This window comes from Pseudomonas sp. P20, from assembly GCF_016463925.1.
Lineage (GTDB): Bacteria > Pseudomonadota > Gammaproteobacteria > Pseudomonadales > Pseudomonadaceae > Pseudomonas > Pseudomonas aeruginosa.
Window position 1 is genome coordinate 1 of record NZ_JAEMVM010000023.1, and the last position, 57,671, is coordinate 57,671.

44 protein-coding genes and 5 pseudogenes (1 of these 49 running past the window's edge) are annotated in these 57,671 nt (G+C 64.9%); 38 read left to right on the forward strand and 11 right to left on the reverse strand.

What is annotated here, in order from left to right; translation table 11 throughout:
- The 5 genes and pseudogenes from JHD77_RS23940 to JHD77_RS23960 all read left to right on the forward strand — a co-directional run.
- On the forward strand, window positions 1-510 hold a 510-nt coding region (locus JHD77_RS23940), incomplete at its 5' end, for a hypothetical protein (RefSeq protein WP_199506534.1).
- A complete protein-coding gene (locus tag JHD77_RS23945) occupies window positions 507-905 on the forward strand; it encodes a hypothetical protein (protein WP_123789288.1) in 399 nt (132 codons plus the stop codon). The genes JHD77_RS23940 and JHD77_RS23945, both read left to right, overlap by 4 nt.
- Before the next feature lie 359 nt (window positions 906-1,264).
- Window positions 1,265-2,407: pseudogene (locus JHD77_RS23950) on the forward strand (deaminase domain-containing protein); the annotation flags it as partial.
- The gene (imm2, locus tag JHD77_RS23955; RefSeq protein ID WP_004349959.1) at window positions 2,407-2,760 is read left to right on the forward strand and encodes an Imm2 family immunity protein; all 354 of its coding nucleotides are present in this window, start codon (window positions 2,407-2,409) and stop codon (window positions 2,758-2,760) included. The pseudogene JHD77_RS23950 and the gene imm2, both read left to right, overlap by 1 nt.
- 400 nt (window positions 2,761-3,160) lie before the next feature.
- Window positions 3,161-3,766 (forward strand): hypothetical protein, encoded by a 606-nt coding sequence (locus JHD77_RS23960; RefSeq protein ID WP_012614106.1) that lies wholly within the window; start codon window positions 3,161-3,163, stop codon window positions 3,764-3,766.
- Window positions 3,767-4,470: 704 nt separating this feature from the next.
- Here JHD77_RS23960 and JHD77_RS33125 read toward each other — a convergent pair.
- Window positions 4,471-4,563 (reverse strand): SymE family type I addiction module toxin, encoded by a 93-nt coding sequence (locus JHD77_RS33125; protein WP_071534560.1) that lies wholly within the window; start codon window positions 4,561-4,563, stop codon window positions 4,471-4,473.
- A 193-nt stretch (window positions 4,564-4,756) separates the two neighbouring features.
- On the opposite strand from JHD77_RS33125, the pseudogene JHD77_RS33130 reads away from it, so the two are divergent.
- The 11 genes and pseudogenes from JHD77_RS33130 to JHD77_RS24015 form a co-directional block, all read left to right on the forward strand.
- Window positions 4,757-4,898, forward strand: a pseudogene (locus JHD77_RS33130) (VENN motif pre-toxin domain-containing protein); the annotation flags it as partial.
- Window positions 4,899-5,673: 775 nt separating this feature from the next.
- A complete protein-coding gene (locus JHD77_RS23975) occupies window positions 5,674-6,153 on the forward strand; it encodes a pentapeptide repeat-containing protein (protein WP_031754280.1) in 480 nt (159 codons plus the stop codon).
- Window positions 6,154-6,294: 141 nt separating this feature from the next.
- Window positions 6,295-6,672: pseudogene (locus JHD77_RS33135) on the forward strand (hypothetical protein); the annotation flags it as partial.
- A gap of 422 nt (window positions 6,673-7,094) precedes the next feature.
- On the forward strand, window positions 7,095-7,451 hold the full coding sequence (locus JHD77_RS23985) for a hypothetical protein (RefSeq protein WP_169057971.1): 357 nt from the start codon (window positions 7,095-7,097) through the stop codon (window positions 7,449-7,451).
- Between the two features lie 188 nt (window positions 7,452-7,639).
- Window positions 7,640-8,047: pseudogene (locus JHD77_RS33140) on the forward strand (hypothetical protein); the annotation flags it as partial.
- A pseudogene (locus tag JHD77_RS32465) lies at window positions 8,030-8,422 on the forward strand (cytidine deaminase-like fold-containing protein); the annotation flags it as partial. The pseudogenes JHD77_RS33140 and JHD77_RS32465, both read left to right, overlap by 18 nt.
- Window positions 8,419-8,820, forward strand: coding sequence for a DUF6911 family protein (locus tag JHD77_RS23995; protein WP_123789290.1), 402 nt, complete (start codon window positions 8,419-8,421; stop codon window positions 8,818-8,820). The pseudogene JHD77_RS32465 and the gene JHD77_RS23995, both read left to right, overlap by 4 nt.
- A 217-nt stretch (window positions 8,821-9,037) precedes the next feature.
- Complete coding sequence (locus tag JHD77_RS24000; RefSeq protein ID WP_123789292.1) at window positions 9,038-9,460, forward strand: CdiA family toxin C-terminal domain-containing protein; 423 nt, start codon at window positions 9,038-9,040, stop codon at window positions 9,458-9,460.
- Window positions 9,460-9,855, forward strand: a complete 396-nt coding sequence (locus tag JHD77_RS24005; protein WP_019396134.1) for a hypothetical protein — start codon at window positions 9,460-9,462, stop codon at window positions 9,853-9,855. The genes JHD77_RS24000 and JHD77_RS24005 overlap by 1 nt, the downstream gene beginning before the upstream one ends.
- Before the next feature lie 300 nt (window positions 9,856-10,155).
- Window positions 10,156-10,425, forward strand: coding sequence for a hypothetical protein (locus JHD77_RS24010; RefSeq protein WP_158222002.1), 270 nt, complete (start codon window positions 10,156-10,158; stop codon window positions 10,423-10,425).
- A gap of 8 nt (window positions 10,426-10,433) precedes the next feature.
- Window positions 10,434-10,814, forward strand: a complete 381-nt coding sequence (locus JHD77_RS24015) for a hypothetical protein (RefSeq protein ID WP_123789294.1) — start codon at window positions 10,434-10,436, stop codon at window positions 10,812-10,814.
- A gap of 871 nt (window positions 10,815-11,685) precedes the next feature.
- Here the strand turns inward: JHD77_RS24015 and JHD77_RS24020 are convergent.
- Genes JHD77_RS24020 through JHD77_RS24030 form a run of 3 tightly spaced genes read right to left on the reverse strand, consistent with a single transcriptional unit; the run spans window position 11,686 to window position 13,345 of the window.
- Window positions 11,686-12,222 (reverse strand): GNAT family N-acetyltransferase, encoded by a 537-nt coding sequence (locus tag JHD77_RS24020; RefSeq protein WP_031756190.1) that lies wholly within the window; start codon window positions 12,220-12,222, stop codon window positions 11,686-11,688.
- The gene (locus JHD77_RS24025; protein WP_031756192.1) at window positions 12,219-13,070 is read right to left on the reverse strand and encodes a class I SAM-dependent methyltransferase; all 852 of its coding nucleotides are present in this window, start codon (window positions 13,068-13,070) and stop codon (window positions 12,219-12,221) included. Before JHD77_RS24025 ends, JHD77_RS24020 begins: the two co-directional genes overlap by 4 nt.
- A 53-nt stretch (window positions 13,071-13,123) precedes the next feature.
- Window positions 13,124-13,345, reverse strand: coding sequence for a YgdI/YgdR family lipoprotein (locus JHD77_RS24030; RefSeq protein WP_003089729.1), 222 nt, complete (start codon window positions 13,343-13,345; stop codon window positions 13,124-13,126).
- Window positions 13,346-13,501: 156 nt separating this feature from the next.
- Here JHD77_RS24030 and JHD77_RS24035 point away from each other — a divergent pair, with 156 nt between their 5' ends.
- The 3 genes from JHD77_RS24035 to JHD77_RS24045 all read left to right on the forward strand — a co-directional run bounded on the left by JHD77_RS24035 (window position 13,502) and on the right by JHD77_RS24045 (window position 17,819).
- Entirely contained in the window at window positions 13,502-15,082 is a 1,581-nt protein-coding gene (locus tag JHD77_RS24035) for an alpha/beta hydrolase (RefSeq protein WP_023103125.1), read from the forward strand.
- A gap of 202 nt (window positions 15,083-15,284) precedes the next feature.
- On the forward strand, window positions 15,285-16,202 hold the full coding sequence (locus tag JHD77_RS24040; RefSeq protein WP_003122400.1) for a hypothetical protein: 918 nt from the start codon (window positions 15,285-15,287) through the stop codon (window positions 16,200-16,202).
- An 81-nt stretch (window positions 16,203-16,283) separates the two neighbouring features.
- The gene (locus JHD77_RS24045) at window positions 16,284-17,819 is read left to right on the forward strand and encodes a sigma-54-dependent transcriptional regulator (protein WP_003105794.1); all 1,536 of its coding nucleotides are present in this window, start codon (window positions 16,284-16,286) and stop codon (window positions 17,817-17,819) included.
- Between the two features lie 7 nt (window positions 17,820-17,826).
- Here JHD77_RS24045 and JHD77_RS24050 read toward each other — a convergent pair whose 3' ends face one another.
- Entirely contained in the window at window positions 17,827-19,569 is a 1,743-nt protein-coding gene (locus JHD77_RS24050) for an amidohydrolase (protein ID WP_003111567.1), read from the reverse strand.
- Window positions 19,570-19,691: 122 nt separating this feature from the next.
- On the opposite strand from JHD77_RS24050, the gene JHD77_RS24055 reads away from it, so the two are divergent.
- The 6 genes from JHD77_RS24055 to gcvT all read left to right on the forward strand — a co-directional run bounded on the left by JHD77_RS24055 (window position 19,692) and on the right by gcvT (window position 28,185).
- Window positions 19,692-20,615, forward strand: coding sequence for a LysR family transcriptional regulator (locus JHD77_RS24055; protein ID WP_003089722.1), 924 nt, complete (start codon window positions 19,692-19,694; stop codon window positions 20,613-20,615).
- Window positions 20,616-20,873: 258 nt separating this feature from the next.
- Window positions 20,874-21,257: a glycine cleavage system protein GcvH gene (gene gcvH / locus JHD77_RS24060; protein ID WP_031756194.1), complete on the forward strand. Its 384-nt coding sequence runs from the start codon at window positions 20,874-20,876 to the stop codon at window positions 21,255-21,257.
- A 10-nt stretch (window positions 21,258-21,267) separates the two neighbouring features.
- Window positions 21,268-24,147 carry an aminomethyl-transferring glycine dehydrogenase gene (gcvP, locus tag JHD77_RS24065; protein WP_003160368.1) on the forward strand — a complete coding sequence of 960 codons (2,880 nt, stop codon included), beginning with the start codon at window positions 21,268-21,270 and terminating at the stop codon, window positions 24,145-24,147.
- A 142-nt stretch (window positions 24,148-24,289) separates the two neighbouring features.
- Window positions 24,290-25,546, forward strand: coding sequence for a serine hydroxymethyltransferase (gene glyA / locus JHD77_RS24070; protein WP_034022559.1), 1,257 nt, complete (start codon window positions 24,290-24,292; stop codon window positions 25,544-25,546).
- A gap of 47 nt (window positions 25,547-25,593) precedes the next feature.
- Window positions 25,594-26,970 carry an L-serine ammonia-lyase gene (locus JHD77_RS24075; RefSeq protein ID WP_003113084.1) on the forward strand — a complete coding sequence of 459 codons (1,377 nt, stop codon included), beginning with the start codon at window positions 25,594-25,596 and terminating at the stop codon, window positions 26,968-26,970.
- 93 nt (window positions 26,971-27,063) lie between these two features.
- Entirely contained in the window at window positions 27,064-28,185 is a 1,122-nt protein-coding gene (gene gcvT / locus JHD77_RS24080; RefSeq protein ID WP_003122380.1) for a glycine cleavage system aminomethyltransferase GcvT, read from the forward strand.
- Window positions 28,186-28,230: 45 nt separating this feature from the next.
- Here the strand turns inward: gcvT and JHD77_RS24085 are convergent, their stop codons facing one another.
- Together JHD77_RS24085 and JHD77_RS24090 are read right to left on the reverse strand one after the other, a co-directional pair.
- Window positions 28,231-29,106: a hypothetical protein gene (locus tag JHD77_RS24085; protein WP_003136336.1), complete on the reverse strand. Its 876-nt coding sequence runs from the start codon at window positions 29,104-29,106 to the stop codon at window positions 28,231-28,233.
- Window positions 29,103-30,065: a polysaccharide deacetylase family protein gene (locus JHD77_RS24090; RefSeq protein ID WP_191519439.1), complete on the reverse strand. Its 963-nt coding sequence runs from the start codon at window positions 30,063-30,065 to the stop codon at window positions 29,103-29,105. The genes JHD77_RS24085 and JHD77_RS24090 overlap by 4 nt, the downstream gene beginning before the upstream one ends.
- Window positions 30,066-30,753: 688 nt before the next feature.
- Between JHD77_RS24090 and hflK the strand changes: the two genes are divergently transcribed.
- The 6 genes from hflK (at window position 30,754) to JHD77_RS24120 (ending at window position 37,954) form a co-directional block, all read left to right on the forward strand.
- Window positions 30,754-32,754, forward strand: a complete 2,001-nt coding sequence (hflK, locus tag JHD77_RS24095; RefSeq protein ID WP_023088349.1) for a protease modulator HflK — start codon at window positions 30,754-30,756, stop codon at window positions 32,752-32,754.
- 11 nt (window positions 32,755-32,765) lie between these two features.
- Window positions 32,766-33,773, forward strand: a complete 1,008-nt coding sequence (gene hflC, locus JHD77_RS24100; RefSeq protein WP_031690510.1) for a protease modulator HflC — start codon at window positions 32,766-32,768, stop codon at window positions 33,771-33,773.
- Window positions 33,770-34,810 carry an SPFH domain-containing protein gene (locus JHD77_RS24105; protein WP_010793040.1) on the forward strand — a complete coding sequence of 347 codons (1,041 nt, stop codon included), beginning with the start codon at window positions 33,770-33,772 and terminating at the stop codon, window positions 34,808-34,810. The genes hflC and JHD77_RS24105 overlap by 4 nt, the downstream gene beginning before the upstream one ends.
- 153 nt (window positions 34,811-34,963) lie before the next feature.
- Window positions 34,964-35,398 (forward strand): hypothetical protein, encoded by a 435-nt coding sequence (locus tag JHD77_RS24110; protein ID WP_023130649.1) that lies wholly within the window; start codon window positions 34,964-34,966, stop codon window positions 35,396-35,398.
- Window positions 35,399-35,426: 28 nt separating this feature from the next.
- Entirely contained in the window at window positions 35,427-37,412 is a 1,986-nt protein-coding gene (locus JHD77_RS24115; RefSeq protein ID WP_003113075.1) for a cation-translocating P-type ATPase, read from the forward strand.
- A complete protein-coding gene (locus tag JHD77_RS24120) occupies window positions 37,409-37,954 on the forward strand; it encodes a DUF4946 domain-containing protein (protein WP_033876800.1) in 546 nt (181 codons plus the stop codon). Before JHD77_RS24115 ends, JHD77_RS24120 begins: the two co-directional genes overlap by 4 nt.
- Before the next feature lie 135 nt (window positions 37,955-38,089).
- Here JHD77_RS24120 and JHD77_RS24125 read toward each other — a convergent pair whose 3' ends face one another.
- Together JHD77_RS24125 and JHD77_RS24130 are read right to left on the reverse strand one after the other, a co-directional pair.
- The gene (locus JHD77_RS24125) at window positions 38,090-38,359 is read right to left on the reverse strand and encodes a hypothetical protein (RefSeq protein ID WP_003102968.1); all 270 of its coding nucleotides are present in this window, start codon (window positions 38,357-38,359) and stop codon (window positions 38,090-38,092) included.
- Window positions 38,360-38,473: 114 nt separating this feature from the next.
- Window positions 38,474-39,388, reverse strand: coding sequence for a LysR family transcriptional regulator (locus JHD77_RS24130; RefSeq protein WP_003089677.1), 915 nt, complete (start codon window positions 39,386-39,388; stop codon window positions 38,474-38,476).
- Between the two features lie 400 nt (window positions 39,389-39,788).
- On the opposite strand from JHD77_RS24130, the gene JHD77_RS24135 reads away from it, so the two are divergent.
- Genes JHD77_RS24135 through JHD77_RS24145 form a run of 3 tightly spaced genes read left to right on the forward strand, consistent with a single transcriptional unit; the run spans window position 39,789 to window position 43,163 of the window.
- A complete protein-coding gene (locus JHD77_RS24135; protein ID WP_031756286.1) occupies window positions 39,789-41,963 on the forward strand; it encodes an FUSC family protein in 2,175 nt (724 codons plus the stop codon).
- Window positions 41,953-42,162 (forward strand): DUF1656 domain-containing protein, encoded by a 210-nt coding sequence (locus tag JHD77_RS24140; RefSeq protein WP_003116901.1) that lies wholly within the window; start codon window positions 41,953-41,955, stop codon window positions 42,160-42,162. The genes JHD77_RS24135 and JHD77_RS24140 overlap by 11 nt, the downstream gene beginning before the upstream one ends.
- Entirely contained in the window at window positions 42,159-43,163 is a 1,005-nt protein-coding gene (locus JHD77_RS24145) for an HlyD family efflux transporter periplasmic adaptor subunit (protein WP_003116902.1), read from the forward strand. Before JHD77_RS24140 ends, JHD77_RS24145 begins: the two co-directional genes overlap by 4 nt.
- Before the next feature lie 36 nt (window positions 43,164-43,199).
- Here the strand turns inward: JHD77_RS24145 and JHD77_RS24150 are convergent, their stop codons facing one another.
- The gene (locus JHD77_RS24150) at window positions 43,200-43,445 is read right to left on the reverse strand and encodes a hypothetical protein (protein ID WP_003113070.1); all 246 of its coding nucleotides are present in this window, start codon (window positions 43,443-43,445) and stop codon (window positions 43,200-43,202) included.
- Window positions 43,446-43,706: 261 nt separating this feature from the next.
- Between JHD77_RS24150 and ppk2 the strand changes: the two genes are divergently transcribed.
- Window positions 43,707-44,621: a polyphosphate kinase 2 gene (gene ppk2 / locus JHD77_RS24155; protein ID WP_003089666.1), complete on the forward strand. Its 915-nt coding sequence runs from the start codon at window positions 43,707-43,709 to the stop codon at window positions 44,619-44,621.
- An 86-nt stretch (window positions 44,622-44,707) separates the two neighbouring features.
- Window positions 44,708-45,175, forward strand: coding sequence for a hypothetical protein (locus JHD77_RS24160; RefSeq protein ID WP_031756288.1), 468 nt, complete (start codon window positions 44,708-44,710; stop codon window positions 45,173-45,175).
- A gap of 16 nt (window positions 45,176-45,191) precedes the next feature.
- On the opposite strand, the gene pvdS is transcribed toward JHD77_RS24160, so the two are convergent.
- Entirely contained in the window at window positions 45,192-45,755 is a 564-nt protein-coding gene (gene pvdS / locus JHD77_RS24165; RefSeq protein ID WP_003113068.1) for a pyoverdine signaling pathway sigma factor PvdS, read from the reverse strand.
- 643 nt (window positions 45,756-46,398) lie between these two features.
- Between pvdS and pvdG the strand changes: the two genes are divergently transcribed.
- Complete coding sequence (gene pvdG, locus JHD77_RS24170) at window positions 46,399-47,163, forward strand: pyoverdine biosynthesis thioesterase PvdG (RefSeq protein ID WP_003102981.1); 765 nt, start codon at window positions 46,399-46,401, stop codon at window positions 47,161-47,163.
- Window positions 47,164-47,235: 72 nt separating this feature from the next.
- Window positions 47,236-57,671, forward strand: partial view of a pyoverdine non-ribosomal peptide synthetase/polyketide synthase PvdL gene (gene pvdL / locus JHD77_RS24175; protein WP_031756289.1) — the 5' portion only. 2,593 nt of this gene lie beyond the right edge of the window; the window shows 10,436 of its 13,029 coding nt (coding positions 1-10,436); the start codon lies at window positions 47,236-47,238; the stop codon falls past the right edge of the window.

Sequence of the window (57,671 nt, forward strand, 5' to 3'; positions counted from 1 at the left end):
GCCTTGCACACCATGCAAGGCCAGGGTGCCAGCGTGGTGCGGGACAACGCCGCGAGTTCGACTGCATTGGGAGTTGAGGTTGGGCTGGCCATTGATGGAGGGTTGGCAGGGGCAGGCAAGGGCGTCGTTACGGATGGTCCGAAAGAAATACCTAAAGACTTAGGCAAGGTTTCTTTTGATGCGTCTAATGGTGTGGGAACTATTTATTCCCCCAGAGTCACCTTGAATTCCGGTGAGATAATATTTGATGGGTTCTCTGTAGGTACTTCGAAGGGACTCATTGGCGTCGGGGCTGATGGGGCGGCAGAATTGGTCGGGCCATTGAGAAAAATGCTCTCTTACTCTCAGTCCCAAGGCGCGCAGACAATTACCTTGAAGGGGCACTATGCATCCGAGCAAGGATCGATGTTAGGAACCGGCAGCGTTAATAATGTGAATCAAAAATTTTCCTTTAGTTTTCCCGCAACTACTGATGGGTTGAAAGCGTTCTTGAAGGAGCTCGGGAAGTGAAAATTCGTCGGTCTATTGAAAAAAGAATGAAGGATTTGGAGGGTTCAGGGCGAGGATGTTTTTATGAGAGGGAAGAAGAGGGGCAGATTTTGTTCTCCACCCACCTTGAAGAGGGGAGGCTGGATATATATATAAATGGGTTCGCTTTTGGGGTGGAAGGGAGGATGCGAAAGCTTCTATTTTCAGAGGTTGTTCGCATTGTTAGTCATTTGAGTATTGAGATGTTTTCAAGCGCTGGAGATCAGGGTGACTTGGATTTTTACGTTCCTTTAGATGTTGAGTGTGAGTCTCTTAATGTTACCTTGTCAGTGCCGTTTCTGGCTTACTCGAATATTATGAATATCCTGCTTGGACTTAGAGAAGACTGGATTAAACGAGACTATTCTGATGGCTAGTTGGTGCAAGAGCGACTTTAAATGCCGACTTGATTGTTAACTTGGTAAGCAGCCAAGGGCACAGCATATTTTGCTGGAGGATGCTGCTGGCGGAGGAAATCTGTGGCCGGGAGCCTCAGGAAGAACAGCTTTCCCTGCCTCTCTTTTTGAGCATAAAGGAGCAGATTTACTTTCGCTACTCTAGAAATAAAAGGTAGATAGGCTTTCCTCGTTCAGTAATTCCCTGTTCTTTAATAATTTACTTTTTCGATTTTAAAAGAAAAGCACTGACCTCCCTTTCGCTACTTCCGCAGAGTCCTGAACCTCCGGCCCCGCCATCCCTGGCGGGTCGCTCGCCGGGGCAACGTATGCGTTGCCTGGAGAAGAAGGGCCTGCTGACCATGAGTTCGCAGTTGATCGGCGTGCTGGCAGCTTCGACGCAGGGCGATGCGGACGCCAAGAGCTTGCAGACGGGAGCCTGGGTGGCGGGGAATGCCACCCAACACAACTACCTCAGTCATTGGCAGGAGGAGAAGAAGCGGCAGGAGGTCGATGGCTGCAAAGACAAACAGCTCTGCAAAACCGGAATAGAAGCCAAATGGGCAATTATTTCGGCCCAGCAGGATGTCGGTATCGTCGTAGGTGTTGGAGGAGGCATCGGTCTTTCGACAGCTGAAACCGCAGTGGGTGTTTATGAGCTGGTCAAGAACTGGAGGGAAACCTATGCAGCTCTGGAGCAGTTGGCCACTTCGCCAGAGTTTCGGCAGCAGTTTGGCGATAACTACCTGAAGGGGCTGGAAGAGCGCGCCGCATTCTTGACCCAGGCATACGAGGATGCCGGCTGGCAAGGTTCGGTCACAGCTGGTGTCGAGGGCGGTAGGTTCGCTGCGGAACTTGTTGGCGTTCTGACGGCAGTGAAAGGTGGCGCGCAGATAACCGCCAAGCTGCCAACAGCAGCCAAGAACCTGGTCAACGCGATTGCGGAGTCACCGGTTTCCGGTAGTATGAGTTCGCAGCTCGGGGCAGTGGGGGACTTGGGTAGGCTGGGTGGGGGTGCAAAAGCGACTGCGACGGTGATCGATACCGCTCCGATGGCCCAGCGGGTCATGGATGTTCGAGCTGGATTGCCGTCTAATTTAAGGCGCAGTGGTAATGTAGCTATCGCAGAAATAGATATTCCCGGAATACCTAGGCAGATGGCTGCGCACAGCCAAGTCTCTGATGCCGGTAAAGGGCTTATTGGCTCTGGAAGTGGAAATTTTGTGGCTCAATCTGTACCCAACAAGGCCGGAGATATGGTTTATCGGGGAATAGATACGGAATACAAAATACTAGACAATATTGCTGATCAATTAGGAAGCAACACCTCCGCAAGAGGGACTGTAAATATTCTAACGGAGAAAGCAGCTTGCGCAAGTTGTCTGAACGTGGCTGAGCAGTTTAAGGCGAAGTATCCCAATATCACAGTTAATATTCTTGATAATCAGGGCGTTATGCTCCGTCCGCCGAGGAAGACGCCGTAATGGAAGAACGTGTGACTTATGGAGAAATCCGGGCTTGGTTTCTGGGCAGCTATTACAACTATTGCAGGGTCAAACTCAACCACCAAAGCCCATGGGTTGAGGGAGAAAGTGAAGTAGGCTATGCCTACAGTGAGCTTGAAAACTCCTTTGATTTGCCTATTGAGAAATTAATGTTGGAAGTTTTAGCGCTTATTCTCTCGGCGGGCAGGTCTTCGGATAAAGTTAAGAGATATCATCTTGATATTATTCATGGATTGCTAAAGGAGATCAAGCTGTCTTCTGTTCTGGATGATTTGCCTTCTGATGAGGCAGCAGAGCTAAGAGACGATCTCAGAGTGTTAGGTCTTTATTAATTAGCCCAGGGCGGGTTATTTACTTGGTGCAAAAGGAACTGCTAATTTCCCGGAAGGGATGAGCTTCAATCCCAACATCAAGAATCACCTCAGCAATTTTGATGGCCTGACGCAGAAGAGTGGGATTATAGCATAAAGGGGACAGATTTATTTTCCCTACTCTAATTCTCTGAGCAGGGAGGCTCCAGTGCAGACGCCGTAAGGAGGCTCCGCGAAGCCTAGGCAGAGGCGAGTGGTTCTACTGAACTATCCGTTTCACGTGGTTCAGTGTGGGTAAGATCGGCAGTGGTATACAGTGGGAATGAGAAATATAAATACTAGCCAAAACTAGAGTAGGAGGAATAAATCCGTCCCCTTTTTGCTTATACTCTCATGACGAGTTTTTGAAGGAGTTTGGGAGATGACTCAGTGGCAATTGTTAGCTGATGATTTGTGGGGGGGTGAAAAAAATATATGCTTTTTTGTTCATTCTGGTGCGTGCTTCTGGGTTGTGGATGATAAGTTCAACTTCATCTTGGATGCGGAGAAGGACTATCGTGCATACCTTGATAAGGGTCATATAACTCAGGAGCAATATGCGTCGGCATGCATGACGTTTAGAGGTGGGGTGCTTAAACTTACTGCTGAGAATTTTTTGAAATATTTGAGGGCGGAGGAACGGTGGGTGTTGTCGCGGCAAGACCTAAAAGATATGTTTGTGTGCGGGCTTGATATGAGCGAGTCTTTGCATGGAAGAATTGAAGGTTACTATCTTTCTGGTGTTGAGTTGAGTGCAAGCTACTTTCATGACGCTAATACTGTTGCCTCTAGGCTTCCAATGTTCTATGTGAATTTCGATCGCAAAATTTACATGCATATGGACTGTAATCGGGCGCATGAAGAATTGGCTTACTCAGACTGGCTTGCTAAGTGTTCGGATTTTTGCCATTTAGTACCCGACAGGGAGAGGTATTGGGTTTTAGAGGGTATGGATTATTGGAAGTATAGATTTTTGCAATCGGCATAAGATGCAAAAGGAACTGCGAATACTGCTGAAGCCTCTATTCAAGTTCCTGGACGTGTTCAGTCACGTGTTAACTTGATGGCCGGTGGCAAGATGCGGGTTGAGCGAATAAAAGCATAAAGGGGACAGATTTATTTTCCCTACTCTAATTCTCTGAGCAGAGAGGCTCCAGTGCAGACACCGTAAGGAGGCTCCGCGATGCCCTAGGTAAGGGCGATTGGTTTAGCGAGTTATTCGCTTTGAGTGGTTTGACGTGGGCGGTTGCTGAAATTATAGTAGTAAAAATAAATCTGTCCCCTTTTTCCTTTAATAACGACTACTCCGGGGGTTGTTAAGTGAAATTAATTGGAAGCCTTGCGGAGCAATCTTGTCGTGAAGAGCTATCTAAGTCATGGGGCGGGCTTAGAGAATCGGGAAATCAGTTGTTCTCTATCTTGGCGGACAGGCTCGGCTTGATTGGTAGCGCATTTGTGTTGAGTTGGACGCCTGAGCAAGCTGAGGATTTATATACGATCCTAGTTAATGAGAGTGAAGTGGTTTGGCTTGAGGTTTCAAGGTCTAATGGGGAGGTAGTGGACTTTCAAACTACTAGTGTGAAGGAGTACGAGAGGTCGCTTCGTTCACGACAGAGTAGGATCAAATTGGCGGTTGCTCTTGATTTAGCACGTCAGCATTGAAAAGCCCCGGCCTTGCCGGGGCTATTTATTTCACTCTGCGGTAATCACCAAGCAGCCCTGCATGACTCTGATTCTGACTTTCTCGTTGACCTCGAATCCAGCCAGCGAATAAAGGGGACGGATTTATTTTCACTGCTCTAGAACTAAAAGGTAGGTAGATTTTCCCCGTTCAGTAATTCCCTGTTCTTTAAAAATTTACTTTTTCGATTTTAAAAGAAGAGCACTGACCTCCCTTTCGCTACTTCCGCAGAGTCCTGAACCTCCGGCCCCGCCATCCCTGGCGGGGCGCTCGCCGGGGCAACGTATGCGTTGCCTGGAGAAGAAGGGCCTGCTGACCATGAGTTCGCAGTTGATCGGTGTGCTGGCGGCTTCGACGCAGGGCGATGCGGACGCCAAGAGCTTGCAGACGGGAGCCTGGGTGGCGGGGAATGCTACTCAGAACAACTATATTGAACACTCGGATGTTCTGGCTTTTGCCGAAGACATGAGGTCTTGCGGCAAAGACGAAGGTTGCCAAAAGGACAAGTGGGAGAAAGAAAGGTACAGCGACGAAAGTAAACTCAATGTACAGGAGGCCCAAAATACCTATGGTCCGCTGAGAGCAAAGGAGAAAAGGCTCCAAATCGTCGAGAGCATGGACACATTGGTGTCCATCCAGTGCGTGACGTCGCGATGCGAGTCGTACAAGACGGAATTGTTGGAGCAATCAGTCGATAGCTATATACACCTGAGCAAGGTCCTCGATGAATGGGCGCCGACGCTGGACCGATTGGCGCTTATCGGAGGTGCTGCTGCAGGTAAGCAGATAGACTCGAAAGTCAAACGTCCGGGTATGCCGGAGCCTGTAGAGCTTGCGCAGGTTCAGAAGGCTGTGGATTATCTTGCAGCCCTAAAAGCGACTGGGGCATCAGGAAAACCGCTGGTTTCAAAGGGCTCAGAGGTGACCCCTGAAGTTATTCAAAAAGCATTGCAGGGTGATCGTGTTATTACTGCGCAAGGCGCTGTGTCATTACCTGCGGTGCAAAGATATGTTGATCGGCTTCTTAAGGGCGATGTTGCCCCGGCAATAAAAATGGATGGCAATGTGATTGTTGATGGGAATCATCGTTATATCGCAGAAAAAATATTAGGGTGAAATCTAGATGTGACACCGGGGTCTTTATCTCCTAATAAAGTCCATCAAACCAAACCTGTGTCTGAGCTGAAGATAGATCAAGTGGATTGGGGGAACAAATGATAACTATTTTTTTTGAAACTGGTGAAGAGCTGGATTTGCCTTTGGCTAGTTTTGCTAAGTCAAACTTAAGTGGGCTAGAGCTGCATCGGGCAATTTTTGATGGTTTAGATCTTTCAGAGGCTGATTTTACTGCCTCAAATTTGAGGAACGCTTCTTTTAATCATGCTCTGTTGGGTGGTGCTGTAATGAATAGTGCAGCGCTTATGAATGCAAGTTTTGTTGATGCTATAATGAAAGGTGTAAAGCTTGTGGATGCTATGGCGGCTTATGCTGATTTTTCAGGGGCAGATCTTTCCATGGCTAGTCTAAAAAATGCTGATATAGGCGGTTCTAATTTCATAAATTCCAATTTGCGAGATGTTAATATTGATGTAGCGAGGATAGATGGCGCTGTTTTTCGGGGTGCCATATATAATGATAGAACGATTTGGCCTAAAGGATTTATTCCGGAAAATTTTGGTGCGATTAAAGGCTAATTTGACAGGGCCGTAAAGGGGCCGTAAAGGGGCCGCAAAGGGGCCGCAAAGGGGCCGTAAAGGGGGGGGTTCCCTGCTCTAATGCTCTGAAAAGGAGGCTCTAGACGCCGTAAGTGAATAAAGGGGACAGATTTATTTTTCGGTGTTTATGAGCTGGTCAAGAGCTGGAGGGAAACCTATGCAGCTCTGGAGCAGTTGGCCACTTCGCCAGAGTTCCGGCAGCAATTTGGCGATAACTACCTGAAGGGGCTGGAGGAGCGCGCCGCATTCTTGACCCAGGCATACGAGGATGCCGGCTGGCAAGGTTCGGTCACAGCTGGTGTCGAGGGCGGTAGGTTCGCTGCGGAACTTGTTGGCGTTCTGACGGCAGTGAAAGGTGGCGCGCAGATAACCGCCAAGCTGCCAACAGCAGCCAAGAACCTGGTCAACGCGATTGCGGAGTCACCTGTTTCCGGTAGTATGAGTTCGCAGCTCGGGGCAGTGGGGGACTTGGGTCGGCTGGGTGGGGGGGCAAAAGGAGTTCAAAAACTTCCTGAACTCGGTGGGGTTGATACGTTTCTTAGCTCTCAAGCAGCAAATTTAAACAAGAAGTTGGGTGCGAAAATAGGTGAGGGCAGACTGCCTTACGAGGCCAGTCGCGCTGGTGTTGAGCAGGCCAAGCTAGCAGTTAAAGAAACATTGGAGAACGCTACCGCTGTTAGTGACATAATTCCTAAGTCGGCTGTCCGAGGGGATTATGACCTTGTTCATGTTTACAGCTCTAAAACTAATAGCACTGTTAGCCTACGAGTGTTGCCCGGCGGCAAATATGAATTCGACACTTTGATTTCAGAGAAATCCTCAAAATTTTAGTCGCGGGGTTTGGCCTTATGATCATTGGTGAGAAGATTTTTGAGTTTAGATTTCGGTCGTTCTTTATGTCGGGGTCTTTGGTTTGTAAAATGTTGGTTCTGTTTCTTAGGTTTTCAAGATCGGGGTGGGTTTCATTAGATATTGGGGAAGGTGTGTTAAGGATTTTGTCTTTTGGCTCTGAACCAAAGCTGTTGGGGCTGGATGAGATTTCCGATGACTTTGCGTACCCGATCCAGAGTTCGAATGAATTGGATAGATATTTTGGCAAGGACCTGCTTGCTGTTTACAAGTATCTTATTTCGGATGTGGAAGATAGTTGTGTCGGCGTGTATTTCGATTTTGGAGATTGTGGTTTTAGCGTTTTGGAGTCAGAGGATAACTTGTCCATAGTTGATGGCGTGGTTAGAGTTTCAGATGACGTGGCTTTATCTAAGTTAGAGATTTAGATGGGGCAAAAGCAACAGGCGGGAAGCCCACCGTTGAGCTGTTCGGCGGGAAGAATGCGCAGACTCTCGGCGCAATAAACGTAGATATCCGCGCCGATATTCAGACCATAAAGGAGACCATAAAGGGGACAGATTTATTTTCCCTACTCTAATTCTCTGTAAGAATAAAGGGGACAGATTTATTTTTCGGTGTTTATGATCTGGTCAAGAGCTGGAGGGAAACCTATGCAGCTCTGGAGCAGTTGGCCACTTCGCCAGAGTTCCGGCAGCAATTTGGCGATAACTACCTGAAGGGGCTGGAGGAGCGCGCCGCATTCTTGACCTAGGCTTACGAGGATGCCGGCTGGCAAGGTTCGGTCACAGCTGGTGTCGAGGGCGGTAGGTTCGCTGCGGAACTTGTTGGCGTTCTGACGGCAGTGAAAGGTGGCGCGCAGATAACCGCCAAGCTGCCAACAGCAGCCAAGAATCTGGTCAACGCGATTGCGGAGTCACCTGTTTCCGGTAGTATGAGTTCGCAGCTCGGGGCAGTGGGGGACTTGGGTCGGCTGGGTGGGGGTGCAAAAGGAACTACTCCCACTGTAACTGCCGAAGGGCGTATTGGTAACTCTGTATTTACCGACGTTAACCAAACTGCCAGGCCTGCCGCTCAAGCGAATCCCAATCAGCCGACTTTGATTGCGGACCGAGTGGATGCAAAGATTGCGGCTAATGGAAAACCTCACCCGAATGGAAATATGGCGGATGCTCATGCCGAAATTGGAGTTATTCAGCAAGCATATAATGCAGGGAAAACCACTGGTGCAGATATGGCCTTGAAGGTTGAAGGTAAAGCTGTTTGCAGCTATTGCCGTGGTGATATCGCGGCAGCGGCAGAAAAGGCTGGTTTGAACTCTCTACAGATAAACGAAGTGACTACAGGAAAAACTCTATATTGGAAGCCTGGTATGCGGTCTTTGAGGGAGCTTGAATGATGGCTGCTTTCTCGCTGTCTTGGGTTTTTGGCGTGGGTGCTCAAGCTAAGGGGGGAAGGAATAGATTTCCCTCTTGGGATGATGTCCTCTCTTGTCTAGAGCTAATCAGAGAAGGTAAAGGTTCGGTCACTCTTGAACTTATTTCCAAGACGGCTGTGGGGCCGCAGTCGCTACAAGTACAGTCTGAAGGCGGAAAGTATGTCGTCTCTTTGGGGGAAGACGATGGGGTGGACTATATTGTTCGATCTTATAGAAATTTAAAGCTGCAAGGCATACCCTTCGAAGTGTTGGGGGATGTTTGGGATGGCGTCTTGATATGCGATGAATTTTCTATACTGAAAAATATATTTGAAGAATTCTTCCTAACAGGTGACGTCAGTAAGGAGCTTCTCAATTAAGATTTTTTCTTAATAAAAACTCCAGCCAAGACCATAAAATGTGATAGCTATGACTTGATCTGACATTATTGTTGCTCGAAGAGAGCGAAAGACCATAAAGGGGACAGATTTATTTTCCCTACTCTAATTCTCTGAGCAGAGAGGCTCCAGTGCAGACACCGTAAGGAGGCTCCGCGATGCCCTAGGTAAGGACGATTGGTTTAGCGAGTTATTCGCTTTGAGTGGTTTGGCGTGGGCGGTTGCTGAAATTATAGTAGTAAAAATAAATCTGTCCCCTTTTTCCTTAGAGTCGGTTGAAATAACCGGTGCGAAGGTTTCCAATAAAATCACAGATGCTCGTTTCCCTGGGATTGTTGAGTACAGCTATCAGTTGCCTAGAACTAACACTAAGGGCGAATTTATTGGTGGGTATAAGTCTGTATCCACGAAAACGACTTACGACCCCAAAATTCTGCCAGATAGTAAAGTGGCTGATATGTCTAGTCGCGCGGCAGTCCAGGCGGAATCTGTATTCAAAGCCAATCCGGCCTTGAGGGAAACTAGTATCAAGGTTGATGGCTATTACTTCCAGGTGACACGTAACAGCAAGACTGGCGAAATAACAAATTCCTTCATCGCTATGCCTCCGAGGATAAAATGATGGCTTGTTTGTCTTGGCTTGAAAAGCTCAAGGAATCATTCGCTTCCACTGGTCTGGACTATGAAGACCTATACGAGATAATAGAGGCATCTATAACGAGGAAGAGGACTAACTTCCCTGCGTTTATAAATGAGGCTTCGAAGGGGGTTGGCTTCTCTGTGGGTGAGGGACATTTCTACTCTCTTGATCAGGACTGGGATGATCCTGAAGAGTTTAATGAGGTCAGTTTCTTTTTGGGGGAAGTGGAGACCTCAAGTATTCCACTGCTCGACTATGTTTTTTTGATGAAGATTGCAGCCGATGTTTATTCTGATTTCTTCCCCGAGGAGAGGGATAGTGTTCTAAGTTCGGCTAGAAAATTGGAGGAGCGTTACTCAAAGAGATTCCCGGTCTAGCCGGGGGTTCTTATTTCACTCTAGTAAAGGGGCGAATAAAGGGGTAGATTTATTTTCCCTGCTCTAATTCTCTGAGCAGGGAGGCTCCAGTGCAGACACCGTAAGGAGACTCCGCTATGCCTAGGCAGATGCAAGAGGTTTTACTGAACTATCCGCTTCACGTGGTTCAGTATGGGTAAGATCGGCAGTGGTATTATATAGTGGGGATGAGGAGTAAGCACTAGCCAGAACTAGAATAGGGAAAATAAATCTGTCCCCTTTTCCGATCGGGCTGGGTATGACGTTGAGCAGTTACCAAATATAAAGAAAAATTCAGCTAACCCCGACCTTAAGATAAATGGAGAGTTTGCAGATGTATTCTCTTCCAGAGCCAATAGTCCGGTTTCAGTGCTAATGACTGTGACTGAAAAAGTCGAGAAGCAGGCTCAGAATATTGTAGTGAATTTGGCTGATTCCCCATTGACCTTCAAGCAGATAGAAAATGCACTGAGCGTTAAGCCAGTCGATGGTTTGAAGAATTTGTATCTTCTGAAAGACGGTCAGTTTAAGGTTATTGAGGTTGGGCGATGAGCATAACAATGGCGCTTGAAATTCAAGTTGGAGCGACTCTGGAGAGTATAGCTAGCACTCTGTCGTCTTTGGGGGAGAGCAGCAGTCTGGGCGATACTAGATTGGACGCAAATTTCGAGAGTTCAGGTTGTCAGTTTTCGGTTCGTAGTTTGGAGCAGCCTGAGGGGGTCGTGGCTGAAGGATGCTCCATGAGCTGGAAAGTTGGTTTGAGAGGGGCGTTTCATTGTCGAGGAAGTAATCTTTCTGAAAGTTGGGTTGATATAAAGTTATTTCTTCAGGAGTTATCATTGAATATTGAATTTGGCTTTGTCTTATCGTTTCAATATGAAAGTATTTACGCTATTAGGGATTCTGATGGGTTGTCTTTTAAGAGAAGTATGATCGATTGAATGGCTGCAAAAGGGCCAAAAGCAACTGCAGTTCCCCAAAGCGAATAAAGGGGTCAGATTTGAATGGCACTTACTTAAGCGCTAAGCGACTGATTCAGAAAAGAAAGGCTGCTCTTGGTCTACGGTGATAGTTGCGAACACACACCGAGCCCAAGGAGCAGCCCAGATGGGCATAAAGGGGACAGATTTATTTTCCCTACTCTAATTCTCTGAGCAGGGAGGATCCAGTGCAGGCGCCGTAAGGAGGCTTCGCAAGCATAAAGGGGACGGATTTATTTTCCCTACTCTAATTCTCTGAGCAGGGAGGCTCCAGTGCAGACGCCGTAAGGAGGCTCCGCGAGGCCTAGGCAGAGGCGAGTGGTTTTACTGAACTATCCGCTTCACGTGGTTCAGTGTGAGTAAGATCGGCAGTGGTATACAGTGGGAATGAGAGATATAAACACTAGTCAAAATTAGAGTAGGAAAAATAAATATGTCCCCTTTTTTCGCTCCGGTTGCATGTGAGTACGTATCTAATGGTGAGCAATCCCCTCTTCTATAGAGACGTAATTTTCCGTAATTCTCAGTTCCTGCAGATGGGCCGCTAATGTATATATAGTCAAATCTGCAGTCGCGAGTTTTACTTGAGACGTATTTTGTCCTGATTTCCGTAATTGCTATCTGGCCACCGGCCCCAGGCCTTTCATAAGAATCCATTTTGCGCTGTTCTGCATAGTAATTACATAGTTCGCTAGGGGTTTTTATTTTTTTGTCTTCAGTGCCAACACCATGCCAGTAAATTTCCGCCGTTGCGGCTTGAGAGATAGATAGGAATGCAAGGAGTTGCAAGGTTTTCAGTTTGAATTGCATGGTTCGAAATAATTTCTCAGGGTTATGCGTTGAGTATCTGATAAACAAGATGAACATCCTCCGGCTCCAACCGATACAACTCCTCATCCGGTTCCATGCACAGCCGGCATCCGAGTCTCATATAAAAATCCACCGTGTTCTGCGACGGCGTAGCCGAAACGTAGAGCGCGCTGGCGCCGAGGTGGCGGGCCTGGGTGGCGGCGAGGTGGAAGAGGTGGGCGCCGAGGCCGCGGCGGCGGTAGGCGTGGCTGAGGTGGAGGAACTTCAGTTGCAGCCAGTCGCGCTCGGGGCCGAGGCGGTGTGGGTCGAGGACTACCGCGCCGATCAGGCGGCCCTGGTCGAACAGGCCGAGGAACCAGCCGCCGCGGTCGAAGCAGTCGAGCAGGATCGGCGTGTAATGCTCGGCCTCGCCCTCCGGCCAGCCGCGCATGTCGTAGAACTCGGGGCGCAGCACCAGTTGGCCGGCCTCGACGGAATACAGGTGTTCGATCACTTCGCTGCGGTCGATCTCCCAGACCAGGGGGATTTCGTCGCGGCGCAGCAGGCGTTCTTCGGTCATCGTGGTTTCCTTGCGCTGAGGCCGTACATCAGCGGCAGGCGCGGACGATCGGCGGGCGGCAGCATGCGTCCGCCGCCGCCGTCGCGCATGCCGTCGAAGCCGGCCCAGCCGTTGGCGTAGGGGTATTCCTCCAGCCGTTCGAGTTGCAGGCCGGCGCCGAGCAGGGCGCCGATCACATCGGCCAGGCCCCACTGGAACTCGTAGCTGGGATGAGGGTTGCTGAAGTTCTCGACGCCGGCGTGGTAGCCGGAGGGCGCCAGGCTGGCGCCGGACTCGGCGACATAGTCGCTGACGCCGCTCTCGGCGATCGGCTCGCGGCTGAAGTAGTCGTAGGCCGGTTGCCAGTGTGGGTCGAAGTACAGGGCGAAAGGATGGAACTCCACCAGGACGAAGCGCCCGCCGGGAACCAGCACCTGGGCGATGCCGTCGGCCCAGCGCTTGAGGTCGGAGAGCCAGACCAGCGTGCCGTAGGAGGCGAAGACCCGTTCGAAGCGTTCGCCGCGGGTGGCGGCGACGGGCAGCCAGCGGAGGATGTCGTCGCGCTGGAAGTCGGCGGCGATGCCGCTGTCGCGGGACAGCTGGCGGGCGAAGTCGATGGCGCTGTCGGCGATGTCGACCCCGGTGACGCGGGCGCCAAGGCGCGCCAGGCTCAGGCTGTCCTGTCCGGCGTTGCATTGCAGATGCAGCAGGCGCAGGCCGTCGAGATGGCCGAGCAGTTGCAGTTCCTCGGGATAGAGCGTGGAACCGCCGTTGCGGAAGAAGGCGGCCTGGTCGGCCTTGTGGCTGTTGTGCGCCCGGGTGGCGGCGTTCCACGACAGCCGGTTGGCCTCGTGCAGGTCGGATCTCATGGTTCGACTCCTTCCCTGGAGTGCGCCACCGCGCGGATGGCGGGTCCGGGGGATTACATGTCCTTGATGCTGCGCACCTGGTCCTTGTTGACGCGGGTGCGCTTGCCGTCCAGTTGCTCCAGTTCGTAGAAGCCGGAACTACGATCATAGCGCGGGGTATCCACCGCCTGGATCTCGCGGCCATCGTTGAGGGTGACGATGGTCGGGGTGGAGCAGCCGGCCAGGACGGCGAATGCGGACGAGAGCAACAGGGCGGGCAGCAGACGGGAGGTCATCGGAATTTTCCTTCGGACGGTTTTCGAGGCGGCGGATTCTACTCCAGTCGCGGCGCAACCGCTCTAGCCTGGATCACAGCGGCAAATTTCCGCTGCGATCGTACGTCTCTTCCGGTGAGCCGCCCGGATGGCGGCGCCTCTTCGAAGGGAGATTCCATGTCTGCCGTTTCCACCTCGTTGTTGCTTTTCCTCAACCTGCTGACCCCGGCCCAGGCCGCCCAGCCCGTGCCGCTGGCCGATGGCCGCATCGAGATCGCTGCCGGCGAGAGCCGCCAGCGCTACCTCGACCTTGCCCCCGGCGAGTTGCAGTTGCTCGACCTGGAGGTCGACCGCGGCCGCGTCCGCCTGCGCGCCACCACGCCCGACGGCAAGGCGTTGCGCGCGACGGAGCTGGCCGGACGCCAGTCGCTCGGCCTGCAGGCCGGCGAGCGCCAGGGCCTGCGCCTGACCTTCAGCGCCGACGAAGACACCGCACTGACCCTGATCCCCACCCAGCGCCTCACCCCGCAGACCCCGGCGCTTGATTCGCCGGCGCCGCAGAGCCCGACCCTGCAACGCCTGCAGGCGGAGCTTGCGGAAAAGCGCCCCGGCGCGCTGAAGGCGTTCTGGAAGCAGGTAGCGAAGCAGGGCACGCCGCTGGTGGAGCCGCTGGATGCCGAACGTGTGCTGGTCACCTTCCTCTGGCGCCAGCAGCGTCCCGGCGACGTGCGCCTGCTGTGGCCGACCCCGGAGGTCAACACCCGCCGCTTCGAGGCCCTGGCCGGCAGCGACGTGCGCTACCTGAGCCTGCCGCTGCGCCGCGACGCGCGGGTTTCCTACCAGCTCAGCGCCGACCTGCCGGACCTGCAACAGGCCGATCGCGGCACCTTGCGCCTGGCGTTGCAGGCGGCGGCGCGGCCGGACCCGCTGAGCCGTACGCCGTGGCTCAATAGCCGCGCGCTGCCGCGGGCCGAGCAGGCCTCGCTGGTGCAGCTCGGCGGCGCCCCTGCCGAGACCTGGGACCAGCCGCGCAAGGACGTGCCGCGCGGCAAGGTGGAGCGCCTCGGCTATACCAGCCAGGCCCTGGCCAACCAGCGCCAGCTGACGCTCTACACGCCGCCGGGCTACGACCCAGAGGGCCAGCGCTATCCGCTGCTGGTGCTGTTCGACGAGGACCACTACGCGCGCGACGTACCGACCCCGACCATCCTCGACAACCTGATCGCCGCCGGGCGCATCCGCCCGACCCTGGCGGTGATTGTCGGCAATGTCGACGCCAGCAGCCGGGGCCGCGAGCTGCCCTGCAACGAGGCCTTCGCCGACATGCTCGCCCACGAGTTGCTGCCCTGGTTGCAGCAGCGCTATGCATTGAGCGAGGAGCCTGCCGATCGCGTGCTTTCCGGTTCCAGCTACGGCGGGCTGGCCTCGGGCTGCATCGCCTACCGTTATCCGGAACGCTTCGGCAAGGTGCTGAGCCTGTCCGGCTCGTTCTGGTGGGGGCCGGACGAGCAGCAGCCGCAGTGGCTGGTACGGCAGTTCGCCGCTGGCGAGCGTTTGCCGCTGGCGTTCTTCCTCAGTTCCGGCCTGCTCGAGGAGCCCGAGGCGGACGGCATTCTCGGCAGCAACCGCAGCCTGCGCGCGGCGCTGCAAGGCAAGGGCTACCCGCTTCACTACCGTGAGTTCCCCGGCGGTCACGACTACGCGGCGTGGAGCCTGGAGCTTGCCGAAGGGTTGCAGGCCTTGTTGCCGGCGCATTGAGCCGGCTGGCTGGCGTGGGGCGGATAGCCGCTTGCGGTTATCCGCCGTGCCGCGGCCTAGAGGTGGGGGAAGGCTGTCCGGAGCGTGTCCGCAATGCCCACCGCGTTGCGGAATCGGAAAAAATCGTCCAGGGCCATTTGCCAGCGTCGGCGGATAGGGGACAATCGGCGTTCGCCTCAATCGAACGACAAGGATGTTCTCGATGCGCCGACTCTTGCGCCCGGTATTCTGCGCCGCGCTCTTCTGCCTGTACCCAGCGCTGGTCCAGGCTGCCGCCGAAAGCGAAATCCTCGGCCTGTTCCAGCGCTGGCAGGCCGCCCACGGGCAACGCAGCGGCAAGGCCCTGGAAGGGGTCTATGCGCCGCGCCTGGACTACTATGGCCGCGCGCAGACGCGCGAGCGCACCCTCTCCGCCAAGCAGGCCTTCTTCGCCCGCCATCCCGACTTCGAGCAGCGCATCGTCGCTGCGCCGCAGATCGTGCCGGGCGACCAGGAAGGCCGCTACGAGGTGCGCTTCGTCAAGCAGGTACGCCTCGACGGACGCCTGCGCAACTATCCGGGGCTGCTCCTGGCCGAGCGCGCCGGGCCGGGCGATACCTGGCGCTTCGTCGGCGAGAGCGACGAGATCACCCGCTACGCCGTCGACCCGCGGTACACCCCGCTGGCTCGCGGCCGCTTCGCCGGTACCGAGGCGGACTTCGCCTGGGTAGTGGCCCACGCGCCGAACAGCGCCGCCTTGTGCGACGAATACGAGGATTGCCGCTGCGACCTCTGGAGCGCCGACGCGCGCGTCCCGCCCAAGCCGCTGGGCAGTTGCACCGGCGCGGTGCTCAGCGTCCTCGGCGGCCTCGACGACAGCGGCCGCGAGCGCCTGCAACTGCTGCGTACCTGGTGGACCAGCACCTGGACCAAGTCGTCGCTGCTGGAAATCCGCGACGGCCAGTGGGTGCGGGTGCTGCCGGACATCTCCACCACCTGGGACGATGCCGAGGCCGAACTGGTGCTGTACAAGGCCGACCCGCAGCAGCCGGGCCGAGTGCTGGTGACCGAAACCGTGATGGACGACGAGGGCGACTGGAGCCACCGCACCCGCAGCGAGGCGCTGCGCCCCGTACCCTGACGCCGGCCCCTTGGGCTGGGCGGCGCCAGGCCGTACAATCGACGGCTTTATGGCGAGCGTCGCCGCAGTCCAGGTTCCCGCATGCGCATCCACGTCTCCTTCATCGACCGTGTCGGCATCACCCAGGAGGTGCTGGCGCTGCTGGGTGGGCGCAACCTGAACCTGGATGCGGTGGAAATGGTGCCGCCGAACGTCTACATCGACGCGCCGACCCTCAGTCCCGAAGTGCTGGAGGAACTGCGCGCAGCGCTGCTGGGCATCCGTGGCGTGCAGGCGATGACCGTGGTCGACATCCTTCCCGGCCAGCGCCGCCGCTTGCAGCTCGATGCGTTGCTGGCGGCGATGGCCGATCCGGTGCTGGCGGTGGACGGCAAGGGCCTGGTGCTGCTGGCCAACCCGGCCTTCAGCGAGCGCTGCGGACGCGACCCGGCCGGCGAGCGGCTGGCCAGCCTGTTCGACGATGAAACCCTGGAGGATGCGCTGGTCGAGCAGGGCTTCCGCCTGCCGCTGCGCGAAGTGACATTCATGGGCCAGGCCCTGCTGCTCGATGCCACGCCGATCACCGAAGGGCCGGGCGAGGGCGAGCGGCACCTGGCCGGCGGCCTGTTGACCCTCTACGAACCGAACCGCATCGGCGAGCGCCTGGCGGCCTTGCACCATGACCATGCCGAGGGGTTCGAGATGCTCCTCGGCGATTCCCAGCCGATCCGCACCCTGAAGACCCGTGCGCAGCGCGTGGCGGCGCTCGACGCGCCGCTGCTGATCCACGGCGAGACCGGTACCGGCAAGGAACTGGTGGCGCGCGGCTGCCATGCCCTGAGTGCGCGGCACAACTCGCCGTTCCTGGCGCTGAACTGCGCGGCGTTGCCGGAGAACCTGGCCGAAAGCGAGCTGTTCGGCTACGCCCCCGGCGCCTTCACCGGCGCCCAGCGCGGCGGCAAGCCGGGCCTGCTGGAGCTGGCCCACCAGGGCACGGTGTTCCTCGACGAGATCGGCGAGATGTCCCCCTATCTGCAAGCCAAGCTGCTGCGCTTCCTCAGCGACGGCAGCTTCCGCCGGGTCGGCGGCGACCGCGAGGTGAGGGTCGACGTGCGGATCCTCAGCGCCACCCACCGCAACCTGGAGAAGATGGTCGCCGAGGGCAGCTTCCGCGAGGACCTGTTCTACCGCCTCAACGTGCTCAGCCTGGAAGTCCCGCCGCTGCGCGAGCGCGGCCACGACATCCTGCTGCTGGCGCGGCACTTCATGCAGCAGGCCTGTGCGCAGATCCAGCGCCCGGTGTGCCGGCTGGCACCGGGCACCTACCCGGCGCTGCTGAGCAACCGCTGGCCGGGCAACGTGCGCCAGTTGCAGAACGTGATCTTCCGCGCCGCTGCGATCTGCGAGAGCAGCCTGGTGGATATCGGCGACCTGGAGATCGCCGGCACCGCCGTGGCGCGGCAGAACGACGGCGAGGTGGGCAGCCTGGAGGAGGCGGTGGAGGGCTTCGAGAAAGCCCTGCTGGAGAAGCTCTACGTCAGCTATCCATCGACCCGCCAGTTGGCGGCGCGCCTGCAAACCTCGCACACCGCCATCGCCCACCGCCTGCGCAAGTACGGCATCGGTCCGCGCGCCTGAAGCGGGCTCAGCCCTCGCTGGAATACACCGGCTTGCCGGCGAACCAGGTCTTCAGCACCTTGGTTTCGCCCAGTTGCGTCTCCGGCACCTCGAACACGTCGCGGTCGAGGACGATGAAGTCCGCCTGCTTGCCCGGCTCCAGGCTGCCGATCCGGTGTTCCAGGCCGATGGTCCGCGCAGCGTTGCGGGTGTAGGCGTAGAACATGGTCTGGCGGTCCAGGCGTTCGCCGGCGTTGAGCACGCCCTGCGGGCCCTTGCGGGTCACCGCCTGCTGGATGGCCTTCCACGGCGACAGGCTGGACACCGGCCAGTCGCTGGCCCCGGCGATGGTCGCGCCCTTGCTCAGCAGGGAGTGCGCCGGGTACTGGTAGCGGTAGGCGAAGGCACTGATATAGGGCTTCATCAGGTCCACCGTGGTTTCGTCGGCGGCGGCCCAGTACAGCTGCATCGAGGCGATCACGCCAAGCGGCCTGAAGCGCTCGAACTCCTTGGGATTGACCAGTTGCAGGTGGGTGATCGAATGGGCGATGCCGCTGTCGCGGTCGCGCCGCGCCTGCTGCATGCCGTTCAGCGCCTCGCGCACCGCGCGGTCGCCGATGGCGTGGACGTGGACCAGCCAGCCGCGGGCGTCGGCGGCGCTGACCAGTTCGCCGAAGTGCGCCGGGTCGATCAGCAGTTCGCCCGTCTTCCTGCTGTTGCGATAGGGCTCGAGGAGCGCGGCGGTCTGCGCCGGGTATTCCGGTACGCCGTCGGCGAACACCTTGATTCCCGGCAGGGTCAGGTTGGGGCTGCCGAGGAAGCGCTGGCGCACCTTGTCCAGCACCTCGAGGTCGGCCGGCCGGCTGCGTGGGTTGGCGACCAGGAGGGCGGCGACGTGGGCGCTGAGTTCGCCGCCCTTGGCCAGCCGCTGGTAGACCGGTAGCACGCCGACGGTGTTCTCGTCGGGCCTGAGGCTGAACAGGGCGTCGCCCGGCGAGCCATTGGCGGCCGGGTCCATCCATGCGGTCAGGCCCAGCGAGTTGCTGTAGCGCACCGCGCTGCGTCCGGCTTCTAGCATCTGTTCCGCGCTCGGCGCCGGCAGTACCGCGAGCACCGCGTCGAGACCGGCATCGGCGAGGAAGCCGTTGGGGGTGGCGTCGGCGTCGTGGCCGATGGTGTTGCGCTGTTCCTCGGGCAGGGCGCGGACCCGCGCGGCGTCGATGCCGGCGCGTTTCAGCATGGCGGCGTTGGCCCAGCCGGTGTGGTGGTCGCTGCCGATGAAGGCCAGCGGCTGGTCGGCCCATTCGCCGTGGTCGAAGCGCGCGCGGAAGTCCTTGACCTGGCTCCAGTAGGCGGTATGCATGCCGCTGACATTGAGCATGTCGCCATGTCGCGCCTTGCCGTTGTCGCGCCAGGCGCGCAGGCGCCGTTCCAGTTCGTCGAGGCCGACCTGTTCGTTGCCCATGTCCGCGCCGGCCAGCTCCAGGCCGCCGAACACCGCGTGCGAATGGGTGTCGATCAGGCCGGGCATCAGGCGCTTGCCGCCGAGATCGACGACCTGGCTGTCGCCATCGGCCAGGGCGCGCAGCCCGGCCTCGTCGCCGACCGCGAGGATCCGCCCGTCCTCTACCGCCAGGGCCTCGGCGAAGGGTTGCTGCGGATTGGCGGTGAAGATCCTGGCGTTGACCACCAGCAGGTCGGCGGCGCCGAGGGCGTGCAGGGGGATGGCCAGGCAGGCGCCGGCGAGGAGGGTGGGAATCCGTTGCTTCATGGTGGTTTCCTTTGCTTCTTGGTCTTGTGTAGCGTGGCCCGGGCAAGGCGAGACTAGTCAAAGCGCCGGCCCGGCAGAACCGGGCGCGGCGCACAACACTTGTGCCGGAACGGAAGGAGTCGATGGACAAATTGAATGCCCTGGCGATGTTCGTCGCCACTGCCGAAACCGGTAGCTTCAGCCGTGGCGCCGAGCGCCTGGGCAAGACGCCCTCGGCGCTGACCAAGGCCGTCGCCCACCTGGAAGCGGAACTCGGTGCCCGCCTGTTCGAGCGCACCACCCGCAGCCTGGCGCTGACCGAGGCCGGGCAGATCTACCTGGAGGCGGCTCGTCAGTCCCTGGAAACGCTGCGCACGGCGGGGCAGGAGATCGAACTGCTGGAGTCGGAGTTGCGCGGCGAACTGCGCCTCGCCGCGCCGCCGTCGTTCGCCGCGGCGTTCCTCCAGCAGGCCTGCGCCAGCTTCCTCGAGGCGCATCCGCGGATCAGCCTGCGGGTGGACCTCGACGAAACCTTCCTCGATCTCAGCGAAGGCGGCTACGACCTCGGCCTGCGCGACGGCCCCATTGACCTGCCGGGGCTGGTGGCGCGGCCGCTGGCGCCGAACCAGATCGTGCTTTGCGCCAGCCCCGCCTACCTGGCGCGGCAACCCGCGCCGCAAGGCCCGGAGGACTTCGAGCGGCACGCCTGGCTGGTCTTCCAGCACCCTTCGCTGAACCAGAACTTCTGGTGGATGGAGCGCGACGGCGCCCGCCAGCGTATCGACCAGCCGCGCCCGCGACTGGCCAGCGACAACTACGACTTCCTGCTCGCCCACCTGCTGGCCGGGCTGGGCCTGCAGTTCTGCCCGCAGTGGAGCGTCGCGCCGCTGCTCGGTGAAGGGCGGCTGGTGCGCCTGCTCGGCGACTACCACTTCGACCCGGGGCCGTTCGGGCCCTCCATCCATGTCCTCTATCCGGGGCACCGGCGCAACACGCGGAAGGTCCGCGCGTTCCTCGAGCACCTGCGCGCCAGCTTGCAGCGACAGGGGCTGTGCCATCGGCTGTAACGCTTCGGTTACGAGTGGAACGAATTCGTTCCGATTGCCGGAAAAACCTTTGCTGTCAGGCGTTTGCGCTCTGGTTCGGGAAATGTCCGGCGGGTCTGTAACGAAAGCGTTCCATGGCGGCCCTGTCCGGGTTTCCCCCGCGCCCGGCCACGCCCCGTGGCGACAGGGCCGGGGCCGCTTGGCACCCTGCTTGCTACGGGCAGCCGCAGAACAAAGTCCCGTTCCGACCGGGCGACCCGCTGACAATGAGGATCCAGCATGAGCAAGTTGCGCTTTACCACCGACCACGAATGGCTGCGCCAGGACGACGACGGGCTGCTGACCGTCGGCATCACCGCCTACGCCCAGGACGCCCTCGGTGACGTGGTATTCGTGCAGTTGCCGGAATTCGGCGAACACGCCGCCGGCAGTGAAGTGGCGGTGCTGGAGTCGGTCAAGGCCGCCAGCAACATCCTGATGCCGCTGGACGGCGAGGTGGTGGCGATCAACGACGCGCTGCCGGACGCCCCGGAGCTGGTCAACCAGGATCCGCTCGGCGAGGCCTGGTTCTTCCGTTTCCGTCCGGCCGACGCCGGCGCCTGGGAAAAGCTGCTCGACCAGGCCGCCTACGACCGCCTGCTGAACGCCAACGCCGACGCCTGAGGATCCCGCCATGACCGATAACCTGAACCTCGGCGCCATCGACCTGGGCACCGACGACGAATTCATCGCCCGCCATATCGGCCCGCGTGCCGCCGACACCCAGGCCATGCTCCAGCGCCTGGGCTACGACTCGCTGGACGCGCTGATCGGCAACGTGATCCCCGACAGCATCAAGGGCAGCAGCGTGCTCGACCTGCCGGCCGGCATGGGCGAGGCCGAGGCGCTGGCCAGCCTGAAGGCGATCGCCGCGCGCAATCGCGCGTTGCGTTCCTTCATCGGCCAGGGCTACTACAACTGCCACACCCCGGCACCGATCCTGCGCAACCTCCTGGAGAACCCGGCCTGGTACACCGCCTACACGCCGTACCAGCCGGAAATCTCCCAGGGCCGCCTGGAGGCGCTGCTGAACTTCCAGACCCTGGTCAGCGACCTGTCCGGCCTGCCGATCGCCAACGCCTCGATGCTCGACGAGGCGACCGCCGCCGCCGAGGCCATGACCTTCTGCAAGCGTCTGTCGAAGAACCGCACCAGCCAGGCATTCTTCGCCTCCCGCCATTGCCACCCGCAGACCCTCGACGTGCTGCGCACCCGTGCCGAGCCGCTGGGCATCGAGGTGGTGGTCGGCGACGAGAGCGCCATCGAAGACTTCTCCGCCTACTTCGGCGCGTTGCTGCAATACCCCACCTGCGACGGCGAGATCGTCGACTATCGCGAACTGGTCAGCCGCTTCCATGCGGTCGATGCGCTGGTCGCGGTGGCCGCCGACCTGCTGGCGCTGACCCTGCTGACCCCGCCGGGCGAGTTCGGCGCCGACGTGGCCATCGGCAGCGCCCAGCGCTTCGGCGTGCCGCTCGGCTTCGGCGGGCCGCACGCGGCCTATTTCGCCACCCGCGACGCCTTCAAGCGGGACATGCCGGGACGCCTGGTCGGCGTCTCCATCGACCGCCACGGCAAGCCGGCCTACCGCCTGGCCATGCAGACCCGCGAGCAGCACATCCGCCGCGAGAAGGCCACCAGCAACATCTGCACCGCCCAGGTGCTGCTGGCCAACATCGCCAGCATGTTCGCCGTCTACCACGGCCCGCAGGGCCTGCTGCGCATCGCCCGGCGCACCCACCGGCTGACCGCGATCCTCGCCGCCGGCCTGGAGCGCCTGGGCGTGGCCGTCGAGCAGAAGCATTTCTTCGACACCCTTAGCCTGGCCACCGGCGCGCGTACCGCGGCGATCCATGCCAAGGCCCGCGCCGCCGGGATCAACCTGCGCGAGATCGATGCCGGCCGTCTCGGCCTGTCGCTCGACGAGACCGTCCGCCAGGCCGACGTGGAGACCCTCTGGGGCTTGCTGGCCGAAGAGGGCCAGGCGCTCCCGGACTTCGCCGCCCTTGCCGCCAGCAGCGGGGACCGCCTGCCAGTCGAGCTGCTGCGCCAGTCGGCGATCCTCAGCCACCCGATCTTCAACCGCCATCACTCGGAAACCGAGCTGATGCGCTACCTGCGCAAGCTGGCGGACAAGGACCTGGCGCTGGACCGCACGATGATCCCGCTGGGCTCCTGCACCATGAAGCTGAACGCCGCCAGCGAGATGATCCCGGTGACCTGGGCCGAATTCGGCAACCTGCACCCGTTCGCCCCGGCCGAGCAGAGCGAAGGCTACCGCCAGCTCACCGACGAACTGGAGGCGATGCTCTGTTCCGCCACCGGCTACGACGCCGTGTCGTTGCAGCCCAACGCCGGCTCCCAGGGTGAGTACGCCGGCCTGCTGGCGATCCGTGCCTACCACCAGAGCCGCGGCGACAGCCAGCGCGACATCTGTCTGATCCCGTCCTCCGCCCACGGTACCAACCCGGCTACCGCCAGCATGGTCGGCATGCGCGTGGTGGTGGTGGCCTGCGACGCGCGCGGCAACGTCGACGTCGAGGACCTGCGCAACAAGGCCAGCGAGCACAAGGAACGCCTGGCCGCGCTGATGATCACCTATCCGTCCACCCACGGCGTGTTCGAGGAAGCGATCCGCGAGATCTGCGCCATCGTCCACGACTGCGGCGGCCAGGTGTACATCGACGGCGCCAACATGAACGCCATGGTCGGCCTGTGCGCCCCGGGCAAGTTCGGTGGCGACGTTTCCCACCTGAACCTGCACAAGACCTTCTGCATCCCCCACGGCGGCGGCGGCCCGGGCGTCGGCCCGATCGGCGTGCGCGCGCACCTGGCGCCGTTCCTCCCCGGCCACGCTCGCGGCGAGCGCAAGGAAGGCGCGGTGAGCGCGGCGCCGTACGGCAGCGCGAGCATCCTGCCGATCACCTGGATGTACATCCGCATGATGGGCGGCGAAGGCCTCAAGCGCGCCTCGGAAATGGCCATCCTCAATGCCAACTACATCGCCCATCGCCTGGAGGAGCACTACCCGGTGCTCTACGCCGGCGGCAACGGCCTGGTCGCCCACGAATGCATCCTCGACCTGCGTCCGCTCAAGGACAGCAGCGGGATCAGCGTCGACGACGTGGCCAAGCGCCTGATGGACTTCGGCTTCCATGCGCCGACCATGTCCTTCCCGGTGGCCGGCACGCTGATGATCGAGCCCACCGAGAGCGAGTCGAAGGCCGAGCTGGATCGTTTCTGCGACGCGATGATCCGCATCCGCGAGGAAATCCGCGCGGTGGAACGCGGCGAGCTGGACAAGGAAGACAACCCGCTGAAGAACGCGCCGCACACCGCCGCCGAACTGCTCGGCGAATGGAACCACGCCTACAGCCGCGAGCAGGCCGCCTATCCGCTGGCCAGCCTGGTGGAGGCCAAGTACTGGCCGCCGGTGGGCCGCGTCGACAACGTCTACGGCGACCGCAACCTGACCTGCTCCTGCCCGCCGATCGAGGCGTACAGCGAGGAGTGACGGACGAGGAGGGCGCCGCCAGCGGCGGCGTCCTTCCGTTTCCGGCGATACCCCTTTCCCGGCGCCGCGCTTGCGTAGCGGCGCCGCGGCCACGCTCGCGCCAGCGAGCGTCCTGACACCGACACGACAAGAGGCCAGCGCCATGTTCAGCAAGCACGACCAGCTCCAGGGCTACGACGACGAACTGCTCGCCGCGATGGACGCCGAAGACCGGCGGCAGGAAGACCACATCGAACTGATCGCCTCGGAGAACTACGCCAGCAAGCGGGTCATGCAGGCGCAGGGCAGCGGCCTGACCAACAAGTATGCCGAGGGCTATCCGGGCAAGCGCTACTACGGCGGCTGCGAACACGTCGACAAGGTCGAGCGGCTGGCCATCGACCGCGCCAGGCAACTGTTCGGCGCCGACTACGCCAACGTCCAGCCGCATTCCGGTTCCTCGGCCAACGCCGCGGTGTACCTGGCGCTGCTCAACGCCGGCGACACCATCCTCGGCATGAGCCTGGCCCACGGCGGCCATCTCACCCACGGCGCCAAGGTGTCCTCCTCCGGCAAGCTGTACAACGCCGTGCAGTACGGCCTGGACACCGCTACCGGGCTGATCGACTACGACGAAGTCGAGCGCCTGGCCGTGGAGCATAAGCCGAAGATGATCGTCGCCGGCTTCTCCGCCTACTCCAAGACCCTCGACTTCCCGCGCTTCCGCGCCATCGCCGACAAGGTCGGCGCGCTGCTGTTCGTCGACATGGCCCACGTCGCCGGGCTGGTCGCCGCCGGCCTCTACCCGAATCCGATCCCCTTCGCCGACGTGGTCACCACCACCACCCACAAGACCCTGCGCGGCCCGCGCGGCGGCCTGATCCTGGCGCGCGCCAACGAGGAGATCGAGAAGAAGCTCAACTCCGCGGTATTCCCCGGCGCCCAGGGCGGCCCGCTGATGCACGTGATCGCGGCCAAGGCGGTGTGCTTCAAGGAAGCGCTGGAGCCGGGCTTCAAGGACTACCAGGCGCAGGTGATCCGCAACGCCAAGGCGATGGCCGAGGTGTTCATCGGGCGCAGCTACGACGTGGTTTCCGGCGGCACCGACAACCACCTGATGCTGATCAGCCTGGTGAAGCAGGGGCTGACCGGCAAGGCCGCCGACGCGGCGCTCGGAGCGGCGCACATCACGGTGAACAAGAACGCCGTGCCGAACGATCCGCAGAGCCCGTTCGTCACCTCCGGCATCCGCATCGGCACCCCAGCGGTGACCACTCGCGGTTTCCGCGAGGGCGAGTGCCGCGAACTGGCCGGCTGGATCTGCGACATCCTCGACGATATCGACAATCCCGAGGTCGGCGAACGGGTCAGGGGCCAGGTCGGCGAATTCTGCCGGCACTTCCCGGTCTACGCTGATTGAACAGGAGCGCCGCCATGGTGGCGGCCAATCCGCAAGCGGAGACGAGCATGTCCCTGAGTGTCTTCGATCTGTTCAAGATCGGCATCGGGCCGTCCAGCTCCCACACCGTGGGGCCGATGCGTGCCGCCGCGCGCTTTGCCGAGGGGCTGAGGCGCGAGGGGTTGCTGGAGGCCACTGCCAGCATCAAGGTCGAGCTGTACGGCTCGCTCGGCGCCACCGGCAAGGGCCACGGCAGCGACAAGGCGGTACTGCTCGGCCTGGAGGGCGAGCAGCCGGACACGGTGGATACCGCCGCGATTCCCGCTCGGCTCGATGCCATCCGTTCCAGCGGCGAGCTGCGCCTGCTCGGCGAGCGGCCGATCCGCTTCGTCGAGAAGGAACACCTTGCGCTGATCCGCAAGCCGCTGGCCTACCATCCCAACGGCATGATCTTCCGTGCCTTCGACGCTGCCGGCCTGCAGGTCCGCAGCCGCGAGTACTACTCGGTGGGCGGCGGTTTCGTGGTCGACGACGAGGCCGCCGGCCTCGACCGCATCGTCGAGGACCGCACGCCGCTGGCGTTCCCCTTCAAGACCGCGCGGCAACTGCTCGACCATTGCGCCCGCGAAGGCCTGTCGATCAGCCAGTTGATGGCCGAGAACGAGAAGGCCTGGCGCCCCGCCGAGGAAACCCGCACCGGCCTGCTGCGTATCTGGCAGGTGATGCAGGACTGCGTCGAGGCCGGCTGCCGCAACGAGGGCATCATGCCCGGCGGGCTGAAGGTCAGGCGCCGTGCGGCGGCGCTCCACCGCCAGTTGTGCCAGCGGCCGGAGGCCGGCCTGCGCGATGCCCTCAGCGTGCTCGACTGGGTCAACCTCTACGCCCTGGCGGTGAACGAGGAGAACGCCAGCGGCGGCCGCGTGGTGACTGCGCCGACCAACGGCGCGGCGGGGATCATTCCGGCGGTGCTGCATTACTACGCGCGCTTCATCCCCGGGGCCGACGACGACGGCGTGGTGCGCTTCCTGCTCACCGCGGCGGCGATCGGCATCCTCTACAAGGAAAACGCCTCGATCTCCGGCGCCGAGGTCGGTTGCCAGGGCGAGGTCGGCGTGGCCTGCTCGATGGCTGCCGGGGCGCTCTGCGAAGTGCTCGGCGGTAGCGTGCAGCAGGTCGAGAACGCCGCCGAAATCGGCATGGAGCACAACCTCGGGCTGACCTGCGACCCGGTCGGCGGGCTGGTCCAGGTGCCCTGCATCGAACGCAACGCGATGGCTTCGGTGAAGGCGATCAATGCGGCGCGCATGGCTCTGCGCGGCGACGGCCAGCATTTCATCTCTCTCGACAAGGTCATCCGTACCATGCGCCAGACCGGCGCCGACATGAAAAGCAAATACAAGGAAACCGCGCGCGGCGGCCTCGCCGTGAACATCATCGAATGCTGAACCGCGCCGCTGCGCCGGCGCTTCTTTTTTCTTTCCCGACAATCGATCGCGGCTCTCCGGCAGACAGGAGGCCGGGATGCCATGGAGTGAAACATGACCGCAGAAACCCTCGCCAAGACGCCCCTGCACGCCCTGCACCTGGAACTGGGGGCGAAGATGGTGCCCTTCGCCGGCTATGACATGCCGGTGCAGTACCCGGCCGGGGTGCTCAAGGAGCACCTGCACACCCGCGAGCAGGCCGGTCTGTTCGACGTTTCGCACATGGGCCAGATCCGCCTGGTGGGCGCCGATGCGGCGCTGGCCCTGGAAAGCCTGGTGCCGGTGGACATCCTCGACCTGCCGGTGGGCCAGCAGCGCTACGCGTTGTTCACCGACGAGCAGGGCGGGATCCTCGACGACCTGATGGTGGCCAACCTCGGCGATTGCCTGCTGCTGGTGGTCAACGCCGCCTGCAAGCACCAGGACCTGGCGCACCTGCGTCGTCACCTGGAAGACCGTTGCAGCGTCGAGCCGCTGTTCGAGGAGCGTGCCTTGCTCGCCCTCCAGGGACCGGCGGCGGTGCGGGTGCTGGAGCGCCTGGCGCCGCAGGTGGCGCAGATGACCTTCATGCAGTTCGCCCGCGTCGAGCTGCTCGGCCAGGACTGCTACGTCAGCCGCTCCGGCTATACCGGTGAAGACGGCTACGAGATATCCGTGCCCGCCGCCCATGCCGAGGCCCTGGCGCGGCGCCTGCTGGCCGAGCCGGAAGTGGCGCCGATCGGCCTCGGCGCGCGCGACTCGCTGCGCCTGGAAGCCGGCCTGTGCCTCTACGGCCACGACATGGACAGCGCCACCACGCCGGTCGAAGCCAGCCTCGGCTGGGCCATTTCCAAGGCGCGCCGCGCCGACGGCGTGCGCGCCGGCGGCTTCCCCGGCGCCGAGCGGATCTTTGCCCAGCAGGCGCAGGGCGTTGCCAGCAAGCGCGTCGGTTTCCTGCCGCAGGGGCGGATGCCGGTGCGCGAGGGCGCCGAGATCGTCGATGCCCAGGGGCGGGCGATCGGCAAGGTCAGCAGCGGCGGTTTCGGTCCGAGTCTCAACGCGCCGCTGGCCATGGGCTACGTGCCGAGCGAGCTGGCCGGCCTGGGCAGCGAGGTGACGGCGATGGTGCGCGGCAAGCCGGTGACCCTGGTGGTCAGCAAGATGCCCTTCGTGGCGCAGCGCTACTACCGCGGTTGAGCACTGGCCCTCTCTCGCCTCGGCGGGAGAGGGCGGCGACCGGCCTCACGGGTGTTTCGGCCGCTGCCGTTGCAGGCCCAGCTTCTTGGCCCGGTGGAATACCGCCGCGCGGGTCTTGCCGGTCTGCTGCGCGCACCATAGCGAACCGCGCTGCTGGTAGTGCTGGCGCAGCAGGTCTTCCTCGGACTTGCTCCAGATCGCATTGTTGCGGTCGCGCTGGCTGTGCGGGGAAAGCTCCTCGGCCTTGCTGGCGACACTCTGGTAGCTCCGGCCGAGCATGTAGGCGCACCAGGCCAGGCTGCGCTTGCTGCCGTGGCGGCGGATGAACTCGACCTCTTCGCTGGACCAGGCGGCCGGTGCCTTCGGCGGCGCCTTGCGGTCCAGCGAGCGGGCGAGGGCGGCGCGGGCGCGCGCCACCGCCTGGTCGCCGGGATTGTTGCGGCGGGTCACGCCGAGGGCGCGGCGCCAGCGTCCCACCAGGCTCGGACTGAAACCCCACCAGAACTGCACCGACTCGGCGCATTCGGTACGTACCGCGCGCAGCAGGTCGCCGCAGAGAATCGGCGAAGGGCGGCCGCTGCGCTTGCGCGTCGGCCAGCGGAACAGGCCGTCGGTGAAGCCGCCGACTTCCACGGCGCCTTCCAGTTCGTCGACCAGCCAGTCACCGGGGATCACCAGTGGGCTGGTGTAGGGCGCGCCGAGCAGCAGGTGGTTGATGGTAGCGACAGAGGTAGGGGTGTCTGCAGTCATGGGACGATCCTTGCTGATACCGGGCCAGCTGGGCTGGCCATATCCCTGAGAGCGGCGTCGCTGCGGCGTGGCGGGCGACGGCGCGTTCGCTTCCCGTGGTTCGGGCGGTCTTCCGGCGGAGGGCGACTGCCTGTCGCGCCTCCTTGGGAACGGGTTGGAGGCCGTGCTCATGGACGGGCTCCACGATAGATTCGCCAGGCCAGCCGGCCGGGACGGGCGGCGATCGCCGCGCCCACCTCGATGCGCGGCAGGTCCAGCGGGTCGCAACGGGTATCCACCAGGCCATTGCGCGCGCCGAAGGCGAAGCGGTAGCCAAGCCGACCGAGGGCGGCGCGCAGGCCGGGTTGCGCGGCGGGTGTGGTGCTAGCTTGGCAGAACACCGGCAGGGGGGCGGCGCAATGCTGCTGGAGCTGGCGGTGGGCGCGGCCGAGACAGTCCTCGGCGCAAAGGCCTGCCGATGGGTGCGGCTCCTGTCCGCGCAGGCCGAAGCGAAGCAGGCCGCTGTTTTCCAGGCGGCGGACCCGCTCCCAGTCGCCAGCGCTGTACGGTGCGGGAACCGGGCAGGCCGCGTGCAAGGCCTGCTGCGAGGCCGGGTCGAGGCGTTCCAGCTTGCGCAGGAGGAGGTCGAGGTTGCGGCTGCGACGCTGGTCGTCGCCGGTGCGTTCGAACACCGCCATGAGTGCCGCGCCGCTGTAACCCTCCAGCAGTTCCAGCAAGGGTCCGGCGGCAGTCGCATCGGCCTGCCAGAGCGTCTCGGCCACCGCTTCGCGCCAACTGCGCGGGTCACCGCCGATGAAGGCGCTCGCCGGCATTTCGTAGCGTTCCAGCAGCGGATAGACCAGCTCGGCCAGTTCCGCAGGGTTGCCGTCGACGCTCAGGGCGATCCGCAGGCAGGCTGGAGCGGGGCCTTCGAGCAGGTGTTCCAGGGGCACGCAGAGGAAGTGCCGCTGTAGCCACAGCAGCAGGGTCTCCAGGCCCTGGCGGTCGAGGCAGCGCCCTTGCCGGTGCGGCAGGGCCGCGCGCCGGCGATCCGCGACTACCCGTCCCAGGCGCAGCACGATGCCGTTCTGGCGCAGCCGGCGCTGGCCTACGGAGGAGTTCAGGAACGTCATCCCGATCAGGCTTCGCATGGCATTCCCCGGCTCATCGACGATCCGTCACCGGCGATGGTTCCGCGTGCGCGGCAGGGCTTTCGCCAGCCTGTCCGGACGCTGCGCCGTGAACTCCGGCCCCGGCGGTCGATTCGGTCATGGGCGAGCCTCCTGGGTAATCCGCACAAACGTTTGCTGCGGCCACGCCAACGCGTGGCTCGAACCGGGGCTTGGCGGGGACCCGGCGGGTGTTCGGTAAGGACTGCATGGCACCGGATAACGCTGCAAAGGATCGATGTGATTCTTTTTTGACGCTACCACAGTCGATAGTCGAATTATTGACGCTTTGCCGCTGTTATAAAACCGTCAGGCTATGCGAAAAGTCCTGCTGGCTACGCGTGGAGGCCCGGAGCGGCGTGCCTTTGAGGGGGAAGCGGGGGAGCCGGCAGGCCTATGCGGATTGGTTATAAGAAATCCGTTTCGAATGAAAATTGCCGACGAATGGTCGTTTGCGCGGATGTCCGGTGGTTTTTCCCGACTGCTTAGAACCTTTCGGTTGGTCGGGGGCTTGCCAAGTGGGCTGCCCCCAGTCTTTCGTCTTCCAGTCAAGAGCCTGGGGATGCAGACTGTTTTTCAAATCATGACAACTTCTTAACGCGCATTGTTATAAAGTTGCGGGCGTTTGCGCCGGCCTGGCCGGTACCTTCGAGTTTTGCCTGGAGTGAAGATGAGAGTCGACCTGGACGCCGAGGGCGTCGCCGCCGAATCGCTGCCGCGTTTCCAGCAGGCGCCCCGGCAGTTGCGCCAGCTGTGGCGATGGGCAGCGGCCAGCGTCGCCTTGGCCGCCGCCTGCGCCGTGCTGGGGTTCTTCATCGGCCTGTTCGCCGCCGACTCGCTCTGGCCGCCGCTGCTGTACAACCTCGGCGCGGCCTGGCTGGTCCTGTTCGCCGGTCTGCACGCGGCCTACCGGGTCGCGGCCTGGCGTTGCGTGGTCCTCGGCGCGGAGGCCAGCGCGCGGCCTGCCTGGCTGCGCTGGCAGCGGGACGAACCCGACGCCACCGCCGACAGCGCCTATGAACGGCTGCTGGAGCGCCTGGGCCAGGCCATCGCCCACGGCCTGGCCCAGCTCGGGCACGCTGCGCTGTGGCTGGCGGCGAGCGCGGCGCTGGCGTTGTGCCTGGTAGCCGCCGGCTGGCGTCTCGACCTGCCGCCGGCCAGTTCCGGGCAAGCGGCCGACCTCGCCATCGGGATCTGCCTGCTGCTGGCCTTCGCGGTGCTGGTGCTGGAACGTCGCCTCGCCAGCCAAGGGCCGGTGCAGTGGCCGGAAGCCCCGGTCCTCGGGCAACTGGCGCGGGCGTTGATCGGTACCCTGGTGCTGGCCGCCCTCTGTCTGTTCCTGGCTCGCCAGGGACACCCCTGGGCCCCGCGCCTGGCGGTACTGCTCGGCCTGTTGCCGGCGGCGCTGGCGCTGGAGTTGCTGGGCAGGGCGATCCTGGCGATGTTCGCGCCGCAGCGTGCCGGCCTCGAACCGCGCCTGGTCGCCACCAGCCTGCTGGCCGACCTGTTGCGCTGGCCGCCGCGTCCCCTGCAGGGTCTGCAGCATGAGTTGCACCAGCGCTTCGGCATCGACCTGCGCCAGGTCTGGGCCTTCGGTTTCATGCGGCGGGCGTTCCTGCCGGTGCTGGCGGTGGTGTCGCTGAGCGGCTGGCTGCTCAGCGGCGTACGCGAGATCGGCATGGATGCACGGGGTGTCTACGAGCGCTTCGGCAAGCCGGTCGCGGTGCTCGGCCCCGGCCTGCACCTGGGGCTACCCTGGCCGCTGGGGCGGGTGTTGGCGGTGGAGAACGGGGTGGTCCACGAGTTGGCCACCAGCGTCGCCGCCGGCGACGGCGGAGCCGAGCCGCTCGCGCCCGCCGAAGGTCCGGCCCCGGATAGCGCCAACCGCTTGTGGGACGCCTCCCACGTCAGCGAGAAATCGCAGGTCATCGCCAGCCTGGCCGACCATCGGCAGAGCTTCCAGATCGTCAACATGGACGTGCGCATCGTCTACCGCATCGCTCTCGACGACGCATCGGCGCTGGCGGCGACCTACCGCAGCGCCGACGTGCCGACGCTGGTGCGCAGCACCGCCAGCCGCGTACTGGTGCATGCCTTCGCCTCGCGGACCCTCGACGAGGTCCTCGGCGAGCAGCGTGCGGGCCTGGCCGAGCAGATCGGCCAGGCCGTGCAGGCCGATCTCGATCGCCTCGGCAGCGGCGTCGAGGTACTGGGCGCGGCGGTCGAGGCGATCCATCCGCCGGCCGGTGCGGCGAATGCCTACCACGCGGTGCAGGCCGCGCAGATCACCGCCCAGGCGCTGATCGCCCGCGAGCGCGGGCAGGCCGCCGCGCAACGCAACGAGGCGCAACTACAGGCCAGCGTGGCGCACGACCGGGCCAGCGCGCAGGCCCGCGAGACCCTGGCCGCCGCGCAGGCCGCCGACCGGCGCTTCGCCGCCGAGCGGGAAGGCTATGCCGACGCCGGCCAGGCTTTCCTGCTGGAGGCCTACTACCGCCAACTCGGACGCGGCCTGGGCAAGGCCAACCTGCTGCTCATCGACCACCGCATCGCCGGCGCCGGCGCGCCGACCATCGACCTGCGCAGCTTCGGCCTCGGCCGCCTGGATTCCCCGTCTTCGTCCCGTCCGTCCGCCGCTCCGGCGTCCGCGGCCGGGCAATCCGCACCATGAGGAGAGCGCTCTTGAGCCTCGGTCACTCCCACTCGCACAGCCACCACGAGCATCATCACGATCACGGCCATGGCGCACAGGCCGCGCCGCCCTGGCGCCGGCTGCTGGTCGCCGCGCTGCTGGTGCTGTTCGCCGTCGCCGCCGCTTGCCTGGTGCAGGTGCGTTCCGGCGAGGCGATGGTCATCACCCGTTTCGGCAACCCGGCGCGGGTCCTGCTCGAACCGGGTCTGGCCTGGCGCCTGCCGTTGCCGTTCGAGAGTGCGATCCCGGTCGACCTGCGCCTGCGCACCACCTCCAGCGGCCTGCAGGACGTCGGTACCCGCGATGGCCTGCGGATCATCGTCCAGGCCTACGTGGCCTGGCAGGTCCAGGGCGACGCCGACAACGTGCAGCGCTTCATGCGCGCGGTGCGCAACCAGCCGGACGAGGCTGCCCGGCAGTTGCGCACCTTCGTCGGCTCGGCGCTGGAAACCACCGCCAGCGCCTATGACCTGGCCGACCTGGTGAATACCGAGGCGTCGCGGGTGCGTATCGGCGACTTCGAAGCGCGCCTGCGCGAACAGATCGACCATCAGTTGCTGGCGACCTACGGGGTCAAGGTGGTGCAGGTCGGCATCGAGCGCCTGACCCTGCCCAAGGTGACCCTCGGCGCCACCGTCGACCGCATGCGCGCCGAGCGCGAGACCATCGCCACCGAGCGTACCGCCGAGGGCCGTCGCCAGGCCGCGGAGATCCGTTCGGCGGCGGAGCGCGACGCCCGGGTGATCCAGGCCGAGGCTTCGGTGAAAGCCGCGGAGATCGAGGCCCAGGCACGGGTCGAGGCGGCGCGCATCTACGGCAAGGCCTACGCCGGTTCGCCGCAGCTATACAACCTGCTGCGCTCGCTGGACACCCTCGGCACCATCGTCAACGGCGATACCCGGCTGGTCTTGCGCACCGATGCCGCACCGTTCCGCGTGCTGGTCGACGGGCCGCCGGCGCTCCCCGCCGAAGCGCCGGCCAACGGGCGCCGGCCATGAGCGGCGAAGCGCACGAGGGGCTGCGCAGCCCCTGGCTGCAGGCCGGACGCCTGGCGTTCCTCGCACTGTTCGGCGTGACCCTCCTGGCGGCGCTGGCCTGGGCGTTTTCCAACGTCCGCCAGATCGGCCCGGAGAACCGCGCCGTAGTGCTGCGCCTGGGCGCGCTGGAGCGCCTGGCCGGTCCCGGCCTGCTGCTGGCCTGGCCGCAGCCGCTGGAGCAGGTGGTGCTGCTGCCGTCCGCCGAACAGGTGATCGAACGCCGCGTCGAGGGCCTGCTGCGTTCCGAGCAGGCGCGTCGCGCCGATCTCGACGTCAGCCTGTCCAGCGACGCGCTGGCCGGCTCCGGCTACCTGCTGACCGGCGACGCCGGGGTGGTGCAACTGGACGTGCGGGTGTTCTACAAGGTCGACGACCCGTACGCCTACGTCCTCCAGGGCGCCCACGTGCTGCCGGCGCTGGACCGGCTGGTGGCGCGCAACGCCGTGCAGGTCTGCGCCGCGCGCGACCTGGACACCATCCTGGTGGCGCGCCCGGAGTTGCTCGGCAACGACAGCGCGGTCGCCGAGCGCCGCGAACGCCTGCGCGGCGACCTGGTGCAGGGCATCAACCACAGCCTGGCGGCGTTGGCCGCGGCCGGCAGCGGGCTGGGCATCCAGGTGGTGCGGGTCGACGTGCAGTCGAGCCTGCCGCGCAATGCGGTAAGCGCCTTCAACGCGGTGCTGACCGCCAGCCAACTGGCCGAGCAGAACGTCGCCAAGGCGCGCACCGAGGCGGAGAAACTCACCCAGGCCGCCACCGAGGGGGCCGACCGCACCCTGCAGCTCGCCCGCGCCGAGGCCGGCGAACGGCTGGCCCAGGCGCGCCGCGACACCGCCAGCATCGTTGGCCTGGCCCCGGCGCTGGGCGCGACCGATGCCGGCCTGCTCTGGCGCCTGTACCGCGAACGGGTGCCGGCGATCCTCGGCAAGGCCGGTTCGGTCGGCAGCGTCGATCCGCGCGACGATGGCCGCCTGATTCTGCAAGGTGGGCAGCCATGAGCCGCTGCCCGACGGTGCCCTTCGCGGGCTGTGAAACAATGGACGGACAAGCGAACGTGAAACGGCTACCCTGCGTCGGCATCAACCTTCGGTACGCGCTTCCGCCAGCGGAACGCGGCGCCGAGTCGAACAACCAGGCGAACGGGACGGGCAATGACGGCAGGCGGTATTCCATTCACGGGCAACGGTGTGCGGCTATCACCCGGCAGGGCCCTGCTGTGCGGGCTGGCGCTGTTGCTGTGCGGCGGCGAGGCGCTGGCGCGGCAGTTGCCGAGCGACATGCTGGTGGGCTTCGTGGCCAGCGCGCAGTACCCGGTCATCACCCTGAAGAAGCCCAAGCAGAGCCTGCTGCGCAGCGTGCTCACCCTGGGGCTGGGGAAGAAGACCGTCAGCTATTCGGTGGCGCCATCGGTGCGCATCCGCACGGCGCAGAACCTGTTCATCGTCTATGGCCGCATGCCCCAGCTCAAGGGCAGTTTCGTCGGCCTGAAGAGCGACAACAACGGGCAGGTCAAGCAGATCTGGGAGCTCACCGAGAAGGAAGCCCTGGACTACGTACGCCGGCCGGACGCGCGCTTCCCGCAATAGCCGCCGCGGCTCGCCCCGGGAGGTGCGCATGAGCGAGCCGACCGCCCACGGCAGCCATGGCGGCTGCGCGCATCACCATCATCACCTGCCGTTCGGCGGCGGCCTGCTCAGCCGCGACGAGCAGCGCCGCGCCGCGCGCCAGCTGAGCCTGGCGATGCTCGCCCTCGGCCTGTTGCTGCTCGGCCTGGCCTGGCGCTGGCTGGCGGCGGACCAGGCCGGGGTCAGCCAGATCCTGCTCGGCGTCGCGTCGCTGCTGGTGGCGCTTCCGGTGGCCCGCTCGGCCTGGGACAGCCTGCGGCATCCGAGCCTGCACGGCGTCACCGACCAGTTGATCGCGCTGGCCATGCTCGGCGCCTGGGCCAGCGGCGACCTGCTGACCGCCGCGCTGCTGCCGATCATCATGATCTTCGGCCACGTGCTGGAGGAGCGCAGCGTGATCGGCTCCCAGGAGGCCATCGCCGCCCTCGGCGAGCTGACCCGCAGCCATGCCCGGCGGATCGAGGCCGACGGCAGCCTGAGTGAGGTGGACAACGCCAGCCTGCGGCCGGGCGACCAGGTGGAAGTGCGCGCCGGCGACCGGGTTCCGGCCGACGGGCGGGTCCTGCAGGGCCAGGCCAGTCTCGACACCGCGCCGATCACCGGCGAGTCGGTGCCGCTCGAGGTGGCGCCGGGGATGGAGGTCTACGGCGGCGCGATCAACCTCGACGGCCTGCTGCGCATCGAGATAACCCGTACCGGCGAGGCCTCGACCCTGGGCAAGGTGATCGGCCTGATGCAGCAGGCCGAGCGCGCCAAGCCGCCGATCACCCGCCTGCTGGAGCGCTACGCCGGGCAGTACATGTTGCTGGTGTTGCTGATCGCCGCGGTCACCTGGTTCGTCACCAACGATGCCCAGGCCATGCTCGCCGTGCTGGTCGCCGCCTGTCCCTGCGCCCTGGTGCTGTCCGCCCCGGCCACGGCTATCGCCGGGATCGCCGTGGCCGCCCGTCATGGCATCCTGATCCGCAGCTCGGCCTTCCTCGAGGAACTGGCGGACCTGACTTCGTTGGTGGTCGACAAGACCGGCACCCTGACCCATGGCAGCCTGCGCCTGCAGGCGCTGCGCCTGGCCGATGCCGCCGAGGAGGCGTCGGTGCTGCGCCTGGCCGCCAGCCTCGGTGCCGCCAGCAGCCATCCGGTGAGCCGAGCGCTGGCAGCCCTGGCGGCGCACGATGCCTATCATCCATTGAGCGATATCCGCGAACGCCAGGGGTTCGGCGTGGTCGCACGAACAGCGGCGGGCGAAGCCGCCCTCGGCCGGCCCGAACTGTTCCAGCAACTGGGCATCGACGCCAGCGAGGTGCCGGAGCATGAGGGACCGATCGCCGGAATCGCCCTGGACGGGCGCTTCCTCGGCTGGCTGCTGCTGGCCGACAGCGTACGCGCGGAGGCCGCCGAGGCCCTGGCCGATCTGCGCGAACTGGGTCTGGGCCGGCAACTGTTGCTGACCGGCGATCGCCGGGCGGTGGCCGACGCCGTGGCCAAGCAGGTGGGGATTCGCCAACTGGTGGCGCAGGCGTTGCCGGAGGACAAGTTGCGCCAGGTCGGCGCGGAGATCGGCAGCGGTTTCCGGCCGATGGTGGTCGGCGACGGCATCAACGATTCGCTGGCGCTGAAGGCCGGTGTGGTCGGGGTGGCAATGGGTGCCGGCGGCGCCGACATCGCCCTGGCCTCGGCGGATATCGTGCTGATCGGCAGCGACCTGCGCCGGCTCGGCACCTGCGTGCGGCTCAGCCGGCAATGCCGGCGGACCCTGCAGGTCAACGTGGCGATCGGCCTCGGCTGGACCCTGGCGATCGTCGCCGCGGCAGCCTTTGGCCTGCTCGGCGCGGCCGGGGCGATGGTCGCGGCGCTGCTGCACAACCTCAGCACCTTGCTGGTGCTGGGCAATGCCGGACGCCTGCTGCGTTTCGAGGAGCCCCTCGGGCAGCCCCGGCCGGCCGTGGAGGGACGCGAAGAGGAGGGTACACCGTGAGGCAGGCGCAAACGCGACGCAACGGCTGGCGCTGGCTGGCCCTGGCGGTCGGCACGCTGTCCGCGCTGAGCCTGGCCGAGGCGTCGATGGCGCGCTGGCCGGCGGGCTGGCAGGTCAGCGACCTGCCCGCCGCGCAGCCCGGCCAGGCCGGCGCCGGCCAGCGCCAGCGCGCGGTCAAGTTGCAGGCAGACGGCTCCCAGGTACTGGTGATGGAGGTAACGCGGATGCCCCTGCAGAGCGGGCAGGCAGTGAACCTGGAGAAAGTCCTCGGGCATATGCGCAAGCTGGTGCAGATCGAGTTCCTGCGCAACGGCCTGCAGACCGCCTGCACCTCGCCGCAACCGTCCACCACCGGCGGGCTGGCGGCGCTGGAGACCACCTGCACCATTCGCCAGCGCGGCGCCGTGGTGATGAAGCAGACCTTGCTCGCCGCGGCCGGCAAGACCTCGGCCTATTCGCTGTCCTATGCCGGCCTGGCCGAGGCCTACGACGCCAGCCAGGCAGAAATCCGTGCGGTGCGGGAAAGCCTGCGCTTCGAATGAGCGAAATCGGACGCGGTCGGGGCGGGGGCTGGAGTGTCGGCGGATAACGCCTGCGGCGCTATTCGCCCTGCGGAGGGTCGCATTGGGGTAGGGCGGATAACCGCTTGCGGTTATCCGCCTTGCGTCTGTCGCGGATCATTTCTTGCCGGTGTTCTGCAGGATCTGCAGGGCCTGGGTGGTGGCGGTGATGCAGCCCTTGGTGTCGCCGCTGGCCTGGTCCTGCCTGGCCTTGGCCTGGAGTTCCTTGACCTCGGTGACCCGCGCACCGGTGACCGAGGTCTTGCCGCGCACGGCGAGGATATCGTCCAGCTTCTGCAGGTTGGCGCCGCACAGGTCGGTGCTTTCGGCGGCTTGGGCGGTGCCGCCGAGCAGGGCGGCGGCGATGAGCAGGGTACGCACGATCATGGCAGTTCTCCTTTGTGGGCCGGGTGGCCGGACGGGGGAGAGACGACAGGCTCCTGGGAGTCTTCTCCGCATGCCCAGTATCTGACCGGAGCCTCGCGGGAATGGTTCGGTCGCTCAGCCGTTGCCCCAGGGCGGGATCGACAGCGCCTGCTGGAGATGCTGGATGAACGCCTTGACCTTCGGCGACATCGCCGCCGCCCGCGAATACATCGCGTAGATCACGTCGTCGAGTGGGCGCAGGCCGGGCGCGGCGTCCACCAGGCGGCCGTTCTTGAGGTCCTCGGCGACGATGAACAGCGGCAGCAACGCCAGTCCCTGCCCGCGCAGGGCGGCGTCGCGCATGGCCTGGCCGTTGTTGCTGCTGAAGCGTCCGCGTGGCGAGACGGCACGGGGCTTGGCGCCGGGGAACGCCGGTTCGAAGGTCCAGACCTGGCTCGGCGTGGCGTTGTTGTAGCCCAGGCACTCGTGCTGCATCAGTTGTTCGAGGGTGTCCAGCGTGCCGTGGCGTTCCGCGTAGTCGGGGCTGCAGCAGACCACCCGCTGGCTGTTGGCCAGCGGCCGGGCGATCAGCGAACTGTCGTCCAGGCGGGTAACGCGGATGCTCAGGTCGTAGCCTTCCTTCTCGAAGTCGGTGAGGCGGTCGTCCATCTGCAGGACGATCTCCAGGCGCGGGTGCTGGCTCATGAAGTCGGCGATGATCGGCGACAGCCAGAGGGTGCCGAAGCTCATCGGGGTGACGATGCGCAATTCGCCGCACAGGTCGTTCTCGCGCAGGGCGACGATCTCCGCGGCGTTGTTGAGTTCCTGCAGCGAGGCCTTGGCGGCCTTGTAGAAGAAATGCCCGGCCTCGGTCGGCTCGACGTTGCGCGTGGTGCGATAGAGCAGGCGGACGCCGAGGCGTCGTTCGAGATCGCTGACGCGCTTGCTGATCACCGACTTGGACAGGCTCATGCGCTCGGCCGCCGACGTCACGCTGTTGAGTTCGGCGACGTTGAGGAAGGCTTCGATATCGTCGAAGCGCAGGCTCATCGGTGGGCCCACGATACAGTGGCAATCGCTCGACGCATTCTCGGCTCCTCCTGGTCGTTTTCCTTGGGCTTTCTATCCGCTTGATTCGCAAGCTAAATCGATCCAGCCCTGAGCAAGCTTACCCAATCGAAAGGCGCCGCAGCGTTCGTTCTCAGCGAAAACGGTTTTCGCCTGGACGCGCTACCGGGAAGGCCGCCGGGGCTTTTACCCTGTAGTCGCGACTCGTCGCTCCGTGGCCGACCGCACCTGCCCGCCCCCGTAGGCGGCCACGGATTTCCTTGCGCCTTCTAGACTGGAAGCCAACCCGCCGCATCAACCCCGAACGAGAAACCAGCATGTCGAGTCGCTTCATCGCCGCCTGGTCCGCGGCCAACCGTTGCCTGGAGGTGCGGGGCCGGGCATGGAAGGGCTGAAACTCTACGCCCGCTTGCTCTGGCGGCCGCCGCGGGAAACCCTGCTGTTCGCCCTGCGCACCGTCGCCGCCGGGCTGCTGACCCTCTACCTGGCCTTCCTCTTCGACCTGGAGCAGCCGAAGTGGGCGCTGATGACCGTGGTCATCGTCAGCCAGCCGCTGGCCGGGATGGCTCTCAAGCGCAGCTTCGCCCAGGTCGTCGGTACCTTCGCCGGCGCCGTGGTGGCGGTGCTGATCATGGCGCTGTTCGCCCAGCAACCGTTGCCGTTCTTCGTCGCCCTGGGACTCTGGCTGGCGCTCTGCACCGCCGGCGGCACCTTGCTGCGCTACACCGATTCGCACGCCTTCGTGCTCAGCGGCTTCACCGCGGTGATCGTCGCCGTGCTGTCGATTCCCGATCCGGAAAACACCTTCATGCTCGCCGTGGTGCGGGTCACCGAGACCCTGCTGGGCGTCGCCTGCGTGGCCCTGGTCAGCCTGCTCAGCGCGCGTCCGCAGGCGGTGGCGAAGGGCTACTTCGCCCAGGTCGATGGCCTGATCCGCAGTACCGCGCGGCACGCCGCGGCGGTGATCCGCGGCGATGAGGGCGACGAGTCGTTCAACCAGCGGCAGATGCAACTGGTCGCCAGCATCACCGCGCTGGACGGCCTGCGCCGGCACCTCTATTTCGACGCGCCGAACCTGCGCCGCGCCGATGGCCTGGTGCAGTTGCTGGGCAACCTGCTGGTGCTGATGGCCTCGCGGCTGTTGCTGCTGCGCCAGCATCGCCTGCTGGTGCGGGCGCACTGGGTCGGGCCGTTGCCGGCGGATATCCAGGCGCTGCTGGATCGTGCGCTGCGGGTGCTGGACGCGCTGGCCGAGCAGGGGCGGGCGGTACCCTCCGAGGTGCTGGAGGAGTTCCAGGCGGTGCGCCAGGCCTTCGATGCCGCGGCGACGCGCGCGGAGTCCTACGACGAGGCGCTGAGCCCGGTGCTGCGCCCGCAGGTGGCGATCCTGCGCTGGGAATACGCGCGGCTGTTCCAGCGCCTGGGCGAAGTGCTCGAACTCAACGATGCGATCCAGTCCGGCCGCCAGGCCAGCAGTTTCTACCGCCATGGCCAGGCGCAGGCGCTGCACCTGGACTGGGCGCTGGCCTCGATGAACGCCGTGCGCGCTTTCGTCGCCTTGTCCTGCGCCGCCTGGCTGTGGATCACCAGCGCCTGGAACGGCGCCCTCAGCAGCCTGCTGCTGGTCGGCGTGATGTGCTCGCTGATGGCGACCTTCCCGCGTCCGCTGCTGGCGGCGCAGAACTTCCTGCGCGGGCTGCTGCTGGCGATCCTGATCTCGGCGGCGCTGCTGTTCGTGCTGTTGCCGGCATCCGCCGACTTCGAGTGGCTGGCGCTGTGGATGGCGTTGCTGCTGTACGTGGTCGCGGTCGGCCTGAGCAGCCCGCTGAGCGCCGGGATCGCCATGGGCATCGGCCTGGAGACCCTGCTGATGGTGGCGCCGCAGAATATCGCGGTCTACTACAGCAACGCTTCGCAGTGGTTCGAGTTCGTCGGCGGCTTCCTCGCCGCGGCGGTCCTCGCCGTGCTGGTGTTCGCCCTGGTCTATCCGTTCCGCGCCGACCCGCGCCTGCGCCGGCTGCTCTACCTGTCGCGCCAGGACGTCGCGGAAATGTCGCGCTGCGAGGCCAGCGAGGCGCAGCGCTTCGCCTTCGAGACGCGGATGATCGATCGCCTGGCGGTGATGGTCGGCCTGCTGCCGGCGAGCCAGGAGCCGGCTGCGGCGGAACGTTTCCAGTGCGCCCTAGGCTGCGTGGTGATGGGCGTGGCGTTGAACCGCCTGCGCGAGCCGCTGCATGACGCCGGGGTGGTGCCGCTGGAGTTGCAGCCGCTGCTGGGCGAGGCGCTGCGCGAGGTCGCCGCCTACATAGCCGGCGGCGCGGACGCCCCGCGGCAGGACCTCGCCCTGGCCGCCCTGCGGCGTTTCGGCCGGGGCCTGGAGGCCTTGCTGGCGCAGCCGTCGAAGGACCTCGGGGCGACGCGGCAGCGCTTCATCATGAATGTCGCGGTACTGATCCTGCAGCAGTCGCTGCAACGCTATCGGACGCTGCTGGAGGAGGACCGCGGCGCACCGGCGGTCGTCGAAGAACCAGAAGAGGAGGGCGGACATGCCCGCTGATGTCGAGGTCGGGGGCGCCTACCTGCCGCCGATCGCCCAGGCGCTGCTGCTGGCCTGGCTGATCCTGCTGCTGCTCAACCCGCTGTTGCGGCGCTTCGGCGTGTTGCAGCGGGTCTGGCACGAAGCGCTGTTCCAGGGCGCGTTGTACTGCGCGATCTGCGCCGGTCTGATCCTGTGGATGGGAGAGATGTCCCGATGAACCTGTTGCAAGGCAAATGGCCGCGCCTGGCCACCCTGCTGGCGGTGCTGGTGGCGGCGGCGCTGGTGTTCCTCGCCTGGGAACGCTACACCCGCACGCCGTGGACCCGTGACGCGCGGGTCCGCGCCGATGTGGTGACGCTGTCGGCGGACGTTTCCGGGCTGATCACCCGGTTGCCGCTGAGCGACAACCAGCCCGTGGAGAAGGGCGAGCTGCTGCTCAGCATCGATCCGGCGCGCTATGAACTGGCGGTGCTGCGCGCCGAGCGCGCGGTGAACGTGGCGCGGGCGGCGCTGGGCGAGTCGCGCGCGGCGATCGAGGCCAGCCAGGCCCAGTTGCGCCAGCGCCGCAGCGAGGCGCAACGGCGCTCGGCATTGCAGAAGCGCTCGATGCTATCGGTGGAAGAGAACGAAAAGGCCCAGACCGACGTCAGCCTGGCCCAGGCCGAGTTGCTGAGGAACCAGGCCAGCCTCGGCCTGGCCCAGGCCAACGTGGAGCTTGCCGAAGCCGCCTTGCAGCAGGCCCGTCTCGATCTCGAACGTACCCAGGTGCGCGCCCCGGTCAGCGGCTACGTGACCAACCTGCAGACCCGCGAGGGCGACTACGCCCACGCCGGGGTGCCATTGCTGGCGCTGGTGGACCGCGATTCGTTCTATGTCAGCGGATACTTCGAGGAGACCAAGTTGCCGGGCATCCGCGTCGGCAGCCGGGCGCGGGTGGAACTGATGAGCGGCGAGCGCTTCGACGGGCGCGTGCAGAGCATCGCCCATGCCATCACCGACCGGGAGAATGCCGAGGGCTCGCGCCTGCTGGCGAACATCAACCCGAGCTATACCTGGGTCAAGCTGGCCCAGCGAATTCCGGTGCGCATCGCCATCGATCCCGCCTATCGCCAGCGCAACACCTTGCGCGCCGGCGTGACCGCGACCATCCGGGTGCTGCCCGCGGAGGACACCGCGAAAGTCGATTCCGCGGCGCCCGGGACTGCCTTGCGGCCTTGAGTCAGGCCGAACCGGTCAGTCTGTGCCGGTCATGGCTCAGGGTTGTTCGCGGACGATTTCCGCCAGGTGCAGGATCAATCGCTCGTCAGCCTGGTTGCCGCTCTGCTGGCGGAATTGCCTGGCCTCCTCGCGGGCGCGCTGGAAGGCCGCATCGACGCTGGCCTGGCCATGGCTGTCGCGAATCCACAGGTAGAGGCCCATGACCAGGCTCTGCAGGGTGGCCAGGTCGCTGCTCTGGGCATTCAGCGCATCGATGAGTTGCTGTTTGGAAAACGCTTGCATGGTCGATCTCCGATCAATGGCGCCGCAAGGGCGCGGTTCGCCCCGGCGGTCGCCGGGGTGCGCGGAGCATGTGGAAAGTGCGGAGAGGCTGGCCAGCTTAGGCCAAGTCATTCAAATGATTAGGGAATTTTCTGACTTTCAGTGACCTTTCGACTGTTTTCGACGGCGGGCGATCGCTACGTTTTCATCGAACCGTCACCAAACCGTCATGAAGACACGCCTAGCATTCGCGGTATTTCGGCATGACGTGGAGAGCAGCGCATGGACTCCTATGGCGATACCTCGGGCCGCATCGGTCGCGACTGGCTCGATCGACACGACGAAGAGCTGGAGCAGGAACTGCTCGACGACGAGCTGAACCTGGACGAGCTGTTCGGTCCCGAGCAGGAGGATGCGCCCGGCGAATTGAGTCGGCGCCGCTATTTCCGCGAACTGTTCCGCCTGCAACGGGAACTGGTGAAACTGCAGAACTGGGTGGTGCACACCGGGCACAAGGTGGTGATTCTCTTCGAGGGACGCGACGCGGCGGGCAAGGGCGGCGTGATCAAGCGCATCACCCAGCGCCTCAACCCTCGGGTCTGCCGGGTCGCCGCGCTGCCCGCGCCGAACGACCGCGAGCAGACCCAGTGGTATTTCCAGCGCTACGTCTCGCACCTGCCGGCCGGTGGCGAGATCGTCCTGTTCGACCGCAGCTGGTACAACCGTGCCGGGGTCGAGCGGGTCATGGGTTTCTGCAACGACGAACAATACGAGGAATTCTTCCGCAGCGTGCCGGAGTTCGAAAAGATGCTGGCGCGCTCGGGCATCCAGTTGCTCAAGTACTGGTTCTCCATCTCCGACGCCGAGCAGCACCTGCGTTTCCTCAGCCGTATCCACGATCCGCTCAAGCAGTGGAAGCTCAGTCCGATGGACCTGGAGTCGCGGCGGCGCTGGGAGGCCTACACCAAGGCCAAGGAAACCATGCTCGAACGCACCCACATCCCCGAGGCGCCCTGGTGGGTGGTACAGGCCGACGACAAGAAGCGCGCGCGGCTGAACTGCATCCACCACCTGTTGCAGCAGATGCCCTACCGGGAAGTTCCGCAGCCGCCGGTACACCTGCCGGAGCGCCTGCGCCACGCCGATTACGTCAGGCATCCGACGCCCGGCGAGATCATCGTGCCGGAAGTCTATTGATGGCCGTTCGGCCGGACGCCGGGCTGGACGGGTAAATTCGCGGCGGGATGCGACGTTACTCAGGCAAGCCCCACGAGTAGCCGGCCATGCTTCCGTCTCCAGCCTCCAGCCTGTCGTTTCCGTCGCCCCTCGAGCGCCGCGAGGCCGATCCATATGCCCGCTGCGACAGGCAGCGGCCTGCGTGCAACGAGTCGCACGAACCGGCGCAGGAGTGTCCTGAACCTGTCGCGACCTGCGCATTCATCGAGGAGGAGCGCCGGCGTGGCGATCCCACGGGCTTGCTTTACGCCCTTGGGCCGCGGGAGCGGGGAGAGCCGGAGCGGGTGGCGGAGTGGTTGGCGGCGCTGGTCCACCATTTCTACCTGGACGGTCCCGTTGAGCCGCCGAGGCCAACGCTGGGAAAGGCGCGCTGCGAAACCGCGCCGGGCCTTTGCCGCTGCTGCGGCCAACCCTTCGATTTTCGCCACAAGCGCGCGGCGCTGTTGCTGCTGGGAACCCATTTCGCCGCCAGGGCCGAGGCGCAGGCGGCGTCGGTGCGCCGCTACCGGCGCTGAGGAATGCTCGCCGCCGTCAGCGGCGGGCGCTGAGATGGGTGACGTTGTCGCCCTGGCGCTCGGCGGTGACCTTGCGGCAGTGCACCAGGGCGTCGCGGATCATGAAGTTGACCAGGGTCGGCGAGACGCCCAGTTCCTTGGCGATGTCCTTCTGTGGCACGCCGTGCAGGCGGTACATCTCGAAGGCGTAGCGGGTGCGCTTGGGCAGCTCGGTGAGGGCATCCGCGATGTGTTCGAGGGTCGCGTAGTTGATGTGCGAGGTTTCCGGCGAGGCGCCCTGGATCACCACGTTCAGGCCTTCTTCCTCCGGCCCCGAGTATTTCTGTTCGAGCGCCTGCTTGCGGTAGTGATCGATGGCCAGGTTGCGGACGATCTGGAACAGGTAGCTGAGCTGTGCCTTGAACGACGAAGTGATCTGCGGCGCCGACTGGAGCCTGAAGAACGCATCCTGGACCACATCTTCGGCTCGCGAGCGGCAACCGGTAATGCGGGCGGCGATCTTCACCAGGATCGTACGGTTATCGACGAATGCCTGGAGGAGCGGGGTATCGCATCTGCGGGTAGACAGTTGTTCCGACATGGAAATCACCTTGCTGCGGAGGGGGCTGCAGAGCACTGGCGGTGGGGTAAGACCCACACATGGCGCAACAAATTATGTTGAATGATAATGATTGTCAATTACGAAGAAATAACCAATCTCACCTTTATTCGTGAATGGTCCGCATGCTGGCAAATAGCCGCTGCGAATGATGGAGGGGAGAAATTCTTCGGCGTTTCAGAAGGATGGCCGCGCCAATGTTGCAGTCATGCGTCGCAGACGAAATTTTTTTAATAATCTTTAGGAATCAGCTAGTTAGAAATCGGTATTGACCGCCTCGCCGCTCCTGCCGGCGTTCCGCGCAAGAACTGCGCTAAGGCGCTGCGACAACCGTTCCCGGCTGCTCCATGGCGTACATCGCTATCGCCGATGCGGCGATAGCGCCGGGCACAACCCATCAGAATGGATAGGGGTTGGCGTCCTTTCGCGCAATGCTCCGCGGTTGCCCGGAGATTGCGGTTACATGCGCTAATTATTTGCCGTTGTTATCCGTTCCCCTCTGTGACAGCGCGGGCAGGTGCCCGGCGCCCCGGCGTGCGCAGCAGGAGACGGAAATGCCGATCGATCATGGGAAAGCGCTCTGCCCCGGACGAGGGCCACGACAGCGGCGCAAGGAGGTCGGCAGGTGAGCCCGGCCGTTTCCCTGCAATTGTTCTGCCTGCCTTATTCGGGGGCCAGCGCCACGCTGTTCCGCCGCTGGCAGCCCAGCCTGCCGGGCTGGATCCGCTTGTTGCCCCTGGAATTGCCGGGGCGCGGCCTTCGCTTCGGCGAGGCCCTGCATACCGATGCCGCCAGCCTGGTCGCGCAATTGGCCGGCGAGCTGCACGGCACCCTCGATAGCGCTTCTCCCTACGCCTTCTTCGGCCACAGCCTGGGCGGGCTGCTGGCCTTCGAACTGGCCCATGCCATGCGTCGGCGCGGCCTCGAAGGGCCGCTGGCGCTATTCCTCTCCGGCGTATCCCCGCCCGCCGAAAACGATGTCAGCGGCTACCGGCGCGCCAAGGCCGACGCCGAACTGGTCGCCGCGTTGCGCGACTACCGGGGTACTCCGGAGGCCGTCCTCAACGATCCGTCGCTGATGCAGATGCTGTTGCCAGTGGTGCGAGCGGACTTTCTCGTCACCGGCAGCTACCGCTACCAGGCGCATGGGCCGCTGGAAGCGGCGCTGCACCTGTTCGGCGGACGCGAGGACAGCCTGCGCAGCGCCGAGTTGCTCGGCTGGCTGCATGAGGCCGGGGGCGACTTCACCCTCGACCTGCTCGACGGGCAGCACTTTTTCATCCGTGAACAGCAGGGGCAGTTGCTGCGCCTGCTGCGTCGCTACGCCGGCCAGCATCTGCTGCGCTGGCACAAGGACAAGGTCCGGGGAAGCATGCGCGCCGCCAGTTGAGGGGCGGCCGCGACGACTGTTTCCGGGACTCACTAGAACTCGATTGCAAGCCGAATTCAGGCAGGAAAACACATGATGGACGCCTTCGAACTTCCCACCACCCTGGTCCAGGCCCTGCGTCGCCGCGCTGTCCAGGAGCCCGAGCGCCTGGCGCTGCGCTTCCTCGCCGAGGACGATGGCGAAGGCGTGGTCCTCAGCTATCGCGATCTCGACCTGCGCGCGCGGAGCATCGCCGCGGCCCTGCAGGCCCATGCGCAGCTGGGCGATCGCGCGGTACTGCTGTTTCCCAGCGGCCCCGACTACGTCGCGGCGTTCTTCGGTTGCCTGTATGCCGGGGTCATCGCGGTGCCGGCCTACCCGCCGGAATCGGCGCGCCGCCATCACCAGGAACGCCTGTTGTCGATCATCGCCGACGCCGAGCCGCGCCTGGTCCTGACCACCGCTGACCTGCGCGAGCCATTGCTGCAGATGAACGCGCAACTGTCCGCCGCCAACGCCCCGCAACTGCTCTGCGTCGACCAGTTGGACCCGGCCGTTGCCGAGGCCTGGGACGAGCCGCAAGTGCGTCCCGAGCACATCGCCTTCCTCCAGTACACCTCCGGTTCAACCGCACTGCCCAAGGGCGTGCAGGTCAGCCATGGCAACCTGGTCGCCAACGAGGTGCTGATCCGCCGAGGCTTCGGCATCGGTGCCGACGACGTGATCGTCAGCTGGCTGCCGCTGTACCACGACATGGGCCTGATCGGCGGCCTGCTGCAACCGATCTTCAGCGGCGTACCCTGCGTGCTGATGTCGCCGCGCTACTTCCTCGAACGTCCGGTGCGCTGGCTGGAAGCCATCAGCCAGTACGGCGGCACCGTCAGCGGCGGTCCCGATTTCGCCTACCGGCTGTGCAGCGAGCGGGTCGCCGAGTCGGCCCTGCAGCGTCTCGACCTGAGCGGCTGGCGGGTAGCCTTCTCCGGTTCCGAGCCGATCCGCCAGGACAGCCTGGAACGCTTCGCCGAGAAATTCGCCGCCAGCCGCTTCGACGCGTCCAGTTTCTTCGCCTGCTACGGCCTCGCCGAGGCGACCCTGTTCGTCACCGGCGGCCAGCGCGGCCAGGGCATTCCCGCCCTGGCGGTGGATGGCGAGGCGCTGGCGCGCAACCGCATCGCCGAAGGCGAAGGCAGCGTGCTGATGTGCTGCGGCCGCAGCCAGCCGGAACACGCCGTGCTGATCGTCGACGCGGCGAGCGGCGAGGTCCTCGGCGACGACAACGTCGGCGAGATCTGGGCCGCCGGGCCGAGCATCGCCCACGGTTACTGGCGCAACCCGGAAGCTTCGGCGAAGACCTTCGTCGAGCGTGACGGGCGCACCTGGCTGCGCACCGGCGACCTCGGCTTCCTCCGCGACGGCGAACTGTTCGTCACCGGGCGCCTGAAGGACATGCTCATCGTCCGCGGCCACAACCTCTATCCGCAGGACATCGAACGCACCGTCGAGAGCGAGGTGCCGTCGGCGCGCAAGGGCAGGGTCGCGGCCTTCGCGGTCACGGTCGATGGCGAGGAAGGCATCGGCATCGCCGCCGAGATCGGTCGCGGCGTCCAGAAATCGGTGCCGGCCCAGGAGCTGATCGACTCGATCCGCCAGGCGGTGGCCGAGGCCTACCAGGAAGCGCCGAAGGTGGTGGCGCTGCTCAATCCCGGCGCCTTGCCGAAGACGTCCAGCGGCAAGCTGCAACGTTCCGCCTGCCGCCTGCGCCTGGAAGACGGCAGCCTGGACAGCTATGCGCTGTTTCCCGGCCTCCAGGCCGTGCAGGAGGCGCAGCCGCCGGCAGGCGACGACGAACTGCTGGCACGCATCGGCGAGATCTGGAAGGCCCGGCTGGGCGTGGCGCAGGTAGCGCCGCGCGATCACTTCTTCCTGCTTGGCGGCAATTCCATCGGCGCCGCCCAGGTGGTCGCCCAGGTGCGCGACAGTCTCGGCGTCGCCCTCGACCTGCGCCAACTGTTCGAGGCGCCGACCCTGCAGGCCTTCAGCGCCACGGTGGCCCGCCAACTGGCCGCCGGCCTGCCGGCCGAGGCACCGATGGCGCACCTGCCGCGCGGTGTCGACCTGCCGCAGTCGGCGGCGCAGCAGCGTCTCTGGCTGACCTGGCAGATCGATCCGCAGAGCGCCGCCTACAACATCCCCGGCGGCCTGCGCCTGCGCGGCGAGCTGGACGAAGCGGCGCTGCGCGCCAGCTTCCAGCGCCTGGTCGAACGCCACGAAGCGCTGCGCACGCGTTTCCTCGAGCGCGACGGCGCGGCCTTGCAGCGTATCGACGAGCGGGGCGAGTTCGCCTGGCAGTTCGTCGACCTCGCCGCGCTGGCCGAGCACGAACGCGCCGCGGCTGCCGCGCAGCGCCGCGAAGCCGAGGCGCAGCAGCCGTTCGACCTGGAAAAGGGGCCGCTGCTGCGGGTCAGCCTGGTGCGCCTGGACGAACAGGAGCACCAGCTCTGGGTCACCCTGCATCACATCGTCGCCGATGGTTGGTCGCTGAACCTGCTGCTCGACGAATTCTCGCGGCTCTACGCCGAAGCCTGCGGCGGCCAGCCGGCCGACCTGGCGCCGCTGGAACTGCACTACGCCGAGTTCGCTGCCTGGCAACGGCAGTGGCTGGACGCGGGCGAGGGCGCCCGCCAACTGGCCTACTGGCGGGAGCGCCTGGGCGACACGGCGCCGGTGCTGGAACTGGCCACCGACCATCCGCGCACGGCGCGCCAGGCGTCGCCCGCCGCGCGCTACAGCCTGCGGGTCGACGAAGCCCTGGCGCGGGCTATCCGCGAGGCCGCGCTGGACCATGAGGCGAGTGTCTTCATGTGGCTGCTGGCGGCGTTCCAGGCGCTGCTGCATCGCCACAGCGGGCAGGGCGAGATCCGCATCGGCGTGCCCAGCGCCAACCGCCAGCGCCTGGAGACCCAGGGGCTGGTCGGCTTCTTCATCAACACCCTGGTCCTGCGCGGCACGCCCCGGGCGCGCCAGCCGTTCGCCGCGTTGCTCGGCGAGGCTCGCGAGGCGACCCTCGGCGCCCAGGCCAACCAGGACCTGCCGTTCGACCAGGTGCTCGCGGCCTGCGGCCAGGGCGGCCAGTTGTTCCAGGTGCTGTTCAACCACCAGCAGCGCGACCTGTCGGCGTTGCGCCGGCTGCCCGGCCTGCTCGCCGACGAGCTGCCCTGGCACAGCCGCGAAGCCAAGTTCGACCTGCAACTGCAGAGCGAGGAGGACGCTCGCGGTCGCCTGACCCTGAATTTCGACTACGCCGCGGACCTCTTCGACGAGGCCAGCATCCGGCGTTTCGCCGCGCAATACCTGGAGCTGCTGCGCCAGGTCGCGGAAGACCCGCAGCGCTGCCTCGGCGATATCGCCCTGGTCGACGCCGAGCAGGCGGCGCACCTCGCCGAATGGGGCAGCGCGCCCTGCGAGCCGGCGCGCGCCTGGCTGCCGGAGCTGCTGGAGCGGCAACTGGCGCAGTCCGCCGAACGCGTCGCCCTGGAGTGGGACGGCGGCAGCCTCGGCTACGCCGAACTGCACGCCCGGGCCAACCGCCTGGCCCACTACCTGCGCGACAAGGGCGTCGGCCCGGACGTGCGGGTAGCGATCTGCGCCGAGCGTTCGCCGCAACTGCTGGTCGGTCTGCTGGCGATCGTCAAGGCGGGCGGCGCCTACGTGCCGCTGGACCCGGACTACCCCAGCGAACGCCTGGCCTACATGCTCGCCGACAGTGGCGTCGAGCTGCTGCTGACCCAGGCCCATCTGTTCGAGCGCCTGCCTGGCGCGGAGGGCGTCACGCCGATCTGCCTGGACAGCCTCAAGCTCGACAACTGGCCGAGCCAGGCACCGGGCCTGCACCTGCACGGCGACAATCTCGCCTACGTCATCTACACCTCCGGCTCCACCGGCCAGCCGAAGGGCGTGGGCAACACCCACGCGGCGCTGGCCGAGCGCCTGCAATGGATGCAGGCCACCTACGCCCTCGACGGCGACGACGTGCTGATGCAGAAGGCGCCGGTGAGCTTCGACGTGTCGGTGTGGGAGTGCTTCTGGCCGCTGGTCACCGGTTGCCGGTTGGTCCTTGCCGCCCCCGGCGAGCACCGCGATCCGGCGCGCCTGGTGGAACTGGTGCGGCAGTTCGAGGTGACCACGCTGCACTTCGTGCCGCCGCTGCTGCAACTGTTCATCGACGAACCCGGCGTCGCCGCCTGCGGCAGCCTGCGCCGCCTGTTCTCCGGCGGCGAGGCGCTTCCGGCGGAGCTGCGCAACCGCGTGTTGCAACGCCTGCCGGCGGTGGCCCTGCATAACCGCTACGGGCCGACCGAGACCGCCATCAACGTCACCCATTGGCAGTGCCGCGCGGAAGACGGCGAGCGTTCGCCGATCGGCCGGCCGCTGGGCAACGTGGTCTGCCGCGTGCTGGACGCCGAGTTCAACCTGCTGCCGGCCGGCGTCGCCGGCGAGTTGTGCATCGGCGGCCTGGGCCTGGCCCGTGGCTACCTGGGGCGCCCGGCGCTGAGCGCCGAGCGCTTCGTCGCCGATCCGTTCTCGGCCGACGGCGAGCGCCTGTACCGCACCGGCGACCGCGCGCGCTGGAACGCCGACGGGGTGCTGGAATACCTCGGTCGCCTCGACCAGCAGGTCAAGCTGCGTGGCTTCCGCATCGAGCCGGAGGAGATCCAGGCACGCCTGCTGGCGCAGCCGGGGGTGGCCCAGGCGGTAGTGGTGATCCGCGAAGGCGTGGCCGGCAGCCAGTTGGTCGGCTACTACACTGGCGCTGTCGGCGCCGAGGCGGAAGCCGAGCAGAACCAGCGTCTGCGCGCCGCGCTACAGGCCGAACTGCCGGAATACATGGTCCCGGCGCAGTTGATGCGCCTGGCGCAGATGCCCCTCGGCCCGAGCGGCAAGCTGGATACGCGGGCGCTGCCGGAGCCGGTCTGGCAGCAGCGCGAGCACGTCGAGCCGCGGACCGAGCTGCAACGGCGCATCGCCGCGATCTGGAGCGAAGTGCTCGGCCTGCCGCGGGTCGGCCTGCGCGACGATTTCTTCGAACTCGGCGGGCATTCCCTGCTGGCCACCCGCATCGTCTCGCGCACCCGCCAGGCCTGCGACGTCGAACTGCCGTTGCGCGCGCTGTTCGAGGCCAGCGAACTGGAGGCCTTCTGCGAACAGGTCCGCGCAGCCCAGGCCGCCGGACGTACCGACAGCCACGGCGCGATCCGCCGCATCGACCGCGAGCAGCCGGTGCCGCTGTCCTACTCGCAGCAGCGCATGTGGTTCCTCTGGCAACTGGAGCCGGACAGCCCGGCCTACAACGTCGGCGGCCTGGCACGCCTGAGCGGGCCGCTGGACGTGGCGCGCTTCGAGGCCGCGCTACAGGCCCTGGTGCAGCGCCACGAGACCCTGCGTACCACGTTCCCCAGCGTCGACGGCGTGCCGGTACAGCGCGTACATAGCGATGGCGGCCTGCACATGGACTGGCAGGACTTCTCCGCGCTCGACCGCGACAGCCGCCAGCAGCACCTGCAGACCCTCGCCGACAGCGAGGCGCACCGGCCCTTCGACCTTGAGAGCGGGCCGTTGCTGCGGGTCTGCATGGTGAAGATGGCCGAGCGCGAGCACTACCTGGTGGTGACCCTGCACCACATCGTCACCGAAGGCTGGGCGATGGACATCTTCGCCCGCGAACTGGGCGCGCTCTACGAGGCCTTCCTCGACGACCGCGAATCGCCGCTGGAGCCGTTGCCGGTCCAGTACCTGGACTACAGCGTGTGGCAGCGCGAGTGGCTGGAGAGCGGCGAGCGCCAGCGCCAGCTCGACTACTGGAAGGCCCAGCTGGGCAACGAGCATCCGCTGCTCGAACTGCCGGGCGACCGGCCACGCCCGCCGGTGCAGAGCCACCAGGGCGACCTCTACCGCTTCGACCTGAGCCCCGAGCTGGCCGAGCGCGTGCGCCGCTTCAACGCCGCCCGCGGGCTGACCATGTTCATGACCATGACCGCCACCCTTGCGGCCTTGCTCTACCGCTACAGCGGCCAGCAGGACCTGCGTATCGGCGCGCCGGTGGCGAACCGCATCCGCCCGGAGAGCGAAGGGCTGATCGGCGCCTTCCTCAATACCCAGGTGCTGCGCTGCCGGCTCGACGGACAGATGAGCGTCGGCGAGCTGCTTGAGCAGGTGCGGCAGACCGTGATCGATGGCCAGTCGCACCAGGACCTGCCGTTCGACCACCTGGTGGAAGCCCTGCAACCGCCGCGCAGCGCCGCCTACAACCCGTTGTTCCAGGTGATGTGCAACGTCCAGCGCTGGGAGTTCCAGCAGACCCGGCAACTGGCCGGGATGACCGTCGAGTACATCGCCAACGATGCGCGGGCGACCAAGTTCGACCTCAACCTGGAGGTCACCGACCTCGACCAGCGCCTCGGCTGCTGCCTGACCTACAGCCGCGACCTGTTCGACGAACCGCGCATCGCGCGGATGGCCGGACACTGGCAGAACCTGCTGGAGGCGCTGCTGGGCGACCCGCAGCGGCGCATTGCCGAATTGCCGCTGTTCGCCGCCGAGGAGCGGAAGCAACTGCTGCTCGCCGGCACGGCCGGCGAGGCAGGGCTCCAGGACACCCTCCATGGCCTGTTCGCCGCCCGCGTGGCGGCTAGCCCCCAGGCCCCGGCGCTGACCTTCGCCGGACAGACCCTGAGCTATGCCGAACTCGATGCCCGCTCCAACCGTCTGGCGCGCGTCCTGCGCAGTCACGGCGTCGGCCCGGAAGTGCGGGTCGGCCTGGCCCTGGAGCGTTCGCTGGAGATGGTCGTCGGCCTGCTGGCGATCCTCAAGGCCGGCGGCGCCTACGTGCCGCTGGACCCGGAATATCCGCTGGAGCGCCTGCAATACATGATCGAGGACAGCGGCGTACGCCTGCTGCTCAGCCACGCGGCGCTGTTCGAGGCCCTCGGCGAGCTGCCGGCGGGCGTGGCGCGCTGGTGCCTCGAGGAGGACGGCCCGGCGCTGGACGCCGAGGACCCCGCGCCGCTGGCAGCGCTGAGCGGGCCGCAGCACCAGGCCTACCTGATCTATACCTCCGGCTCCACCGGCAAGCCGAAGGGCGTGGCGGTCTCCCACGGCGAGATCGCCATGCACTGCGCCGCGGTGATCGAGCGCTTCGGCATGCGCGCCGAGGATTGTGAACTGCACTTCTATTCGATCAACTTCGACGCCGCCAGCGAGCGCCTGCTGGCCCCGTTGCTGTGCGGCGCCCGCGTGGTGCTGCGGGCCCAGGGCCAGTGGGGCGCGGAGGAAATCTGCGAGCTGATCCGCGCGGAGGGCGTGAGCATCCTCGGCTTCACCCCGAGCTACGGCAGCCAGCTCGCCCAGTGGCTGGAGAGCCAGGGCCGGCAGTTGCCGGTGCGCATGTGCATCACCGGCGGCGAAGCGCTGACCGGCGAGCACCTGCAACGGATTCGCCAGGCCTTCGCCCCGGCGTCGTTCTTCAATGCCTACGGACCGACCGAGACGGTGGTCATGCCGCTGGCCTGCCTGGCTCCCGAACGACTGGAGGAGGGTGCCGCCAGCGTGCCGATCGGCAGCGTGGTCGGTGCGCGGGTCGCCTACATCCTGGATGCCGACCTGGCCCTGGTGCCGCAGGGCGCGACCGGCGAACTCTACGTCGGCGGCGCCGGCCTGGCGCGCGGCTACCATGAGCGTCCGGCGCTCAGCGCCGAGCGCTTCGTGCCCGATCCCTTCGCTGCCGAGGGCGGCCGCCTGTACCGCACCGGCGACCTGGTGCGCCTGTGCGACAACGGCCAGGTGGAATATGTCGGCCGCATCGACCACCAGGTGAAGATCCGTGGCTTCCGCATCGAACTGGGCGAGATCGAGGCGCGCCTGCTGGAGCATCCGCAGGTTCGCGAAGCGCTGGTCCTGGCGCTCGACAGCCCGAGCGGCAAGCAGTTGGCCGGTTATGTCGCCAGCGCGGTGGCCGAGCAGGACGAGGACGCCCAGGCGGCGCTGCGCGAGGCGCTGAAAACGCATCTCAAGCAGCAATTGCCGGACTACATGGTGCCGGCCCACCTGCTGTTGCTCGCCAGCCTGCCGCTGACCGCCAACGGCAAGCTCGACCGCCGCGCGCTGCCGGCGCCCGACCCGGCGCTCAACCGGCAGGCCTACGAGGCCCCGCGCAGCGTGCTGGAGCAGCAACTGGCCGGGGTCTGGCGCGAGGTGCTGAACGTCGAGCGGGTAGGTCTCGGCGACAACTTCTTCGAACTGGGCGGCGATTCGATCCTGTCGATCCAGGTGGTCAGCCGCGCCCGCCAGCTAGGCATCCACTTCAGCCCCCGCGACCTGTTCCAGCACCAGACCGTACAGAGCCTCGCCGCGGTGGCCCGGCACAGCCAGGCCAGCCAGGCCGAGCAGGGGCCGGTGCAGGGCGACAGCGCGCTGACGCCGATCCAGCACTGGTTCTTCGACCTGCCGCTGGCGCGCCGCGAACACTGGAACCAGTCGCTGCTGTTGCAGCCGCGGCAGGCCATTGACCTCGGTCTGCTGCGCAAGTCCCTGCAACGCCTGGTCGAACAGCATGATGCCCTGCGCCTGGCGTTCCGCCAGGTCGACGGCGAGTGGCTGGCGCAGCATCGTCCGCTGCGCGAACAGGAACTGCTCTGGCACGTCCCGGTGCAATCCTTCGACGAATGCGCCGAGCTGTTCGCCAAGGCCCAGCGCAGCCTCGACCTCGAACAGGGGCCGCTGCTGCGCGCGGTGCTGGTGGACGGCCCGGCCGGTGAGCAACGCCTGCTGCTGGCGATCCACCACCTGGTGGTGGACGGGGTGTCCTGGCGGGTGCTGCTGGAGGACCTGCAACAGGTCTACCGTCAGTTCGCCGAGGGCGCCGAACCGGCGCTGCCGGCCAAGACCAGCGCCTTCCGCGACTGGGCCGGACGCCTGCAGGCCTACGCCGGCAGCGAATCGCTGCGCGAGGAGCTGGGCTGGTGGCAAGCCCGGCTGGGTGGGCAGCCGGTCGAGTGGCCGTGCGACCGCCCGCAGGGCGACAACCGCGAGGCGCTGGCGGAAAGTGTCAGCCTGCGGCTCGACCCGCAACGTACCCGGCAATTGCTGCAACAGGCGCCGGCGGCCTACCGCACCCAGGTCAACGACCTGCTGCTGACCGCCCTCGCTCGCGTGCTCTGCCGCTGGAGCGGGCAGCCATCGACGCTGGTGCAGTTGGAAGGGCATGGCCGCGAGGCGCTGTTCGACGATATCGACCTGACCCGCAGCGTCGGCTGGTTCACCAGCGCCTACCCGTTGCGCCTGACCCCGGCGCAGAGCCCGGGCGAGTCGATCAAGGCGATCAAGGAACAGCTCCGCGCGGTGCCGCACAAAGGCCTCGGCTACGGCGTGCTGCGCTACCTCGCCGATCCGGCGGTGCGCCAGGCGATGGCCGCGCTGCCCACGGCGCCGATAACCTTCAACTACCTCGGACAGTTCGACCAGAGCTTCGCCGACGCCCTGTTCCAGCCGCTGGACCAGCCCACCGGGCCGATCCACGACGAGCAGGCGCCGTTGCCCAACGAGCTGAGCGTCGATGGCCAGGTCTACGGCGGCGAGCTGGTGCTGCGCTGGACCTACAGCCGCGAGCGCTACGACGCGCAGACGGTGAACGAGCTGGCGCAGGCCTATCTCGCCGAACTGCAGGCGCTGATCGAGCATTGCCTGGAAGACGGCGCCGGCGGCCTGACCCCGTCCGACTTCCCGCTGGCGCAACTGAGCCAGGCGCAACTGGACGCCCTGGCGGTGCCGGCCGGCGAGATCGAGGACGTCTATCCGCTGACCCCGATGCAGGAAGGGTTGCTGTTGCACACCCTGCTGGAACCGGGCACCGGCATCTACTACATGCAGGACCGCTACCGGATCGACAGCCCGCTCGATCCCGAGCGCTTCGCCGCCGCCTGGCAGGCGGTGGTGGCCCGCCACGAGGCGCTGCGCGCGTCGTTCGTCTGGAATGCTGGCGAAACGATGTTGCAGGTGATCCACAAGCCCGGTCGCACCCGCATCGAGTTCCTCGACTGGAGCGAACTGCCGGAGGACGGCCACGAGGAACGCCTGCAAGCGCTGCACAAGCGCGAGCGCGAGGCCGGCTTCGACCTGCTCGAACAGCCGCCGTTCCACCTGCGCCTGATCCGCCTGGACGAGGCGCGCTACTGGTTCATGATGAGCAACCACCACATCCTCATCGATGCCTGGTGCCGTGGCCTGCTGATGAACGACTTCTTCGAGATCTACGGCGCCCTCGGCGAAGGCCGCCCGGCGAACCTGCCGACGCCGCCGCGCTACCGCGACTACATCGCCTGGCTGCAACGCCAGGACCTGGAGCAGTCGCGCCGCTGGTGGAGCGAGAGCCTGCGCGGCTTCGAGCGGCCGACCCTGGTGCCCAGCGACCGCCCGTTACTCCGCGAGCACGCCGGCGAAAGCGGCGGGATGATCGTCGGTGACCGCTATACGCGTCT

Excerpts from the sequence above, each read along its gene's own strand:
- imm2 (WP_004349959.1), top strand. The coding sequence starts at position 2,407 with ATGGAAGAACGTGTGACTTATGGAGAAATCCGGGCTTGGTTTCTGGGC.
- JHD77_RS23960 (WP_012614106.1), top strand. The coding sequence starts at position 3,161 with ATGACTCAGTGGCAATTGTTAGCTGATGATTTGTGGGGGGGTGAAAAA.
- JHD77_RS23975 (WP_031754280.1), top strand. The coding sequence starts at position 5,674 with ATGATAACTATTTTTTTTGAAACTGGTGAAGAGCTGGATTTGCCTTTG.
- JHD77_RS23985 (WP_169057971.1), top strand. The coding sequence starts at position 7,095 with ATGTTGGTTCTGTTTCTTAGGTTTTCAAGATCGGGGTGGGTTTCATTA.
- JHD77_RS23995 (WP_123789290.1), top strand. The coding sequence starts at position 8,419 with ATGATGGCTGCTTTCTCGCTGTCTTGGGTTTTTGGCGTGGGTGCTCAA.
- JHD77_RS24005 (WP_019396134.1), top strand. The coding sequence starts at position 9,460 with ATGGCTTGTTTGTCTTGGCTTGAAAAGCTCAAGGAATCATTCGCTTCC.
- JHD77_RS24015 (WP_123789294.1), top strand. The coding sequence starts at position 10,434 with ATGGCGCTTGAAATTCAAGTTGGAGCGACTCTGGAGAGTATAGCTAGC.
- JHD77_RS24020 (WP_031756190.1), bottom strand. The coding sequence starts at position 12,222 with ATGACCGAAGAACGCCTGCTGCGCCGCGACGAAATCCCCCTGGTCTGG.
- JHD77_RS24025 (WP_031756192.1), bottom strand. The coding sequence starts at position 13,070 with ATGAGATCCGACCTGCACGAGGCCAACCGGCTGTCGTGGAACGCCGCC.
- JHD77_RS24030 (WP_003089729.1), bottom strand. The coding sequence starts at position 13,345 with ATGACCTCCCGTCTGCTGCCCGCCCTGTTGCTCTCGTCCGCATTCGCC.
- JHD77_RS24035 (WP_023103125.1), top strand. The coding sequence starts at position 13,502 with ATGTCTGCCGTTTCCACCTCGTTGTTGCTTTTCCTCAACCTGCTGACC.
- JHD77_RS24040 (WP_003122400.1), top strand. The coding sequence starts at position 15,285 with ATGCGCCGACTCTTGCGCCCGGTATTCTGCGCCGCGCTCTTCTGCCTG.
- JHD77_RS24045 (WP_003105794.1), top strand. The coding sequence starts at position 16,284 with ATGCGCATCCACGTCTCCTTCATCGACCGTGTCGGCATCACCCAGGAG.
- JHD77_RS24050 (WP_003111567.1), bottom strand. The coding sequence starts at position 19,569 with ATGAAGCAACGGATTCCCACCCTCCTCGCCGGCGCCTGCCTGGCCATC.
- JHD77_RS24055 (WP_003089722.1), top strand. The coding sequence starts at position 19,692 with ATGGACAAATTGAATGCCCTGGCGATGTTCGTCGCCACTGCCGAAACC.
- gcvH (WP_031756194.1), top strand. The coding sequence starts at position 20,874 with ATGAGCAAGTTGCGCTTTACCACCGACCACGAATGGCTGCGCCAGGAC.
- gcvP (WP_003160368.1), top strand. The coding sequence starts at position 21,268 with ATGACCGATAACCTGAACCTCGGCGCCATCGACCTGGGCACCGACGAC.
- glyA (WP_034022559.1), top strand. The coding sequence starts at position 24,290 with ATGTTCAGCAAGCACGACCAGCTCCAGGGCTACGACGACGAACTGCTC.
- JHD77_RS24075 (WP_003113084.1), top strand. The coding sequence starts at position 25,594 with ATGTCCCTGAGTGTCTTCGATCTGTTCAAGATCGGCATCGGGCCGTCC.
- gcvT (WP_003122380.1), top strand. The coding sequence starts at position 27,064 with ATGACCGCAGAAACCCTCGCCAAGACGCCCCTGCACGCCCTGCACCTG.
- JHD77_RS24085 (WP_003136336.1), bottom strand. The coding sequence starts at position 29,106 with ATGAGCACGGCCTCCAACCCGTTCCCAAGGAGGCGCGACAGGCAGTCG.
- JHD77_RS24090 (WP_191519439.1), bottom strand. The coding sequence starts at position 30,065 with ATGCGAAGCCTGATCGGGATGACGTTCCTGAACTCCTCCGTAGGCCAG.
- hflK (WP_023088349.1), top strand. The coding sequence starts at position 30,754 with ATGAGAGTCGACCTGGACGCCGAGGGCGTCGCCGCCGAATCGCTGCCG.
- JHD77_RS24105 (WP_010793040.1), top strand. The coding sequence starts at position 33,770 with ATGAGCGGCGAAGCGCACGAGGGGCTGCGCAGCCCCTGGCTGCAGGCC.
- JHD77_RS24110 (WP_023130649.1), top strand. The coding sequence starts at position 34,964 with ATGACGGCAGGCGGTATTCCATTCACGGGCAACGGTGTGCGGCTATCA.
- JHD77_RS24115 (WP_003113075.1), top strand. The coding sequence starts at position 35,427 with ATGAGCGAGCCGACCGCCCACGGCAGCCATGGCGGCTGCGCGCATCAC.
- JHD77_RS24125 (WP_003102968.1), bottom strand. The coding sequence starts at position 38,359 with ATGATCGTGCGTACCCTGCTCATCGCCGCCGCCCTGCTCGGCGGCACC.
- JHD77_RS24130 (WP_003089677.1), bottom strand. The coding sequence starts at position 39,388 with ATGAGCCTGCGCTTCGACGATATCGAAGCCTTCCTCAACGTCGCCGAA.
- JHD77_RS24135 (WP_031756286.1), top strand. The coding sequence starts at position 39,789 with ATGGAAGGGCTGAAACTCTACGCCCGCTTGCTCTGGCGGCCGCCGCGG.
- JHD77_RS24140 (WP_003116901.1), top strand. The coding sequence starts at position 41,953 with ATGCCCGCTGATGTCGAGGTCGGGGGCGCCTACCTGCCGCCGATCGCC.
- JHD77_RS24145 (WP_003116902.1), top strand. The coding sequence starts at position 42,159 with ATGAACCTGTTGCAAGGCAAATGGCCGCGCCTGGCCACCCTGCTGGCG.
- JHD77_RS24150 (WP_003113070.1), bottom strand. The coding sequence starts at position 43,445 with ATGCAAGCGTTTTCCAAACAGCAACTCATCGATGCGCTGAATGCCCAG.
- ppk2 (WP_003089666.1), top strand. The coding sequence starts at position 43,707 with ATGGACTCCTATGGCGATACCTCGGGCCGCATCGGTCGCGACTGGCTC.
- JHD77_RS24160 (WP_031756288.1), top strand. The coding sequence starts at position 44,708 with ATGCTTCCGTCTCCAGCCTCCAGCCTGTCGTTTCCGTCGCCCCTCGAG.
- pvdS (WP_003113068.1), bottom strand. The coding sequence starts at position 45,755 with ATGTCGGAACAACTGTCTACCCGCAGATGCGATACCCCGCTCCTCCAG.